Source organism: Leptolyngbya sp. CALU 1928, from assembly GCF_056784215.1.
Genome location: NZ_JBXBCE010000004.1, coordinates 1 through 55,531 on the forward strand (window position 1 = coordinate 1; position 55,531 = coordinate 55,531).

Consider the following 55,531-nt stretch of genomic DNA (forward strand, 5'->3'; position numbering starts at 1 on the left):
TGCCACTCGACCCCCATTATCCCAGCGATCGCCTCGACTTTATGTTGACCGATACGCAGGTTTCGATTCTGCTAACGCAATCCTGGTTAGTCGAATCCCTACCCGCATCTCCAGCAAAGATACTTCTCCTCGATCAACCCTTGCCGCCGCATTCTGAGATTGGTGAGATGACTCTAACTCCAGATCATCTTGCCTATGTGATCTACACCTCCGGTTCCACAGGCACCCCGAAAGGAGTTCTTCTCTCTCATCGAGGTTTGTGCAATGTTGTTGAGGCACAGCAGTGCGCCTTTTATGTGGATCGCAGCAGTCGAATTTTGCAACTCAGTTCTCTCAGTTTTGATGCTTCTATTTTCGAGATTGCGCTAGCGTTCGGCTCCGGTGGCACGTTGTATATTCCGCCTCAGCCTGCTCAACTCCCAGGAATGGCACTGGTGAGATTTCTTCAAGATCATGCAATTACTCACGCTCTGATCACTCCAGCAGTGCTGGCTGTTCTTCCGGTCGTTGAACTCCCCGACCTCCAAGTACTCATTACCGGAGGGGAAGCCTGCTCTAGTCAAGTCATCGATCGCTGGGCAACCAATCGTCACTTCTTCAACGCTTACGGTCCCACAGAAACCACCATCTGGGCAACCGTTGCTGAACTCAACCCAGGCGATCATCCCTTGACGATCGGTCGCCCTATCCTCAATACCCAGGTCTATATTCTCGATGCAGCCTTAAATTCAGTTCCCGCAGGTATTCCAGGCGAACTATATATTGGTGGTGCAGGACTCGCCCGTGGCTATCTCAATCGTCCAGAATTGACGACCGATCGGTTTATTGACAATCCATTTAACTCCACACTCTGCACTCCGTACTCCGCACTTTACAGAACTGGCGATCGCGCTCAATACCGCACGGATGGAACGATTGAGTTTCTGGGTCGAGTGGATAGCCAAATTAAAATTCGCGGGTTTCGGGTAGAGTTGGGCGAAATTGAAGCAACGCTACAACGTCATCCAGATATTCAAGATGTGGTTGTGATTGCCTCTGACAAGTCATTCGACGAAATGCGCCTGATCGCCTATTTCAGCCTCAATTCCGCTCAACGACCTGCCCAAGCGACTCATCATCAGCTTCAGCAACCTATCTTGCAATCGCTGCAAACTCAGCAGGTTCAACAGTGGCAAACTCTCTATAACCAAACCTATCAATCTCCAATCTCTACTCCTCAATTCAACATCACAGGCTGGAACAGCAGCTACACCGGAGAACCCATTCCGCTTGAGCAAATGCAAGAGTGGGTCAGCGATCGCGTCCAGCAAATTCTCGCTCTCAAACCCAAACGGGTGCTGGAAATTGGCTGTGGCACTGGATTATTGCTCTTTCAAATTGCGCCTCACTGCCAGAGGTATGTGGGGACAGACTTCTCGACAGTTTCATTACAGTCAATTCAACATCAATTAGATACCCTCAACCTCCCTCAAGTTGAACTCTTACAACGAATAGCAACTGATTTTGAGGGCATTGATATAGCATCATTTGATGTCGTGATTTTGAATTCTATCGTCCAGTATTTTCCGAGTGCAGAATATTTGATGCAGGTGTTGGAGGGAGCCATTCAAGCAGTGAGTCCGGGGGGTGTTCTGTTTGTTGGCGATGTGCGAAGTTTACCTCTATTGACTGCTTTTCATACTTGGATGAAATTTTCTCAGGCAGATCCAGCAATGGAACGATCCCAACTTCAGCAGCAAGTGGAGCGATCGCAGTTTGAGGACCCCGAATTAGCGATCGCTCCAGCGTTTTTTGATGGATTGCATCAGCGATTTTCTCAAATTCAGCGGGTACAAATTCGTCTCTCACGGGGTCGCAGTCACAATGAAATGACGCAGTTTCGCTATAACGTTTTGCTGCATATCAACGATAAATTTAAAGGTGCGAATCAACCTGGATTGCGCTCAGACGATTCAATTCAACACCATCATTGGCAGCTTAATCCCATCACCGTTAAGCAGATTCAAAAAAAAATAATCGAGACTGAACCAGAAATATTTAAGATCACCCATGTTACGAATAGTCGCGTGGCTGCGGCTGTCCAAACGGCAAACTGGCTGCATAACAAAGAAACTCCAAAAACGGTTGGGCGGATGCGAGATCTCTTGCAAGATTTGGCAGAACAGTCCGTTTGCGCGGCGACTCCGTTATGCGGCATCGATCCTCAGGATTGGTGGGATCTGGAAACGGTGTTGTCTTATCGCGTGGAGATTACCTGGTCAACTCCATCCCATAGCGGCGACTATGATGTGCAGTTGATTCGCCATGGCGTTGATGCGATCGCTCCGCCAATTCCGCAGCCCCTCGATCAATCGAGTCAGCCCTACACCAACGCTCCACTTCAGTCTAAATTTGCCCGTCAACTGATTCCTGACCTTCGTCAATATCTCAAACAAACCTTACCTGACTATATGGTGCCCTCGGTTTTTGTGCCGTTGAAAACGCTGCCTTTAACTATCAATGGTAAGGTTGACCGCGTTGGTGTTGCAGACCAATATCGCTATCCAACGTCAGTGAGTGAAGATTCAATTCACTTATCCAGCGCAACGATGAGTGCAGTGCGTAATGCTACCGGAACCGCAGAATTAACTCCAACCGAATCAACTCTGATTGATATTTGGAAAGAGTTGTTACACCTCAAGCACCTCACTATCCATGACAACTTTTTTGAGTTAGGTGGACACTCTCTGTTGGCGACCCAAATGACTTCTCGTGTATGGGATGCTTTTGAGCGAGAGTTGCCCTTGAAATGTGTGTTTGAAGCACCCACGATCGCCCAATTGGCGACTATTTTGGAAACTCTACAGGACACCCACTCAACCCCAAAAATTCCCCCCTTGATCCGGTTAGATCGTGCGGCTCACCGTCGTCCGCGATCGCCCAGCGGCAACCTAGGAGAAGCCATCATCTCCAACGGCAGTGCCCAAATTCCCCACCTGCCCGCAGCAACTCCACCATCCAGCGCTCCGGTTGTAGCCCCCCACTTGGTTACAAACTCTAGATCACCTCTGATTCCCTTAACCTTAGGTGGAAGCAAGCACCCTTTTTTCTGTGTGCATCCCATGTTTGGCGTGGTGTTTCCCTATCTGGAACTGGCGCATTATCTGGGGAGCGATCGCAGCTTCTATGGACTTCAACCGTTAGGATTGGACGGCAAACAGCCCCCTTTAACCCAGATTGAAGCGATCGCTGCCTACTATATTCGAGCCATTCAAGTGCTTCAGCCCCACGGTCCCTATTTTCTGGGCGGCTGGTCGTTTGGTGGGCTGGTTGCCTTTGAGATGGCGCAACAACTCACTCAGGCAGGGCAGCAGATTGCACTGTTGGCAATTCTTGATACTCCGGCTCCGCTCAATCACCAACCGTCTCTTTATCAAAGTCTTAAGTTTCTTTTGGGAACGGCTTTCTGGTCTACTCTGCCCTTTGTACTGGACTATGGCGCGATCGTGACAAACCGACTTCGCTCCTGGAAACCCTGGCTTTCTCGCTGGCAGTGGTCTGCAATTGTGCGCCAGATTCCTGAAGAGTCTCGATTGCAGCTATTGGATGAATCTGCGATCGCACCGATGCTCCGAATTGTGTATGCCAACAGCCAAGCCGCCTATCGCTATGTGCCACAGCCCTACCCCAACCAGATCACGCTATTTAAAGCCGCTGAACAATCTGACGCTATCGGTCAAGATCTCACTTTGGGTTGGGATGCACTGGCTCAAGATATTCAGCTTCATCAAGTACCGGGCAATCATTTATCTCTGCTGAAGCAACCCAATGTTCAAACCTTGGCTGAAAAACTCCGACAAAGTTTGACCTAAAAGAAACTTGAGCGTTGCTGATCAGAAGTATGAATTGTCATTCTGAGTGCAACGAAGTGGAGCGAAGAATCTCGATAGATCCTTCATTTCGCAATGCTTCATTCAGGATGATAAATTCAAATTCATACCTTAATTAAGCAACGCCGAAACTTGTTCTAACTCCGTCACGCTATAAATATGACGGCTTGTGGAAGCGTCCGTTTCCCTACCTGATGGCGTGGTTTCAGGCTCCAGGCAACTGCGAATCGCATCCCGAATGGCATCTCCATGCTGAATTTTACCCACCCTATCATACGACTGACAGAATCAAATATTTGGCAGGCACCGAACTCGCAGCCGGAATGTTTGCGAATGATGTCTTACCTGAAGAAAAGGCAAAAGAGTTGCAGGCTGTCACCGTTGATGTAGAAAAGGTTTTACCCGTTTAAAGGGGCGATCTCAAAACCGACCAGTTTAATTTTGGATGTACTCGAAACCCTTATTGTCTGGTTGCTGTGACTTGCAGACAGTTTGCTTAGAAGTAAGCCCTACGAATGAAGTTGAATTACCAAAAGGGTTCTGTAATGAATAGAACCACTAAAAAATTGGAGGAAACCATATGAGTAGCGGTCATGCTAGCCATAAAGGTGCTGGAGTTAAACAAAGTCATGATAGTGGGCAGCTTGATTCTGCTGCTACGACTCCAGCCGCTAATCCAGAAGATCTCTTAGGTGAAGGCGAGGGCCATCCATTTAATGCACAGGGAACAACGGACAGATTTTAGTTAATCATCATTCTTAACCATCGGCAGTGGAGAAATCACCATGGCACTATCAGGAGTAATTTTGGATGTAGACGGCACGTTGGTATTAAGCAACGATGCCCATGCAAAGGCTTGGATGGAAGCCTTTGCCGCCTACGGTTACGACATCAAGTTTGAGCAGATCCGTTCTCTGATTGAAATGGGCGGCGACCAGGTGATCCCCCGATTGGTGCCGGAATTGAATGGCAAGGACGGCACAGGTAAACAAATCGCGGATCATCGCAAAGAGTTGATCCTGACTAAGTTTGCTTCCCACCTTTCCCCGACCCAAGGAGCCAGAGACTTGGTACAAAAAATGCAAACTGAAGGCTTAAATTTGATTATTGCCAGTTCTGCGACCGAGCAGGAAATGGAGGTTTTGCTCAAGGCGGCTCAAGTTGATGATCTGTTGCAACAGATCATCACGTCTAGCGATGTCAAAGAATCGAAACCCGAACCCGATATTGTAGAAGCGGCACTCAATAAAGCCGATCTCGCTGCCGATCTCACGGTGATGCTGGCAGATACGCCCTACGATGTTGAGGCAGCAGCTAAAGCAGGGGTTGGTGTGATTGCCTTCCGCACAGGCGGCTTCAGCGACGAGCAATTGTCGGGCGCGATCGCCATTTATGACAATCCGGCTGACCTATTGGCGCAGTACGATCGCTCTCCCCTAGGATCGTGAATTAAATAAGACCGGAGAGAGGAGGCAAAGAAGATAGACTGAAAAGCACCTATTTTTTCTGTGATGCAATGCAAGCGTACCCGCCTGAATTCGAGCAACAGATGCAACGGTTTTACCACTCCTTATCAGAGAAAGATCGTCGCCGATACGCGGCGGTAGAAGGGATCTCGACCCCTATAGCTGTAAATCTTACATGCCAAGGCTTTCGGTAATACCCGAATTCAAAAACATAACTTTCTGTTCAAATGCGCCCGCGGGTCCAAAATAGTAAAAAAGCCACGAGCAGTAGAGAAGTTTTTATACCTAAAGATTGTTGTGTTCCAGCAAATTTGTGATTGTCTGAATCAACACGTCTGGTTCTACGGGCTTAGTAATGTGTGCCTGAAAGCCTGCCTGAAGTGCTTTTTGCTGGTCAAAGTCCCTGGCATAAGCCGTCAGCGCGATCGCTGGAATTGTGCCGCCTTGCTCAGATGAGCGCGATCGAATGTGTTGGATCAGCATATAACCATCCATCTCAGCCATGCCAACATCACTGACCAGGATATCGGGGATGAATTGATCGAATACTTGCAGCGCTTCCACCCCGGAAGCAACGGCAATGACTCTCGCTCCACTTTGTTCCAACAGAAATGCTTGGAACTCGCGGGTATCTGCCTCATCATCGACCACTAAAATTTGGAGGTTACTCAAGGAAGCTTCCAGGTTTTCTGCGGTCGCCTGAGACGATTCCGAGGAAGTTGGAACCACCTGCTGAAGCAGGGGCAACTGCACGGTAAAGGTTGCGCCTTGATTTTCACCTGAGCTACCTGCCTGAACCGTTCCCCCGTGCATTTCGACGACTTGTTTGACGATCGCCAGCCCTAACCCCAATCCGCCAAATTTGCGAGTTGTAGTGAAATCTGCCTGACGGAAATACTCGAATACATAAGGTAGAAAGTCAGGAGAGATGCCTTTTCCGGTATCAATGACTCGAATCTGAGCCAATTGCTCGATCTGCCGTAGTTCAATGGTGACTCGCCTACCGTTGGGTGTGAACTTGACAGCATTGGTCAACAAATTCCAGATTACTTGCTGGAGTCGAGCCGCATCACCCAAAATAGGTGCGATTTCAGTTGTGAGGTCAAGCAAAATCTGAATCTGTTTGGCTTCGGCTGCCAGTCGCACAGTTTCGACGGCTGCCGTAATCACAAACGTCAAACTAATGGGAGCAACGGTTAAGCTCAACTTGCCCTGCATGATGCGAGAGATGTCGAGTAAATCTTCAATCAGTTGAGTTTGCAGTCTGGCATTGCGCTCGATTGTCTCTAATGCTTCGCGCTGGCGAGTTGCATCCAATCTGCCGCCTTGCAGCAATCGAGTCCAGCCCAAAATGGGATTGAGGGGCGATCTCAATTCATGAGAGAGTACTGCCAAAAACTCATCTTTAACGCGGTTGGCGCGATCGGCTTCGGTGCGGGCGGCTTGCTCTTGTTGCAAAAGCTGTTCGCGATCAATGGCATTTTGTCGTTCGGTGGTTTTGTCCTGCAAGATCTTGACAAAGCCTTGCATGGTGCCTGCTTCATCCTGCAAGGGCATCACCAAACCACTCCCCCAAAAACGTCTGCCATCTTGCCGCATATACCAGCGTTCGTTTTCTGCCCTGCCGTGAGTCTGGGCACACTGCATTGCTTGCTCAAGTTTTTCCTGTTCGATGTCTTCGGGTGTGAAGATCAGGCGAGCATGACGACCGACAATTTCGGCTTCGGCATAGCCCAGGAGGCTTTCAGCACCCGTGTTCCAACTCGTCACAATGCCATTCAGGTCGAGGGTGACGATGGCATATTCCTTGGCACTTTCCACCATGAGGCGGAAGCGGGATTCACTCTGGCGCAATGCCTGCTCAAATTGCCGTTGTTCAATTAAATCGGCGGCTTGACGGGTAAGGAGATCAAGGAACTGCAACTCGCGTTCAGTCGGTCGATGGTGGTCGTGCCAGTGGGTAGAAATCATGCCGATTAATTCACCAGAGCGAGTAATGAGCGGCGTGGACTGAGCCGAGAGATAGCCCGCCTCCATAAGCATTCGCAGAGAGCTATCCGGGTCTTCGCTTTCGGGGACATCAAAATCGACAAAGCTACGATCTCCAGTCCGCAAAACCATGCCGCAGGAGGTATTAAAACGGGCATCAATGCGACGGAAATGCTCAGACATCTCTAGTGGTATGTTTTGCGAGGCAAGCATCACCAGTTCGTTGGTTGAAGCATCCAGCAGTTGGATTGTCCCCGCTTGAGCATGGGTGAGGGCGATCGCCACTGACAAAAGCTCTTGATAGAGGGTTTGAAAATCGCCTTCTGTCACCAATTGCGCCCCTAGTTCCCGCAATCGTTGCGTATCTCGCAAATCGGCGGCAATGGTTTCTTCAGCGCGGGCGCGTTCGATGCGCGGGAACAGGCGGTTTGAGAGTTCCTGTAACAAATCGATTTCGGCTGTTTGCCAATCGCGTGGCTCGATGGTCGTCACGGCAACATACGCCGTCCAGCGTCCCTGCCAGTGAAACGGCACGACAACAAAGCTGCCGACTTGCAAACGGGCGTAGTTTTCTGCGTCTGTGCGATCGTCATGTCCCGTATCGCGGACGATGACTGTTTCTCCAGCGCGACAGGCACGGCTGAATGCTTCGGTCAAATAATCTTGTAGCCGAAAGGTTTGTTTTAAACTGGGCACCGCTGCCGTTGTCCAGCCGTGATGCACGGTGAGTTCGCCTTGTGCTTCGTCAACGTCTGCAAAAACGCAGCCCGAAAGGTGCAGAAATTCGCCAACCTTTGCGCCGACGGTTTGCATAATCTCATCCGGCATGGACAGATTGCTTAAAGCGTTGCTGACTTCATCGAGAAAAGCCGTGTTCAATTCGCGGCGTTTGCGCTCGGTGATGTCCAACACAATAGCGACGATCGACTGCCGTTCGCCATCTGCACTCACGACGGTAAAGACGCTGTTGTTTACCCAAACTTCCGCACCCTCTTTGTGGATATACCGCTTTTCAATTTCAAAGGCAGTGCCATCCCGTGCCAATTGCTTGAACTGTTTTTGATTGTTGGGCAAATCTGCTACGTGCGTCAGATCCTGCATCCACATTCCGTCTAACAGTTCGGCACGGGTGTAGCCGACAATCTCGCAATAGCGATTGTTGACCAAAGTAAATTTTCCGGTCAAATCGGTTTCGGCCACGCCAGCGATCGATTGATTGACGACACCGCGATACCGTTCTTCCGACTCGCGCAACTTGGCTTCGGCGTGGGCACGTTCGACCGCCGCCCAGGTTCTTTCCGCAGTCTCCTGCAAAAGGGCGATTTCTGCCGTCATCCAGCGGCGCGGCTCGCCCTGATGGACGACGAGATTGGAAACCCAGCGTCCGCCTTTGATCAGCGGGATGGTCACGAAGGCAGTCGAGCCGATTACCTTATAGTTCGTCTTTTCCGTCTCGGTCAATTCAGTTTCTGCGTCAACATCCGCGACAATCATCGGCTCGCCGTCACGGAGTTTGTTGATAATTGAGCCGTAAGCCGCGAGGGGAAACTCGCCCGTGAACGCCGGAAAACGCCCGCTCAGATAGTTGTCATTGACGATTACGGTTTCGCCGTCGGGCGTAATCTCGGCATACATTGCCCGATCAAGCGCGAAATGCTCGCCGAGGACGCGCATCGCCGCGCGTTGAATTTCCCTAGCATCGGACAGCGGACGTAGCGCGTCGCTCAACTTCAAAAGAAATGCCTGCCGCTGCTCTTGCCGTTTGCGTTCGGTGATGTCTTGGAAGATGATGCCGACCGTGCGATCGTCGTGGAGCCGAAACGCATAAAGGTCAAAGGTGCGCCCAAGTTGGGCTTCGCTTTCTTCAAAACGAATTGGCTCGCCAGTTTCGGCAACTTGTCCCCAGATTTGCGCCCAGCGCGGGTTCGGTGTGCCTAAGAGATCAGTCGCTAGCCGCCCGACCGGATAGTCCATGCTGGTCTGCTCAACAAAAGCCGGGTTCACTTCCATAAACCGAAAATCGCTCCACTCGCCGCGATCGTTTCTCAGCGGTTCAACCACCGCATACGCTTCATCTATGGAAGTAAAGAGCAGGCGGTAACGGGCTTCCGACACACGCAAGGCATCTTCAGCCTGTTTGCGATCGTCTTCGCCGCGCACGCGATCGGTGATGTCGTATGACATTGCCAACACGGCATAGACCTCATCCTGCTCGTTTACCAATGGAGTGCCATGAGAAATGTAGTGGCGATTGTGGCTGTCATGCTCATGGCTAAACGGCTCACCCTTTAATCCCTGACGAAAGTAGGGTTCATAGTAGTTTGCCAAAGCGGGATCAAGCGCTTCCCAAATGGTTTTGCCTACCAAATCTTCAGAAGTCATGCCTGCGTTTTGCAATGCTTCTCCCTCTGCTAAGAGATAGCGCAAATCGCGATCGACCACAAACACCGCTCCCTGAGGCAGGTTAGCCGCCACTGCACGCAGGCGGGCTTCAGTATCTCGTAATGTTGCCCCGGTGTCTTGTGCCACTGCTGCCCAGTTTGATGCGTCCTCTTGACATAAAGCCGCTTCTGTAGAGATATAGCGGCTGTTTTCTCGCAGTACTCGCTCCACACAGGGTATTAATCGCTCTAAGCGGTGCTTGAGGACAAACCCGGCGGCTCCGGCTTCAAGTGCTGCGATCGCCAACTCTTCGCCCACGCTCACAGAGACAAAGACAAACGGAGTTTCAGGTTGCTGTTGATGGGCGATTTCTAAGGCAGTGCTACCCTCAAAACCAGATAACGAATAATCTGACAAGATCAGGTCAAAACTATTGATCTCCAATGCTTCGACGAAATCAGCACAAGTGTCCACCCGCAGCAGTTGGTAGTTAATGCCGCCACTTGATAACGTAGCCTGCATTTTTTGGGCATCAAGCAGATTTGGTTCAAGCAGGAGCAACTGGAGTGCAGACATTAGAACATTTCCGTAGGAAAGGCTTGAGTGGAAGTAAAAACAGTCTGGATTTGCGCCAAGTCAAAAATCCAAAATTTTAGTCACTCAAACCTATCTATCACACTTCTACAAACGTATCCTACTCCCGCTAGAGTTAACTCTTGTGCTTCGGCTTATTTTTCCAATTCAAAAATCTGAGAAGCTAAAACTTTGAAAATACACACGGTGAGAAGAAAGTTGTCCTTCTCGAAGTCGTTGGACAATCATACCGGAGCGATTTGGAATTTCATTCATCGCTACACGTCAATGTGACCGTCACTTGAGCAACGCGCTTTGCGGTTAACGGCTAACCTTGGAACGTGGCAAACCATTGCTTCAGTTCTGGCAAATAACGCGCTGTGAGGATGCCGCCGACTAAGCCAAACAGATGTCCTTGCCAGGAGATGCCACGTTGCCGGGACGGCAAAATACCCCAGATCAGTGGACCGTAAAGCAACGCCACCACGATCGCAATGCCAGCCGAGAGCAGGTCTTGCTCAAAGTAGCTCCGGGACAGCAAAAAGCCGAAATAGCCAAAAATGATGCTGCTTGCGCCAATGTGTAGGGTACGGGGGGCTGCAAAAAGCCAAACGCCCACACCACTCACCAACCAGATCACAACTGTCGCGATCGTAAATTCGGTAACGCCATGCAAGAGGGTCAACCAGCCCAGCACAGCGAATGGAATTGTATTTGCCATCAAGTGCTGCCAAGTCCCGTGTAGCAGTGGCGCAAACACAATGCCCCGCAGTCCAATCTGGGTTCGGGGCACAATGCCGAAGCGATCTAAGCGGTGCCGCAACAACACCTGGTCTACAAGCTCTAACACCCACATGAGCGCAAGCAAGCTACCCACGATTTTGGCGTGAGTCACAACAGCACTGGCGGTAAGGGGCAAGGGCATTGATCGCGGACATGACTGGCTGTTGTAGTTTAGGCGATCGACTACGCTTTCGCACAGATAGCCTGGAACGAGTCAGAGCCGTATGCTTACACTCATCCAGCATCAACTTGATCCTGGCGTGCTCCTGAGCGAGCGTTCCCGACAGGGCAACCCCTGCCAACAGACAATACTGCTATGATCAGCTTTTAAGAGCCATGCTCATGCCCATTTCGATGTATCAAGCCTCTGTGCCGTCGCTGATACGCGCACTCAACAATCTCGTGGTGATCTTAGAAAAGGGTGCAGCCCATGCTGAAGCCCAAAAAATTGAACCAGCGCTCTTGATTAACAGCCGACTCTATCCCGATATGTTTCCGCTGGGGCGGCAGGTACAAATCGCTTCTGATGTCGCTCGTAGAGGTGCCGCCAGACTGGCAGGCTTAGTCGCTCCCTCCATGGAAGACAAGGAATCGACCTTTCCGGAACTGATCGCACGGCTCCAGCAAACCGTCACCCACCTGGAAACGTTGCCCGCCGATCAAATTGATGGGTCTGAGGCACGGTCAATTTCCCTACCAGTCGGCGAAGAAACGATGGTCTTTGAAGGTTTACTGTATCTCCAATACTTTGTGTTACCGAACGTCTATTTTCATGTCACCACGGCTTATGACATTCTCAGACATCATGGCGTTGCACTGGGTAAACGAGATTTCCTCGGTAAACCCGCCTAGCAGCGACCTTGGTCAGCACCGATCTGGCTTCGTTATCGCAACAGATGCGGCTGGCGAATGAATGACCATCGCTCCGATCAAAAGACGACTAGGCTTGATGGGCAACGAACGATATAGGCATTGAGCATATTCCATGAGCCATTATGTTTATCTTGTGCAATGCGCTGCCTTCTGTCGCAGAAGCAAGCGTGAGGACCGCACGGCGGCTCTCAACGGGAACCATCATTAAACTAGGAGTTGAGCCGACATAAAGGCAAGAAGGTGCCAGATGGACTAGAAGCCTTGTCTAGACTAGGTTTGAGAAAAGCAATAATCCGTTGACCTCAAAGCAGCACTATTGCGGGAGTCGCAATTTGCAACACACTCTGATGGCTCGGTTTGTCTCACAAGTTTACGGGGTTTTAACGTCCTACAAAGAAAAGTTGGCTGTTCATACTCTGTCCCCTTGCGGCGGAGTTCTTGATCTGTTGCGGAGCGCACCCGGCAACAAAAAATATTTAATTGCCGGGTTAATAGCTAAGTCTAAAGATACTGAGACCCATGAGATGTGCGTCGATATCTGGGTTGTGGGTGGCGATCGTCATCTCTAATAGACCCTTATCAATTGCCACAGGATAGCCACCATAGCGCTGCCAATGTCCCAAAACTAGTTTACCGATACCTGTAGCGATTGGCTGTCCTGCCACCTGCACCTCAAGAGAATGCCAGTTTGTCTGGTAATTTTCCATCATCCACAAGTACAGATCATAGGTGCCATTAGGCAGAGTTTGGCGGATTTCCAAAGTGTGCGATCGATACACCACAGTATTCAACATTTGGCGCAAATCGCGATTACCCGTAGGCGTGGGCTTGATCTGAGTCGTGAAGACAGTTGCCTCAGGCACGGATAAACCCTGAGCAAGCGCTGCCTCGTAGGATTCCCAACGATGTCCTTCAAGGGTAACGGATGCTCCGCCTAGGTTAATGCCTTTGACAAATTCTCCTGAAGGGACCGGGCCAAGATTGGCTGCATTGGGCTTGATCAGATCTTTAAGGCGATCTACAAAGTTAGAAATCATCCTGGGCAATCGACTGAAGGGCGTACCCACCCTAGCCGCTACTCCCCCTTAGTGGCAACAGTCGAGCAGGGTGGTTCATGTTAGCCAGCGAAACCATTTGCTTCTCTAAGTCCATCTGGTTGCATGATGTCGTCATCGGACTATTCATCAACCGCTATGAATTTGGCTTAGACATCTAACATTATGATCCACAAGTCTAGAACATCACCCCTTCTGCACTAATCAGCGATCGCAACATCTGACGCGACTCATCCCCCAAGGGTTGCTCTAGTTTATTCCCATGACCCACGGGGCATCAATCCTGCAACGCTACCGTTCATTGCCATGTCACTGATGTGTTGCTTGACTTCAAGCAAATATCCTCGATACTCATACTGCAAAATAAAGGTGCGCCGAGGGCAGTGGGTGTTTTGACACAAATAGCGCTGTTTGCCGTCTGGAGTAGTGCCATGTTTGATCACTTCGACTCCGTCACATTGAGGGCAGTCAATCGGCTCTAAAACCATGCTTGAGTCTCCCAATAGTGATTCCTTTACCAAAGTAATCTTTGTTATCGAAAACAACAAGTTTGAAACATCACCAAGCAAAACCATAAATGCCGAGACTGTGCTGTTGTCAGTTTGTTAGATTCCCAGCCTAGCCCAAGGATCAAAGATACCAAAGGCTCGCAATCGATCGGTTATTGCTATAGTGGATTCCTTTAGTGGGTGTATCGCCAGTCCTGAAGCTGTCGGAAAATGGGTCAACAGTACGTCAATCAGACCTATGAGCAGGTGCGCCAACAAGCTGAGGTGCTGCCCAAAACAACCGCAAGGTTGACGGTTCAGATGGATGAGTTGTGGTCTTTGGTGGATGACAAAGGCAATAAACAATGGGTTTTGTTAGCAATGGACGTAGCGACCGGCAAAATCATTGGGTGTCATGTCGGTGATCGTTCTGCCGAGTCAGCGCAAGCCCTACGGGATAGCCTGCTGCTATCAACATGGCTTTATCTACACCATGCACTGGGAAGCCTATGCCTGTGTGCTACCGAGCAAACGACATTTTGCAGTAGACAAGGATTCTGGGTTAACCAGCTATATTGAGCGGTTGAATAACACGTTACGACAACGCATTTCACGCTTAGTGCGCCAAACTTTATTGTTCTCGAAGAAGTTAGAGAATCACATTGGAACGATTTGGAATTTCATTCATCACTACAATCAAAAGATTCAGAGCAATTGCGACGGGAGCAGATGGTTTCTTTTTCATCCTTTCATACAACGACACTACCCAATTTCGACCTGGTTTAACCAGCTAGCGTGCTTAGGCGTGTAATGGGCTCCAACTTGGACAAGATACGTCGCGCTTCTGTGGCAGGAAACACTTCATATAAGGCTGCCGGATTGTGAATGTTGAGATTATCCACGACTAATCATATTAACTCAGCCTCTTGATGATGAGTATCTACTAGCCTTTCGCTTATCTGACGGAAAATCTGATTTGGTGCGTCGCTCAGTCACCTCCACATGCCGCCAACCGGCTAGGTCGAGGCAAACAAACAAATTGACCACTCCATTACGTTCGTACTCCTAGCTACTGTTTGGGTTGACCTGGCTTAGCTGAATCGGTTGACGAGTTTCAACTCCACCAATGGGTAGAGGAGATGCTATCTAAAAGCAATGGGTGTTTTGGTTATAAGGTTGGGCATATAGTTGAGTAAATCTTCCATACGATAGACATAGGCGGCATCAATTTTAGGAATGCACCATTGTTGATTCAGCCAGAGCTTAATTTTGTTTTTTTAGTACTGGCGCACAGTTCTTGATCCACCGATTGACGAACTCCAAGCGAACTAACTCAATCCTGCTAGGAGTTTCATTGTCCACTTGGCTCGACCATTGGAGCATCGCTAGAGGCGGTTGCAACCACAGGAGACTTCTGCGTTGCTATCCAATTTGCGTCTTGCTCCTGGAATTGGACGGTTACGCAGGGCAAACTCAACTCCTTGTTCAACGAACTTGGCTCGGATGCGTTCAACCGTATTGACGTGGACGTGTAATGCTTGAGCAATGGTTTGGTCTGATTGATTTTCATCACTGAGCAATAGAATATGTGCTCGTGTTAGGGTTCTTGCTGATTGTTTTCCTTGGCGAATCAAGCTCTTTAGCTCTTCCCGTTTTGTTTCGCTCAAGCTGACAATGTACTTCTTTGTCATACTTACTACCTGTTTTAGCAGGTCGTCCCTGTCACAGTAAGCTACCCACCATAGTTACTGTGGTGGACTACTAGTGGGTCATTCGCTACTGACTGAGTTGCCTATTCTCTTAAAGGCTCGAAAATGATGACATTCTAGCGCTAGGTGAGGCTATGACTCGTCATCAAAACATCTCCTTTGCAGTCTCACTCAGAAGAGCAGCAATATTTAGAAAAAGTGAGTCGGTCGCAAAGTGAAAGCGCCAATCAGTTACCCTGCGCCAAACTATTACTGGCGGTAGCAGAGGGTTGCGATTACACGGATGCAGCTCAAGAGTCGGACGACGCTCTGGAGATGCAGTTGCCCAATTAGTGGCACGGTTCAACCAAGAAGGGATTACAGCACTGAACTTCCGACATGGAGGGTGCCCTGAAGTTGTGTATGGGAGTGAACAACGCTCCAAAATCCTTCAGGCAGTGCAACGCAAACCGGAACGACTAACCGATGGAACGGCAACCTGTAGCTTGAGTACTCTACAGCGGAGCATTCGAGAGCAGGAACCAGAGTTATCGCGGGTGAGTACCTACACCTTACACAAGGTGTTGAAAGAGTCAGGATGGAGTTGGCAACAGAAACTGGAGTTGGTGTGAAACCGGGAAAGTGGTGCGAAACCAAAATCGGGAGTGGTGACAGTGGTATACTGGGATGGTGAAAGTAAAAGCATTAATTGAGCAGCTATGAGTCCAGAGGCAGATGGATTAGCCGTTTGGTGTGAAAATGAGACCTGCCCGTTTACCACGGTTCCTTACCCAGGCGAGAGTTGGCAACCCCAGGAACATCCAGCAACTTATTCGCATGAGTATGTCAAAGATGGGACTGCCAAGCTGTTAACACTCTTTCATCCCAGGGACGGGAGTCTGAGTCAAAGGGGTAGCAGCCTACTCAATCAGGTATTACTTTGGTTGAAACAAGAATTAGCAGAGATTGTCCAATCTCTACCCGCCCCTATTGCTGCAACGAGTGCAACGGATACGCGTTTATTATGGCAACGATGGCGCGAAAATCTGAGCATCAAATTGAACATTGCCCAAACCACTGCCGCCTGAGAAGAATGCCGTCAATTTGCGACAATCTGGCAGGACATAAAACACCTGAGTTTGTCCTCTGGCTATGTGTCCATCCACCCCACCCTTTTACACTCCTTTGGGCGGAAGTCGGCTCAATATGGCAGAATCCATCCAACGGATTTTGAAACGACGAGCCTTATCTGGCAACATCCCCAAACCCCTCAGCAAATTATGGATTGGTTTGAAGCAGTTGCTCAAGCTTGGAATCAGCATCCAACTCCCTTTGAGTGGAGTGGCAAACGGTCTGCGCGACGACAGAGAGCACGAATCCGACGGCAGCATCAGTTGGGTGGTTCAGGTGCTTGTACGGCTTCCCCAATTTCTAAAACTGTCCTCTAGAGATGGCAAAACTCCATGCCAAGTCACCCACTAGTCCAGCTATGCCTATTCAGTGCATAACGGTGGAGTTGCATTAGCCACACCCTACACCCCGTCTTGAGCAAACTGTGGCTTCCTGTTGGAGGCAATGATCCCCTGCTGGATGCCCGTACGTATTGTTGTAGAGCTTGAAGCAGTCAATGTCACAGAAGCAAGGAGACAGGCTGGCGTACTCATGCCATTTGTCACCAAGTTGTGTCAGGATACTCATCAAACCGTCGTCGGTTGGCAATGCCAGTTAGTGTATTTTGAGCAGTTTACTGCTTGGGCAGGCGATCAACTGATTTCACGGATTCTGTACGACTGGGTCAGGGGTCTGGCAACAACCTGGGTCGTGGCAGGGAAACAATAAAGGTTGTTTTGCCAGGGACACTGTCTACGGCGATCGCTCCACCCTGATTTTCAACATTACGCTTGGCGATGCTCAGTCCCAAGCCGCTGCCTTCTCCCGTTGCTTTTGTGGTGAAAAAGGGTTCAAAAATTTTTGCTTGGATATCTTGAGGAATGCCGCTGCCTGTATCGCTGATGCTGATTTGAACGTGCTGATCTATCTGGGCAGTTGTAATGGTGAGCGTTCCCTTATAGTTCATCGCTTGCAGGGCATTGTGAATCAAATTTGTCCAGACCTGATTCAGGTCATCGGGGAAACACAGAATGGGCGGCAACTCAGCATAGTGTCGAATCACTTCAACCCCATGTTTGAGTTGATTATGATACAGCGTCAATGCCGTTTCGATGCCCTCGATTACGTTTGTCTCCACTTTTGTACCGGTGGAATCGCGATGGGCATAGCTTTTTAATGCCAACACCACTTTTGCTGCCCGATCGCTAGCAGTTACAATCATTTCAGCACTTTTTTGAATGCTGACCAATTCATAGGCTGTGTTTAGAATGGTGGGGCTGTTTGCGGCTTGCAGGAGCGGCAATAGCGGGGACAGGTCGTCATAGATGCCAATGTCAATCAACGTATCGGCGATCGTGTCGGCGTTGGGAATGGCATCGGCTTCAAGCTGTTGCATGACACTGCGTTTATGCTGACGCTTTTCTTTGCTAGAGAGCGATCGCAGGACAGCACTGGATTGGGTTGAACGGTGCAGTAACGCAAAAAAATCCTGTCGCCGTTCGGGTGAGAGTGTCTGGAGAAACTGAGGTAGGGCTTCCAGGTTGTGGTTCAAAAAGTGAGTAATGGTATTGGCGGACGATCGAATCGCCCCTAAGGGAGTATTCATTTCGTGGGCAACGTTTGCCACCAGTTGTCCCAGGGCTGCCATCTTTGCAGACTCAAGCAATTGAATTTGAGTCGTTTGCAATTCCTGGAGCGTTTGCTCCAGATCTCGATTCTTTTGTTGCAGATGGTTTTGCAGGGAACGAATCGCCAGGTGTGTGTTAATCCGAGCTAACACTTCCTCAATTTGAAAGGGTTTGGTGATGTAATCGACGCCACCGATCGCAAAGGCTTTGACTTTATCAAACACATCATTGAGGGCGCTTAAAAAGATCACGGGAATATTACGGGTTCGTTCATCCGCTTTCAATTTTTCGCAGACCTGATAGCCATCCATTTCAGGCATATTGATATCCAGCAAAATCAGATCGGGTGGCATCCCCTGGGCGGCAGACAGCGCCATCTTGCCACTGGTGACGGGGCGCACCTTGTAACCGCGTTCCGTTAGAATGCCAACCAACAGGCGTAAATTGTCAGGGGTATCATCAACGACCAGAATGTTGAAGGAGACGAGATCAAGCTCAGTGGCGGTCATGGCGGTAGGTTCCCTGTTGTGGGCGGTTGAAGGGTTTGGATGGCAGCCAAAACTTGCTCATACTCAAAGTTATCGATTCGGGTTTGTAGGGCTGTGGCAAGCGCCGGGTTCATGGCGTTGATCTGGGAAAGCAGGCTCGTTAAAGCATCCAGATCGACGTTGCAGAGGGCTGGTGTGAGTTCAGCCATGACAGCAGTGGGAAGCGATCGCAAATGCTCCGATAGGTAGTGAGTTGTAATTGCCTGTTGGTGATTTGACCCTAACTGAGCCGGGTTTATCGGTGACTCTGCGTAGACATAGCGCACCCCGATATGTTTCTGCATCGTCTCAAAAATGTCAGTTTCCTGAAACGGTTTGCGAATAAAGTCATCACATCCGGCGGACAATACGATCGCTTTTTGTTCTTCTAAAGCACTGGCAGTGAGGGCAATCACAGCAGTGGCTTGCCCCTGGGTCGTGGCTTTAATCTGCTTGGTAGCTTCATAGCCATCCATCACAGGCATTCGCATATCCATCCAAATCAGGTGGGGTTCCCATTCCCGCCAGAGGGCGATCGCCTCTTTGCCATTGCTAGCTTGTCGTAACTCAAAACCCAGTGGAGTCAGAAGTTTGATGAGCAACTGACGGTTTTCAAACTTATCATCCACTACCAGAATGCGATAGTGAGACTGGTTTGGCGCTAAGCCCACCACTTGCAAGCGTTGCGATTGCCGACGTTGAGGCAGGTCAGCCGGATTCACGACGGTAGCCCTAATGTCAAACCGAAAGATGGTTCCCTGCTGGAACTGACTACTGACTGAAAGGGTGCCACCCATCAGTTCGACAAATTTTCGACTGATCGCTAAACCCAGCCCAGTGCCCTCTTGAGCTTTCCCAGATTCGGTTTGGGCAAAGGCTGCAAAGAGATCATCAACGTCGTCAGGGGAAATGCCAACGCCAGTATCTTCGATCTCGAAGTGGAGGGTGCGGGGGTAGGGAGTGGGGGGTAGGGAGTGGGGGGTGGAAATAGGGGATACTTTCTGGTGCTCCCATCCTGCCACGCTCGCCCGCAGTGTGATGTGTCCAGCTTCAGTGAACTTGACGGCATTGCTCAGGAGATTGATCAACACCTGACGTAGTTTAACCGGGTCGGTGCGAATGCACTGGGGCAAGTTGGCATCGCGATCGCACATCAACTGAAGCTGTTTATCTTTCGCTCTTAACTGAAACATCATTTCGACATCATTCAGCAATTGATGTAAATCAAAAATTGTTTCGTTGAGTGTGGTGCGTCCGGCTTCAATTTTAGAAAGATCCAGCACATTATTAATCAGGGTTAGTAAATGCTCTCCACTGCGAATGATGGTGTCAACGTTTTCGCGCTGGTCGGTATTTAGCGCTGAACCGCGCTGTAAGAGTTGAGCAAAACCAAGAATGGCATTCAGGGGCGATCGCAACTCGTGACTCATATTTGCCAAAAACTCACTTTTAGCGTGACTGGCAGCATCCGCCGCTGCTTTTGCCCGCCGCAGTTCTTCTTCGATTAACTTGCGTTCAGTCACATCACGGGCAACGCCAACACAATAGAGCACCTGACCTGTAGCATCATACACGGCGGCAATATTGGAAATATACCAGCGCCAATCGCCCACTTTAGGCTTGATCAGATACTCCAATCCCCAAATGGTTTGTCCCGTTTCCACCAATCGCTCTATGGCATCCACACAAGGCTGGAGGTAGTCAGGATGAATCATGGGGGCAAAGTGATACCCAACAAATTCATCCGGCTCATACTGAAGCGCCTCTTTCACACTGGGAGAAAAGTAAGCAAACGTGCCGTCTGGATTGAGGATATAAATCACATCATTGACATTCTCAATAATACTGCGGAATCTTTGCTCACTTTCAAACAACGCTTCTTCCGCTTGTTTGCGTTCCGTAATATCAAGCCCAACGGATAGAATCTCAACAAATTCATCCTGCTCATTCAAAACTGCCTTATTTGACCATTTAACCCAAACTTTCTTGCCATCACTGCGGATGTTTTCATTTTCGTTGTCCTGATAGTCCGCTGGACTGCGACAGATGTCTGCTATCAAGGCTTGCAGATCGCGACCGGATGCTTCCGTTTTAGGAACAATGGTGCCAATGACATGACGACCCAAGATCTCGTTTTCCTGAAAACCAAAAAAGATTTGACCGTATTGGTTGAGAAAGGTAATCCGCCCCGTTGCGTCCCATCGCAAAATAATGCTGTTGGCTGTTTGGACTAAATCACGATACTGGGTTTCGCTGGCACGGAGGGCTTTTTCTGCCAGTTCTAAGTCCGTAATATCCAGCATGATTCCAGACCAGACTGTTTCTCCAGTTTTGAGCCGCTGGGGAGTGGAACGGCAATGCACCCACTTGATTTGACCGCTGGGGGTACGCTGCCGAAATTGCAGATCAAACACAGACAGATCGTGCATGGATGCATGTATGGCAGCAACGACCCGTGGTAAATCTACTGCTAAAATTTGGCTGTGCAGCACGCTGGCATCTGCTAAAACGGCGGCTGGTTTTACTTCTGCAATCTGCTCAATCCCAGCACTGACATAGGTGAAGCGATCGCGTCCCTCCAGGTCACGAATTTGCTGGTAAATGGCTCCCTTGCTTAAGTTATCGCCAAGCGATCGCAGCATCGCTTCCCGCTCTTGCAATGCCACCTCGCTTTGTTGGCGGATGCGGGCGATCGTGATCAGTTCTCCCACCACCCGGATCAGTTGGGTATGGTCTGGATTCCAGGGTGTCTTGCCAAAAACCTGGTTAAGACCAATCAGTCCATAGACTTCCTGGTTGTAAACCATTGGAATCAGCAGAAAGGCTTGAATGCCCAACTGCTCTAAGACGGCTCGCTCTGAAGCCGCAATCGGGGGCAGATCATTGATGGATGCCACTTGAACAACCTGTCCGTTGAGTACCTGATGCCATGCCCAAGCGAACTGGTGAATTGGAATTCGCTGAAACGACGGCTTCAGGGGACTGATGCCCTCCGTATGCCATTCGTGGCTGGTACTCCACTCTTGCAACTCGCGATCGTAGTGGTGAATATAGCAGTGGTCACTGCTCGTTAAGGCAGCGAGTTTACCCAATGTATCGGCGATCGCCGTCTCCGTATCCTGATTCACAAACGCACGGGAAATATCGCTCAACAGGTTACCTTGCTGGGCACGTTGCCGCAGGGCAGCCTCGGTGTACTTGCGTTCTAGCTCTGCCCCGACCCGACCCGCACAGATTTTGAGGATGAGTTCCCGGTCAAGCGTTGCATCCATCGGGTTAACATCCAGCACCGCCAAATGACCCAACAACTGACCCGCCGCATCCATCAGCGGCATGCCCAGATAGCTAACGATTCCCAGGTCAATCAACTCGCGATCCTCTGGGAAGTGAGTTTGCACATCCGTAGGATAGTAACAAGTTTGACCGATAAGCACCGTTGCACAGGGTGTATTTGCAATCGGATAGGCGATCGGTTCGCTCCAATCGTTGCCAGTCCAATAGGCTAAGGAACGAACCTGGTTTTTTTCCCGATTGGCAAACTCAGAGACGATCGCATACTTCACCTGCAAAGCCTCTGCCAAACAGCGCACACAGGCTCGGAAAAATTCATCACCCGTCTGGGATGCCGTCCCTTCAACAATCAGCCGTAATGCCTCCTTACCTTGGCGCAATTCGGCTTCTGCTGGCTGGTACTGTTGCATTTCAGGCTCCGCTGCTTGAGTACGCTCTAAATCTCTTGCTGTCAGCGATCGCAGTCCAATGCGCGATCGTTGATGGGCGACACGGACTCGCTGCCTGATCCAGTCAAAGGCACCTGTAATCACTCCTATGGCAATTGATTGAGCTTGCTTCATAAAACAAGATTGGGAACCTGAATCGTAAACATCGTCCAATCTGTGCCACTGGTTACCTGGATAGTGCCGTGCAGGCGCTCAATCTGCTTTTTAACGAGCGCCAGTCCTAAGCCAGTGCCACCCTGTCGCCGCAGATCGCTATTGGCAATGCGATAGAACTTGTCAAAAATATGGTCGTACTCACTGGCGGGAATCTCAACGCCCGTGTTTCTGACACTAATTTGAAATTTTGCCCCCATTGAACAAGCAGTTAAGCTAATTTTCTCCCCAATTGGGGTGTATTTGCAGGCATTGTGCAGCAGTTCATCAAGGGCACGTTCCAGATAGGATGGATCGGTTGTCAAGTCGGGAATCTCAGTGGCAATCTCCAGTCCCAGTTGTTGTTGCTGGCTGCGGGTGCGTTCCATAAATGGCTCAACAATGATGGGTAGCCAAAGGGGTAGGCTGATCGTCGTCACATTCAGGGGAGCTGCTCCCGCTTCTAACCGTGCCATATCGAGTAGATCGTTGATCAGGTTGGTTTCGCGTTTGCACTCATCTTTGAGAATCTGGATATACCGATCCGCTGTATGAGCACCAGTTCCAATCACTCCGGCTGATTGTAAGATCACCTCCAGCATTTGAATTGCCATCCGAATGGTCGCCATTGGCGATCGCAACTCATGGGAAATACTGCTGAGAAAGTCATCTTTGATTTGGCTGAGGTGTTCTAGCTCTCCGACTTGTGCTTGTGAAAGTTGATAAAGCCGCGATTGGCGGAGGGCGATCGCAGATTGATCCGCCACCTGCTGCCCAATCCGAATTTCCAAGGCATCAAAGACTTCTGTCTGTGGTTTGAATAACCACAGATCGCCAATCACCTTTTGCTGATCTCGCAAAGGACAAATTAGCACAGTTGATTGTGCCTTCAACTCGTGCTGTGGCTCAGTTTTTAGAGGGATAATACAGCAATGCACTTGCTGTCCCTGTAAAATTTGTGGGTAAAGATGAGGGCTATCCTCTAAGTTGATGACGGCACCTTTAGCCGACTCTGCCTGAATGGATGCATAACTAATTTCCGCCGTGCGGCGATCGAGGTTATACAATGATGCCGTGCAACAGCTTAAATGCAGCTCAGTCACTAGCTCTTGCACAACGGTTTGCAAAATCTGGCTTTCGTCTAAACTCTCCCGCACTTTGTCCGTGATGCGATTGAGAATGGCTTCAAACTCAAGCAGTCGATTCAGTTGAGCCGTTCGTTCCTTAACTTGCTGCTCTAGCACCACATTAAACCCATGGACTTGCTGATAGAGCTGCTGTAGTCGATTGGTTTGCGCTTCGAGTTTACGGTCTTGCAGAAAACTTTGCACAGCCTCAATCACGCTGGTTTGTAGATCGTCTGACTGCCAGGGTTTGGCAATGTAACGAAATAGTTTCGCTTCTCGAATCGCATTACTCACCGCTTCCAGATCAGCTTGCCCGCTAATCATGATGTTGAGCGTATGGGGCGATCGGGTATGAATTTCCCGTAATAATTCATCTCCCTTAATATCTGGCATGATGTAGTCAACCAAGACTAACGCAACTTCATAGTCATCGTCCTGCAACTCTGTGATTAGCTCCAGTGCCTCTTCCCCACCCTCCGCTGTCTCAATCAGGCAAGAATCACCCAATACCCTTTTTAGTTCTATCTTGAGACTTTCTAGAACCGTTGGTTCATCATCTACGCATACAATGACGGGCTTACTCATGGCTATATTTGCCCTTGGTGTTGCAGTATGAAGAGGCGTTACAGAAGGGCGGGTCATCATAAATTTTAATTACCACACTAAAACCTGCTGTAAAATCTCAACACCCATCTGCCATCGGTCTCAGTATAACTCTGGTCTGAAGCTATCAGGAAGTTTCACCGATGCCAGAACTTTAGTCTTGCCGCAGGGTCAGAAACCGGGTTTCTTGCCATTGGCTGAGTCGGAAAATGCTGCTGCTTTTTGGTTCAGAAACTGGATTTCTCAAGGTTTGTTGAGTATGGCAAGGAAGGAGAGGGGAAGCTGGCGATCTCACCGTGGGTAGGTGAGTGAGTGGATGATGGCAAGGTAAGGAGAGGGAAGCTGGCGATATCAAAAACCTTGTGTTTGTGCCCGATGGCTTGCTGCGTAGTTTGCCATTGGTCTTCCACGATGGTCAACGATATCTGATTGAGCAATACAGTGTCGTGCTTGCGCCCGGTCTCCAACTGCTGCAACCCCAAGCCATCGATCGCCGACAAATGAAAGGACTCCTGGCAAGATTGAGTCAAGCTCAGGGAAACTTTGCAGCGTTGCCAAATGTGGTGACTGAAATCAACCAAATTAAAGCCAAAATTCCATCCCAGGTGTTATTGGGGCGTGTTTTAAAACCATTTGGCATTATGGACATAGTACATATATACTGAAAAATTTCCATGATTCTCCCACCCCAAACGACGACTCGTCGAGGCGAAATGACTGCTCGGCAGTGGCTCTCGGAGAGTTTAGGGGTAGAAGCCCAGTATCATGCGGTGTACCAGATGACGCGCTATCGGCTCAAAGCCAAGCTCAAAGTGGTTCGTCCCCAACATATCCAGCAGAACCGAGACCAACGAGAAGCTTTTAAGCAAACCTCAAAGATGACCTCGACCTATAGAGTCAGTACACTCGGCAAGTGCGCCAGGATGAGCGACCGATTCGCTACTTTGCACAAGATGAGAGCCGCTTTGGACTGCACACACTCATCGGACGCTTGATTACCGCCTGTGGAGTCAAACCTATTGGACACTGGCAATGGCTATTCAAAGCATTCTGGCTCTATGGTGCGGTGGAACCTGCCACAGGAAAATCCTTTTTCTTGCAGTTCTCCTATGTCGATACCCAGTGCTACCAATGGTTTTTGGATGAGTTCTCCCAGACTTATCCCGATAGTCTCAACCTCCTGCAAGTGGATAATGGACGGTTTCACACCAGCAAAGCGTTGGTTGTGCCAGAGAATATCATTTTGGTGTTTCAACCGCCTTACTGCCCGGAGTTAAACCCCATTGAAAGGGTGTGGGAACATCTCAAGGCGGATCTCAAGTGGGCTTCGTTCAAGACTATAGATCAACTACAGGACAAGGTTGATCAACTCTTATCTCAGTTAACCCCTCAACTCATTGCTTCCCTTAGAGGATGTTTGTAAAAGAGTGTTAAGGAGTTTCTTTCTTCCACCTTCTGCGATTATTGTCTAGTCGTCGCAGCATCAACCGAATCATGGCAACATACACCAACCCCTCATGGTTCTCTGGCAATCGTTCGTAGTCGCGGGTTAATCCTCGACAATTTTCTAACCACGCCCAAGTTCGTTCCACAATCCAGCGCTTTGGTTGGACTGAGAATCCTTTTCCCTGATGCTCCACAATCTCAAAGTCAACCTCATAGACCTGGGCTAAATCAACTTCTAGGTCTCCTCGATAGCCCTGGTCTGCTAGAACCTTAGCCAATCGCCCATACGTGTCTATTGCCCTAAATAATACCCATGGAGCCGCTTTCACATCCGCTTGATTCGCCGCTCCCACATGACACTTGAGCACCAGTCCTAAGACATCAACAACAATCGTTCGCTTTCGACCTTTGATCTTTTTGAAGCCATCTACACCAATGTGCTCCCCCCTTTTTCTCCCAATCTGACTGACTGGCTATCAATGATGCCCAAACGGGGTGCTTCTGCTCGTCCGACTGAGCATCGTACCTGTTTGACTAAAGCCTGATTAATCGATTCCCATATCCCCAAACGCACCCACAAGCGAAAGTAGCCATACACCGTTTGCCAAGCTGGAAAATCAGCCGGTAGGTTGCGCCACTTCACTCCATTTTCAACCCGGTAGAAAATGGCATCTAACACCTGCCGTAAATCCACTTCCCGCAAGCGTCCTACGGGTTTTTCTGTGGGTAATGAAGGCTCAATTCTGTGCCACTCGGCATCGGTTAAATCACTGCTGTAGGTTTTAAGTGCTCCCATCTCTCAACCTCACTCAACTCTGGCTTCTTAGTCCGCTTTTTAACTAGATTTCGTAAATACTTTCGCAATGTTTATTTACAAACACTCTCTTACGGGCTACCCCTTCATCCTCAATGCACTATCTGTCATTCACACCATTTAAATTGGTATGACATTGTTTTAGAGTTCTTCATTATTTCCAATAATGTCTTATGAATTAGCCCAGGTTGAAAAGGGGGCATGTGACCTAAAGCCTTAACTTTTGGCAGTTCCAATATATCGATAGCGCGCCTGCACAATGTAGTAAATACCATAAGCAATCAGCCCGATCGCCACAACACCTAAAACCCACGTCCCATAAGGTTGTTGCTCAAGTGCTTCTAGGGCACCTCCCAGACCTTTCGTTTGATTAGGGTTAGACTGCCGTGCTGCCTGAATAAAGAAAAAGCCAATGACTACAAAAACGACTCCTCTTGCTGTCAAGCCAAGCCTACCCAGATAAGTCGTCCAAGTCTGTTCAGCATCGCTCATTTCATTCAGCTTCAGTTTCTGCCGAAACTTTGCTTTGTAAGCTTCATAAAACTGGTAAAAGCCAAGCCCAATCACCAGCGCACCGATTGTCCCGACCAACCATTGCCCAAAGGGTTGAGCAAGCAGGCGAGCCGTCCAATCTCGTGAGGCATTGCTGCTACCACCACTAGAACCCAAAACGATTTGCACTGCGGTTAGCGCCAAACTGGCATAAATCAATCCGTTCATTGCATAGCTACAGCGCTGAAGCAGCCCTTTGACATCGTTGCCCTTGTGATCCGGGTCAGCGATCGCCTCAACCAAGCGCCAAAGGGCATACCCCAACAACCCGATCGCCACTAGACTCAGCAAAACTTGCCCAAAGGGCTGAGTGACAATCGTTTGTAGCGCACCTTGGGTATCGGTTTTTTTGCCACCTGGCCCCACTGCTGCCTGTGCTGCCAATAAGCCAACCAGCGTATAAACAATTCCTTTAGCTGCAAAGCCTAAGCGGGCAAGTTGTTCTACCCGAGGGTTAGCCGCTGCCTGTTTCGCTACTCGTTCTGCTTGATTCCCGGCACTTCCAGTGGATGAATTCCGCCCTTTCATGACTGTTATATTCCCCGTTGTGAGTGTGCAGTGTTGATGCAATCAAGCTTTGCTAAGCGTGCTAGAAGCTTAGTATGCCAGGGTAAGATTACCATCCTCGTCCTTCTTAGGTAAGAGGTAATGGATTGCAATATCGTCCAAGATTGCTAAACATTCTGGATGACTCACCTTCTGAAAGAAACCCTAACTCTCGGTACGGCATAGTTCCTTCTCCTAGCTTGATCCTTGCCTGGTTCTACATTGGGTTAATTCTACGATCGCTCACTGGCACACTGTTTTGCTATTCGTGCAGGAAACATCATGACCGCTTTCGCGCTCACACCCTTAGATGAAAATGGTAACGCCACAATAGCGGGTGAAGGGGTCGCATTGGAACTAGTGTCCTGAGCCTGAGCAGGAGACTGACCGCGCCCGTTTTTGGAACACTCCACTGTGCATCTCGCAAATTGTGAGACAGCACGCAAAGCAGGATCTATCATCGCAACCACGGGTGAACCAGCAAATGCTTCATGGAGGGCAAGTCGATGCAAGTAACCCATGTTCGATGTGCTGGAGTTGCTGGTGGTTACGAACTAGCCAACCAAGGCGTGTTCTGTTGTTGTTTCAGTCAACACTCCGGTAGAATCTGAAGTACACACAGACGGTAAACCACCGTGATACCTCCGACAATCCCAGAGATAATGAGTTTGCCGAGTGAACGAGCGCGACAAAAACTTGCTCAGTCCTACGCGCAGTTGATGGGCGCAACGGGCATTGACCGAGCGGTCTGGAGTCGCTACTTCACCGGCAAGCGATCGCCCACCCTCCGGCAGTGCCAACAGGCAGCCAAGGCATTAGAGTTAAGCGTGATCGACTTTGTAGCGGCTCTGCTAGAACGAGTAGCCGCCGCAACCGTGGGAGACTCAGACCAATGACAAACTTTTGGAGCCAACTTTCCATCGGTACAAACTCATTTGTCCCCCATGGACACTGCTACCTGTGGCAAACCAACCTGGTGAGCCTGCACGTGATCTCGGATGCGCTGATTGCTCTGGCTTACTACTCCATTCCCATTACCCTGGTCTATTTGGTGCGGAAGCGGCAAGACCTGCCGTTTGAATGGGTTTTTCTGCTGTTTGGAGCCTTCATCGTGTCTTGTGGCACCACCCATGTGCTGGATATTTGGACGCTGTGGTATCCAACCTACTGGTTATCGGGTGGGGTGAAAGCTTTCACAGCCCTAGTTTCTGTGATCGCAGCGGCTCAACTGTTCCCCCTCATGCCCCAAGTCCTAGCTTTACCCAGCCCGGCTCAACTGGAACGCAGCAATCTGGACTTGCAGTCCCAGATCACCGAGCGGTTGCGAGTGGAGGCAGAACTGAAGGTCTACCAAACGCTATTAGAAAATCTGGTGGCAGAACGCACTCAAGAACTGACCCAAGCTAACCAAGCGCTGCGACAAGAGATCATTGAGCGTAAGCAGGTGGAAGGAGAACGAAAACGGTTACTCGCCAGAGAGCAAGCGGCTCGGTCCGAAGCCGAGCAAGCCAACCAAATCAAAGATGAGTTTTTAGCCGTTCTCTCCCACGAACTGCGAACCCCCATGAACCCCATTTTGGGTTGGTCAAAACTGCTGCTTGGCGGCAAGCTGGATGCCGCTAAAAGCCAAGACGCGGTGGCGACGATCGTGCGTAACGCCAAGCTACAGGTGCAATTGATCGATGATTTGCTGGATATTTCCCGAATTTTAAGCGGCAAACTCAGTCTCAATGTCAGTCCGGTTGACCTGAACGCCAGTATCCCTGCGGCGCTGGAAACCCTGAAACTGGCAGCAGAGGCAAAATCACTACAGATTCAGACGACTCTTTTGTCCACGCCCGTTTGGATCAAGGGGGATGATGCTCGCTTACAACAGGTGATCTGGAATCTCTTGTCCAATGCGATCAAATTCACCCCAATCGGAGGACGGGTTGAGGTGGAGCTAACCCAAACGGTGACTCACGCTCAAATCCAGGTGAGGGATACAGGTAAAGGAATTCATCCAGAGTTTCTACCCTATGTCTATGATCACTTTCGTCAGGAAAATGGAGCCATCACCCGTCAGTTTGGCGGGCTAGGGCTGGGATTGGCGATCGTGCGGCGGATTGTGGAACTGCATGGCGGCACGGTGGGGGCGGAGAGTTCTGGAGAGTTTCAGGGCGCAACCTTCACAGTGCAGTTTCCCCGTGCGGCTGGGGAGGGTACGCGCTCCTTCGGGGCTGGCGGTTCCAAACCTGCGGTCAATCTAAACGGTATGCAAGTCCTGGTTGTGGAGGATGATGCAGACTCTCGTCACTTCGTGGTCTTTGTTCTGGAGCAAGCCGGGGCGATCGTCACGGCAGTCACATCGGGTAGAGAAGCCCTTAATGCGGTGGCTCAAGCCGTCCCCGATGTGATCGTCAGCGACATTGGAATGCCAGAGATGGATGGTTATCAACTGGTGCGTGAAATTCGGCAAATGCTTAAGCAGGGAGGGAAAAAGGTGTCTATGATCGCGCTGAGTGGTCATGCCGGAGAGTTCAATCAACAGCAGGCACTAGAAGCGGGATTTCAACAACATTTTTCTAAACCTGCTGACTCAGACCTGTTAGTTCAGGCAATTGCTGACCAGCATCGGTTGATGCAACCATTGACGTAAGAGGTCAGGCAACCGATCGCCCAATTGAGCCATTTGCTCTGATAGTTCATCGGGAACTTCAATCGTGATTGGTGCCATCCCCACCTCTTCAATCCGCTGAATGTACTCATATTGTTCATATTACTCAATCCGACCAGGCTCAGTTATAGCAGCGGACAAAAAATGGTCGTTAAGGCTGAAAGGCTCATGAATTAAAGCTTTCAGCGATTACTTTGCTTGAGTACTTGTTGGCTTGAACTGTCCCATCTTTAGCCAAAAATGGGACAGTTCAAGTCATAAGCAACGGTTTTACGCCATTACAGGCTTCTCAGCAGTGGTTGACCAGACCTCGTAAATGGGACAGTTTACTCCAACCGCTCACTAACGACCAGAATTTTTCCGCTGCTATAACTGAGCCTGACAGTACTCCCCAGCCATTGGCACTCAGACCAGAAATCGTCAGCCATATTTCCAAGGCTCAAGCGGACGCTCAGATGAGCGAGTACGACGAACCGTTACGGAGTGCCTTCGTTGAAGATTCTGACGGAATTCTTTATGCGGTGGGTGATTTTGCGGCAGATTTAGCCGGTAGGCAGTTTCACCAATTATCGAAATGGGATAACCTCGCACCGCGCCTTTTGGCAATTATAGGACTAATCTACTCCGAGCTTTCGGGGGGCTTAGGCTTCAGACGAGAAACCTTTGCAATCTCTATTGGAGTTATGCTGCCGCGAGACGAAATTAATCCTCCCGATCGCGATCAACGTCTAGAGGCAATTAAGCAATCTGCGAAACGATTCAAGTTTCGCAATCGCACCATTGAGTGTGATTTGAAATTAAAAATCGCAACCGAAGGATCGGGTTTATTTGCCGCCCACGCAGCTTATCTACAATCCATTGGACAAAATCTGAGAGAGATCGATATTCCAGTGATCATGGGGGGCGAACGCAACACCAGTCTCTTGGTCTTTCGCTCTGGGAAATTAAACCCTACTCTTTCCTCTTCCGATGGAGATGGCTTCTACCGATTTGCCGATCAAATTAGAAAGCAGGTGGGTGGTAATGTCAGTCTGGATGAAATCATTCGGGCGATCGCCCAGCGCCGCGATCGCATCCGAGTCACAGGTGGCGGATTCATCGACCTAAAACCCCATTTGCCTTCCGTGATGGAAAATTATGCCAACTCACTTAAAAGCTATCTTCGAGCAAAGCTGCCTGCTGGAGATATCAATGTGGTGTGTGGTGGTGGGGCAATGTCACTGGTTTGGTTTCAGGTTGAACAGTGGTTTAAGGAGCAAGAGATTCCAGGAGTTTTTCTGGGAGCCATATCAGAAGATTTAAAGGCAATTTTTGCGGGTCGCTCTGACCTGGAAGTTCTCAATTCTGTCCGGTTCGCCGATGCGCTAGGACTCTATCTATCTTTAGCCCAACGCACTCGGCAGCAAGAAGTCGCTGCAAGTGGAGGTCGTTGGTAATGAGTCAATCAGAGCAAAACCCTCGGATTTGGTTTCGCTCCTACGTCGGTCGCAAGACTCAGGCAGGAGAAGTTTACCAATATCTCCTAGAAAATCCCATCTGGAATGCGATAGCCGGAAAGGATATGGCTGCCAGCGCTCTGACTGCCTTTTTTCTTCCCTATGCCCGTCAGGGACACCAGAGTTCAGCGCAAGATAAAGCAACGGCTCGATTTGCGATCGATGTCCTCCAGCGGCAAATTGCTAAAATTCAGGCTGATTTTGAGATTGATGTGCCCATTCCCCCTGCACCAATTTCTCCTCTGCCAATTCAGCCCGAAGCCCATTTAGAAGAGGTTCCTCAATCAAAGGCTACCAGTAAAAAGACAGTTCCCGAAGCGTTCTACGGAGCCTATGATTTGTTTGAATCCTGACCCAATCAGAATCAAGCAGACTCAATTTTGACAGAGCAATCCTATCGATTAGGTTTTCATTTTTTAACTCACCTGAGTTCGGGTTTAGCTGAAGACTAAGATCCATACTGTAACTAGCTTGACCAAGTAACCAGTCAGTCAGCTTTTCTCAATAAGATCTGTTACTGTAATTATTTGCAACTGTGGGCATTGGGCAAATGTAAGATACCTCTGGGAACTAATCCATACTGCTGCTTAGGTAGTTGCCGTTTCCGTCGAAGCCGCATGGTCATTTATGTTTGGAGATTAGGTATGGAAATTCAAAAAGAGTTAAAGCTTGGACAAGCCAGAATTTAGAATTCAGCTTTGCATTCTCAAGTCAGTTATGGAATTTAACAGCTGATGTTCTACACTCTAAAGCGACTAACTGCCTCGGTGTAGCGAATAGGTAAGACGTATTCCAAGTTTTCACTAGGGCGAGCAATGATATGGGTGGACAACACTTCCCCGCCGTTGACTCGCTTAACAGAGGCAATGCCAGCAGTTAAGGAAGCCTGGACTGCGGAAACATCACCCCGAATAATCACTGTGACACGACCATTACCAATTTTTTCATAGCCAACCAAGGTGACATGAGCCGCTTTAACCATAGCATCGGCAGCTTCGACTACAGCAGGGAAACCATGAGTTTCCAGCATTCCAACAGCAAGTGACATGAACATTCTCCTATTTGGTTTTCTTTTTGTTGATGGATAAGCAGGTGATAGCTGTTGCTGATCAAATTTGAAGCGAAGCCTGCTTTATGGTGATCGACAAGTTGCTGTATGCTTCAAAGTTCCCCGTTTGTTACGTTGAGTATTCAATTCTGGAGAGAAGCTTTTCTAACAGTCTCAAAAAAGAATGCGACGTTTTCCTCTGGTGTGGTGTGTAAAATGCCTTGACCTAGGTTCATAATGTGTCCTTTCGTTCCAGCTTTGCGGATGACCTCCAGAGTGCGCTGTGCGATGAAATCTTCAGTTCCCAAGAGTACACAAGGATCAAGATTGCCTTGAATGACAATTTCTCCTAACTGTTCACGGGCATGGGCCATATCGATCGCCCAATCGACATGAATAATATCGACCCCAGATTGGAGCATCAGATGCAAGACGCTAGCACTGTCATGGACGCACAGAGCCAGGGGGACATGGGGGTAAGTTGCTTTAATTTGCTGAACGACTTGTTGTTGGTAGGGCAGGGCGAACGTTTCGTAATCTTGAGGCGTTAGGCGACCTGCCCAGGAATCGAAGATTTGAATCACCTGTGCGCCACAATCAATTTGGTACTTGGCATAGGTGGCGATCTCCTCTGTCAGTGTCTTTAACAACTGATGCAGCAGCGCAGGCTCCCGGAATGCCATGCTTTTGATCAAGCTGTAATCGACCGAATTTTTTCCTTCTACGGCATAGGTTGCCAGTGTCCAGGGAGCACCCACAAAACCTAAAACGGTTGCCTGTCCTTCCACCTCTTGGCGCAGAGTGCTTAGAATTTGGCGAACAAACGGTAATGTGGCATCAGGCTCCAGCGGTGTTAGAGCATCGACCTGAGTTTGAGAACGAATCGGCTGTCGGAGGATGGGTCCCTGGCTTTCAATAATCTCGAAGGAAATGCCGATCCCAGGTAAAGGCGTAAGGATATCAGAGAACAGAATCACTCCATCCGGCTTGAAGGCATGGAAGGGTTGGAGGGAAATTTCCACTGCCAAATCAGGCGTTTCAGAGCGTTCCTGAAAGGAGGGATATTTCTGACGTAGATTGCGATAGGCTTTCAGGTAACGTCCCGCCTGCCGTATGATCCAGACTGGCGGACGTTCGACGGTTTCATTGCGAGCTGCCCGTAATAAACGATCGCCCTTATTGATGATTCGGGAACTGCGATCGAGAGAGGATATCAAGGTCATACAATTTAATTCGATGGGTGTTATTCCAGTTTTTCTAGGGCATCTCGCACATCAACCAGATGGTTGTTAAATACCTCCAAAGCGGCATCCAAAATCTTAAAAATGGCAGGGTCGCGAATCGAGTAGAACACAAAGTTCCCTTGCTTACGGCTAGTAAGCAGGTTCCGGCTCCGCAATACGGCTAACTGCTGGGATATGGACGAGGGTTCTACTTCCAGCCACTCTGCAATATCGTTCACGCTGCGTTCTCCTATTCGCAGAGCATCAAGGATCTGAATCCGCACCGGGTTCGACAACACCTTGAACAGATCGGCTTTAAAATGGCTGGCTTTAAAGGGCATTGGAGTATCTGACTATTTGTAGAGTTTTTCAGTTAAATTAACACTGTGCTGTTTGTATACACAAGGAATGGGATGCAGCAATTCCAAATTCAAAAATTTAAGAGGAATCAGTGATAGGAGAGGGGTCTGCATCGGAGAGCATAAAGTCAATTAGATGCTGCCAACTATTGAATAGCAAATACTTAGTCAGGCTGAGGATGTCTTGAAAGAAACCCTTGCGAGTGCCCCGTTGGTGGCGAATTTTCTGATAAGACGTGTCCACTAGATGAAGCACTGTATGGAACAGGAAAGCCAGGAGATTGAGCGTGAGCAAAAAGTTGGCTAAATGCTGTTGCCCATGCCCAAAGTTGTGTTCGAGATGGTACCCCTTGGTTTTGAGGACATTGTGATTTTCGTTTTCGGTCTTCCACCGACTTCTACCAGCAGCGACCACTGAGGCAACGGTGGTATGACCCAAGCGATGGTGGGTGATGAAGGCATTGTGGTAGAGCACCTGAGCGTCGTGTTCCCGGGTAACGACCAGTTCGCACCAATTGACCAGCAAGGCGGGTTGAGTGTCCCGAATCGGCACGAGATTGGCATAGCGGTAGTGATAAATCGCTGGAGTGCGCTGGTGGCATTGCCGGATTTCTAGGGTCTCGAGCGCCCCCAAAACCTCAAGCACGTGCAAGCGCTCGTACAGGGCAGGGTGAGAGTCGGGTAGAGCGGTAAAAATGAAGTTTATGCCAAGCTCTATACACTGCTGAACCATCGGTTGACGACTATAGAGGTCATCCCCAAGCAGCGTTATTGGGTGTTGGGCAAATTGCCCCGCATGGGTCTGCATCCAGCGTTTAGCCGCCACCACTTCGCAGTCTTGTTTCACAGACCCATCTTGCGGACTGATAAATTCGGGGGCTAAGGCAATCACCTGCGACTGACCAGGAGCGACAATCACGGGTAGAATCGCGCTATGAAAATAGGTCACACGCCCATTTTTATGCGTTCGAGTTGAACACTGCTGACACTGAATTTTCTGCGAACTGAAATATTGCGTCCCGTCTAAGGTGACTAACAAATGCCCTCCCAAGCAGTGGTATGCCTGCAAGTATCCCCCTTGCCTCAAACCTCGATACACCTGCTCAAACACACCCGTTAGGACAGGTGCAGCCAGGTGATCCAAAATATTGCGGATTTGCGGTGTACTCGGAATTTGAGCTAACCCAAACAATGTTTGAGCGTTATCCTTGCCCTGCCGACTCTGCATTTGCCGTTGGTGCTCCAGGAAAGACTCGCACTGCATGAAAAACACGCTAAACGCTGCCAAGATTGCGTCACTCACGCTGTAGCGGGTGCCGTTACTCGCTTGCCTTGGGTCTTCAATCCGACTGATGGCTTGATGCAGATAGCCTAACAACACCCCAAAACTTAAAGGCAATGATTCCATCACCGTGCTCCCACGAGGTGTTTCCTTATCCTCCAGTCTGATTCAGCGAGTTGTCAAAGTTTTGAATTTGGAATTGCTGAATGGGATGAGTTAAACCGGAGGCTTTAGCGTATCGAGTTCCTGGCTGATACGCTCGATGAAATCCTGCTACTGCTTCAAATGATTGGCATCTGGTTGCGGGCGAAGTTGCAACTTTCGGGTTCAGTCCGGAGCAGCCTTGATTCATAAATATCAAGCGTTTACTCTGGGATTTAGTGTATTCAACGCGGTTGCTTCAGCTTGGCAGCAACGACTCGCAACAACTCATGGGGATGTCCTCAACCACCAGAATTGTTTTCATACGTTACTTTTTCATACATTACTGGTAGTCAAAATCACTTGGTTAGGCGAAAGCTCTAGTGCTGATAGGCTTTCTGTTGAGTTTGCACCTGTCGCAGCCGATCCAAACATTTTGAAATCGTGATCGTTCCATCATCGTAGGTCGTCAGCAGTTTTTGATCACAAACGCTGTCTGAACAGCCCTTGGCATGTTTCCGATACTGATTTAGCATGTCTGGCGAAACTCGCTGGTTTGATTCATTGGAGATGATAATGATTTCAGGTCTACAGTAATCAAACACTTCAGGACAATAGCTTTCTTTTCGCCCGTGATTCGCTGCGACAAACATATTGACATGCCGCAGATGATTGCAGAAATCGTCATCTTTGAGCAGTGCCCGCCACCCTTCCACTTCTAAGTCGCCGGGGAAAACAATTTTGATATCTCGATAGGATACAAACGTGACTAAGCTGAGGTTGTGAGCATCCTGAAAGTCTGATTGATTGTTCCAGAAAAAAGAGAAATCGATCCCATGAATTTTCATGGATTGACTGACTTTGGGACAGCGCGAATTCTGATCTGTGGTTAAGACATTGCTAAACCGTTGATTCGCTAGATCTAATTCGTGAAACTGCTGGGCGGCTAGGGAGGGATTTGCCACTAAGAAATGAACGGCTAGCCCGTCGATTAGCGTTTGTCTCAGGAAACTAGAGAGACCTGCTAGATGTTCTTCACCGTAAGCAGGAACAATCACGCAGTCTAGAGAGGTACAGCGCTGTTGTGAGAGGTACCGCGAAGGATTGAACCCGCTGCGAGTACTGTAACCAAAGTCAATCAGAATGGTGTGATGATCGTGTGTATTAAGAGCCGCACAGAACCCTTCGTCAACGTCAAAAATCTTGATATCTAACATCTTTATTACTCCAAATGAAATAGCTTGTGTTATGAATTACCTGAAGTTCTAGCTTCTGTCTGATAGACATCAGCCGATTGCAACTGATAGGTCCTCGATCGCTCAGTCATCACCTGTACAGAATTTTTTGATGACTGGTGAATCGTAATCATTCCAGCATTCCGAGTTGTCAGCAGTCTGGGTTGCCCTGATTTCTGACTCCGCTGTAAGTGGCGTTCATACTGACGGATTGCACTGGGAGAAACCTGATGACGATCGTGATTAGCGAGGATGATTAAATTAGGATTGCAATAATCAAATACCTCTGGGCAGTAGCCATTGACTTGCCCATAATTAGAGGCGACTAGCACATTGACTTGGCGAAGCTGTTCACGAAATTTAGAATTCTGTAATAGAGTGCGCCAACCTTCTGCTTTCAGATTTCCAGGAAAGAGAATGTTGACTCCTTTAGAAGACAGAAACGTGACTAGGCTGAGATTAGAGAAATCCAGGAACTCTGGATAGGTGTTCCAGAAGCAGGAAAGTTCTACATCGCCTAGCTGAACAGTGCGCTCCACAGAACTACAGTGCTGACAGGCATCATTTAAGAACTTGAGTGAACTGATTGTCTGGAAATTCCGCACAACCAGTTCAGGTAAACTGGAGTGATCGATTGATGGATTTACCAGCAAATGATCAATGGTGAAGCAGTTACTCAAAGAATGCCCAATCAGATCGTAAAAACCTGCCAAACTACCCTCGGTGAAAGTGGGCATGATGAGATAGTTGAGGCGACGGATGGAATTGCCAAACAAGTAGCGTATCGGAAAAAAGCCACTGCGAGAGTGGTAGCCACAATCAACCAGAATCTGATCATCACCACTTTGAATTGCTGCACAGAAGCCATGATCGACATCGAAAATTCTAATGTTTAGCATCGTTATCCATCCCTAGTGTGCTTTTTAGGGCAGTCCAAAATCAAAGATCACGTCGTAAGTGGTGCCCGGAGACATTTTTGCTAAAAACTGCAAGTGCGCTTCAGCCTCAGTTCGAGAACTAAACTGAGCAATCACAGTGTTTTGTGCATTGGAGTGGCGACGGACAACACACCAGAAGGGGGGTGAGAGTGGCGCATGATCTGACTCATTGCGTTCAATTCGAGCAGTGTCAATATGCATCTTTGACCCAGTGCGGAAAAAGCTATGGACATTAAAAGGCTAATGCCCATAGGTGATGGCAATTGCAGCCGCAAGGAAGAAACTTCCTCATTGGTTGTTGCTTGCCACACCTTAGCATGAGCGCTAGTCTATATGCAAGACTTTGAAGATTGCTAGGTATAGAGATATGTAGTTACAAAGATTTATGGATCTTAATGTGCCCTTTAAACCGAGTTATTTCAAGACAGAACTCTTCAAAGTGCTGTCCAGTCCGATACGAATTCAGATTTTGGATACGCTGCGATGCGGAGAGAACAGTGTCAATGCCATTGCGGAATGGCTAGAGGTGGAAGCATCTTCCATTTCTAGGCAATTGGCAATCTTGCGACGCTACAACCTGGTGATTAGCCGTCGGCAAAGCACGCAGGTGTTTTACTCAGTGCGCGATCCGGATCTCTTTAAGTTACTGGATGCGGCATTAGAAGTCTTCAACCATCACCTAATTGAGATTCGTAATAGCTTGGAACAACTGGAATGAAAGCGGTAAGTCTAATTTGATGTTGAAAGGAAGGAGGTTCTTTGAACCCAATGAGAGTCATAAATAAGTTCAGCGGTGATCTGCAAGGTTGGATGAGCCATTCGGTTGCTCATTGGCGAGGTGACTTAACAGGGGGATTAACCGCTGCTGTAGTTGCCCTTCCCCTTGCTCTGGCGTTTGCAGTTGCGAGTGGAGTAGACCCGAAAGCAGGGCTTTATACTGCGATCGTGGCTGGAATTATCGCTGCTGTTTTCGGTGGATCTCCCGTCCAGATTACGGGTCCCACTGGAGCAATGGCGGTGATCCTGGTGGGCATTGTCGCCAAGTATGACATTGAGAAGGTGTGGATTGCTGGGGTGATGGCAGGCATCATCCAGATTGCTCTGGGGGTTGCCAAACTGGGTCAATTAGTGAAATTCATTCCCTATCCCGTGACCGCAGGCTTCACCAATGGCATTGCGGTGATTATTTTTTGCGGACAGTTGAACAACTTTTTTGGGCTGCAACTCCCCCGTAGCGAACATTTTCTGCCCGGATTGTGGCAGACCGTGACGCATCTAGAAGGGTTGAATTGGGCGGCGGTTGGCTTGGCAACGGTCGTGATTGTCATTAAGCTTTTTTGGGCGCGGATTACCACCACCATACCGGGTTCCCTGGTGGGTTTGGTTTTAGCAACGGCGATCGCTTCTTTCTTTCATCTCAATGTTCCCACTATCGGTGTGATTCCTCAATCTTTACCGTTGCCTCAGTCGATTCCCCATTGGAATGATTTTGGGCTGATTCGAGAACTGATTAATCCAGCCTTAGCGTTGGCGGCATTGGGCAGTATCGAATCGTTGCTGTCGACAGTGGTCGCAGACGGCATGACAGTGAGTGAAAAGCACAACAGCAATCGCGAGTTGATCGGTCAAGGGTTAGCCAATATGATAGTGCCCTTCTTTGGTGGTATTCCAGCAACCGGGGCGATCGCGCGCACCGCTGTGAATGTGCGATCGGGTGGCAAAACTCGACTATCTGGCGTGATTCATGGAGTTGCCCTCGCGGTGATTGTGCTTACATTAGCACCCTTAGCAGCTCAAGTGCCTCTGGCAGCGCTGGCTGGCATTTTGATGGTGACGAGTGTGCGGATGATTGAGTGGGAAGCGATCGGGCTATTACTGAGAGCAACCTACTCTGATTTTGCAGTCATGATGCTCACCTGGACAGTCACTATTTTCTTTGATTTGGTATTGGCAGTGGAAGTGGGGCTGATTGCAGCCGGAGCATTGTTTATTAAGCGTATGAGTGATTTGGGACTGGGCAAAGTACCTGAAACCGAAGCATTTCCGCCTGGTGTGCCTCTGGAGTTGAGTAAGCAAATTGCCGTCTATCGGGTGGATGGTCCTGTGTTCTTTGGAGCGGCTGAACGCTTCGTCACCTTCTTGCGGGATGAACCTGAAGTGAAGTATCTCGTTCTGCGATTGCGGTTTGTACCCAACATGGATACGACAGGACTCGTTGCGCTGGAAGATATCTACCGCGACCTGAAGCGACACGATTGCCGCCTACTCCTCAGTGGCTTGCAACCTGAAGTTGAAAAGCTGCTAGAGCGCAGTGGCTTGCTTGACAAAATCGGACGAGAAAACTGCTTTGAAACCACAGATGCGGCTATCTATGCGTTAAACCCTGATTTAGAAGCCTGCAAGCGAGGATTGGCTTCAAGTTTGCGATCGGAAGAATTAGTTGCCTAAGTTCTCTCAAGCCTGAAGGAGGGACGGTATGTCAACAGCCAAGGTAACCCTGTTAACTCTGGAATAAGAAGCCGTGATTCGGGTATATCAGACCAAGTGGCGTGAAGGTCGTACAGCTTGTGAGCTGAGTCTTAATCTCAAAGTGGACTATACCTTTTTGAGGGGTTGTGCAAATAACCCCACGTATCTTGGCTCAACCCCATATTAGGTCTATCGATAAATTGCATCATTAATCGTGGCTCGAAAGAACTCGCCCTCCGACTCAAACCGATCGCTGCCAAAGTACCATCCCACCCGCAACTGGGTGGGAATGGTGTAGCCCCCGAAGGTGTCCTCTGCTTCGACAATTGCCCCAAAGTCCACATAGCGGAACTCAGCACCGTCTGGACTGCCCCAGCGGGGTAGCTTGAAAGTCTTGAGACAACCCGTTTGATCAAGGGTGAAATCGAGTTCGGCTCTCTCGCCTTGCACTACAAAACTGGGATGCAAGCTGGAGTCTAGAGGCAATGAATCTGAACTTGCCCATGAAACGCCATCGCCACAGAATACAGACGGTAACCAGAGTGACTCTGATTGGAGGCGACCAATAGCTGATCGCGTTATGTCCGAACCACCCGCCGTCATGACAGGGAATAATCCTAAAAGCTTCCACTGCATTGCACCGATGCCGTCGATGATGCGGTCTGATCCAACAATTGGCAAGAAGCTATTCATCCAGGCGGTAGCACTCCAAATCAGCCCATGCTCCCAGCAAATGACTTGCTCTGCTTTGAAGGGAATCCACTTTTTCAGTTTGATTTCGCCATGCATCTTCAAGCGCACCGCAGAAGCGAACTGTGTTCCAGGTGCGATCGCATGTTCGAGATACCGTCTGGCGGCTTCTGGCAAGTGAGTGAAGTCATCTAAGTGAAATACACGATCCTGCGATGTGGCTGAATTCCATAGCGTATTCAGAGAAACTTGTTTGGTCATTACTGCCTCTAGTGTTTTGACATTTCTAATTCAAGATTTGATAGAGGGTGATGATGAAAGCAATCGCGACGATAGCTGTGTAGATTAACTTCGTGTGCTTGGCTAGCCAACTGGGAAGATAAATATCAAAGTTATCTTTTGGGGAATTTGAGTATTTTCGGGCAAGCAGATTTAATGGGCAGTGGGATTTAAAGGTTAAGAGGATCAGCCCCTCTAAAAATACAAATCCATACCCAATCCAGAGCCAGAGATCGAGTTTATTGGCGATCGCGGCATACAGCATATAGGAAATCACAACATTGAAGAATATCCAGATCAACGTGTGAATGCTTTTAATCAGCGTCAACTTAGTCACGCTTGTTTACCTCTCCCCAAAAACCATCTTGGCAAGCTGAACACCAATCGTTCCAGAATTTACATCTTCCCGATTGCCCAAGACGATGATGACAACCTTGTCGTTGGGGTAGCGAGTAATAGAGCTGCTGAAGCCTTGAACGCCGCCAACGTGACTAGCCACTGGGCGATCGCCTTCCTTGCCAATACCCCAACCATAGCCATAACCAAAGCCGCCGAAAGAAGTGAACATCTGGTCTCGCAGGCTTTTCGGAATCAGTTTATCTGTATACAATGCCTGATCCCAACGGTAGAGGTCTTCCACGGTAGAGTACAATCCCCCAGCAGCGTAGGGAATAGACATATCAACGAAATCAGCTACGTTTGTCTGATCACGATAGCCAACAGCGAGATCACCATTATTGTGGTCGTAGCCCGAATTTACCATCTGCAACGGAACAAAGATATGCTCCTTTAGGAATGCCTCATAACTTTTACCGGATGCCTGCTCGATGATGGCACCGAGCAGAATGTAGCCAGAGTTGCTGTAGCTAAATTTTTTCCCTGGCTGGAAATCTAACGGTTTGTTTTTGAACCGGGCGATTGTTTCAGTGGGCGATGACGGCAATGCCATCGTGGATGGGTAATCTGGAAGGCGGGCAAAATCTGGGATGCCAGAGGTATGAGTCAAGAGTTGATGAATCGTGATCTTCTGCCATGGGTTAGGACAGGCTGAAAGGTAAGTGCAGATGCGATCGTGAACATTGAGTTTGCCCTGTGCCTGCAAGATGAGGATCGCCATTGCTGTGAACTGCTTCGTCAGCGAGCCAAGGCGGAATTTTGTTTGCGCCGTGTTCACCCAGTGCTTTTTGCGATCTGCCTCACCGTACCCCTTGCTAAGAATAACTTTGCCGTTTCGGGCAATCAGCACTGACCCGCTAAAGAGTCTCGCTTTCTCCAGTTTGCTCAGGTACATGTCAGCTTGGAAACCGATGTCCGGGAGAGCTACCGTGGCAGTTACAGAAGTTGGATCAGGATGTGTACTAGTCACTGTCGTAGCGACTGTGGCAGTTGTCATCTGAGGTGTTTGCATGGGTGGACTCACCACTGTCGCCGATGCAGTGGGCAGCCCTATGCCCCCAGAGAGGAGATAGGCTAGACCCACAAAGGCTCGGATAGGGGAATGTTTCGCCCACTGACGAAGTTGAATTTGAAGCATAAGCTTTTTCCAATCAGAGTTTTCGATTGAATCACTGCCGCATTGAATCTCTGTTGAATCACAAAACCTCATGGTGTGGCTGGAATATACGCCAGAACCTTATTAACCATCACATTGATGAATTTGGCTGACTCATTCATCCAAGGACCGTGACCTGAATGTTCAAACCAAATCAATTCTTTGTGGGGCGCAGTCAGGAGCTTAAAATACTCCTCGGTCAGCTTCGGCGACGTGGTGCCATCGTGGCGACCCATCAAAAAGTAGACAGGCACTTTGAGGCGCGTTGCTTGCTTGCGAAAGTCCACACCCCACAATTGCGGGAAGACAACGCCGACTGTTTCCAGTTCCCCTCGAGACAAATTCACCTTGTCGTACAATCCGTACTCGGAACTCGTCAGCAGGTCAAACAAGATGTTGGACTTCGGTTTGGCGATCGCAAGATTCTGATGCTCATTCTTATACTTGTTCAGGTCATTGAGGTAGGTCAGCAGCTTCGGCAAGACATCGTTGCCGTAATAGGGCGGTGCTCCCTGCTGCTTAAGTTTTGCCCCTTGCTGCTGGTCTCCACGTTCCTGTGCCAAACGCAGCGCCAAATCATAGCGGATCAGCTCGTTCTCCAGAAACGCCACCACTTGACCCGTGCCGATAAACGCATGAAACAGTTCTGGGTAACGTTGCACCACCATAATGCCCAGGGCGCTGCCCCACGACTGTCCCGATAGATAGATTTTTTCTTTGCCAAAGCGTTGGCGCAGGTGCAAGACTAAGGCGTGGGCATCGCTGATGTAGCGATCGGGGGTTAACTTGGCATGGTCGATCGCATGGAACGATTTGCCTGCCCCCGGTTGATCCCAGTTGACGACAACAAAGCGATCTTCCAGCCCAGCGAGGGCGCGCTGCTCCAGTACGAGCTGGCTACCACCGGGACCGCCCGCCAGAAAAAGCAGCACTGGATTGCGCGCATCCTTGCCGCGAATTGTGATCCATTCCTCGGAGCCGCCAAGTTTCACTGTTTCCAGTACGGCGATGCTGTTGGGTATGGGTTTGCCGTTGGCATCAAGAATGGGCGGTGTAGACGCGAATACTTGTGAGGCGAAAATGGCAAGGAGGGCGATCGCCACAAACCCGGCAAGCTTGGCAAGGATCACACGCACGGTAAAGCCAAGCCGAAACACCGCCACCAGTAGTGCCACCTCTGCCATTGCAAATAGAATCTGAATCGATGGGGGGACAGTGGTGCTAATCGGCAGCAATGCGACGGGCAGAATCGCCAGAACAATCAAGATGAACACCAGAATCCGCAGCGATGTCAGCGCGATCGCGTAGCCTCTCTGGAGAATCGCCCTCACGATTTTCAGTCTGGATCGCTGATTCAACTTCAGATCTGGGTTGCGGATCATCATGATAAACATTGATGCTGCCCTGCTCACTCGGTAACCATTTCAGTTTTTTCTGTACCAAATTTCCACAGCAAGATGACACCCAAGCCGAACAAATTGACTAGAAAAACGACTAACCCTCCGAAAAATGGAATCAGGGTCAGAACGGTCAGGATTGCCAAACCCACTAAGAACTGCTGCTGTAACGACCAATTATCAGTACTGATTAGGCGTTGACCAACAAAAAGTGCCACGCCTAATGACCCGATTAGAGAGGTGACAATCACAGTCAGACTCAGGAGTGGAATCAGCGGAATACCGATGAGCGTAATCGCCAAAAACACACTGACAAAGACAGTGGCGATAGTGGCTCCGATCCCCCAGAGAGCAGTCAAACCAAGGTGTTGACGCAATTTTTTCGCCAAGCTTGGCAGAAAATGTGGGCTGGTATACAAAATAATCAGTCCAAGAATAGCAGCTACTACAGCGGCACTGATTCTAAAAATGGCACTGAGGAAATATTGAGTGAAGAAGCTACTTCGACTTCGTTGGCTTAGCCTCTCTTCTGGAGAATTGGAGCCATACATCATGCCATGGCGATCGCTGAATGTAGCGCGTTCACCACTGACAGTCGCACCCGGTTCCTGTACAATTTTGCCGCCAAAGGAGTAAGCATCACCCTCTACTCGCGCTCCTTTTTTCAGGATGACATCTCCGCCAAACGTGATCGCAGTGTCCACAACTTTGGCGTTAGGGGAAACCGTAACACTCCCGCCAAACGCAAGGGCATTTTCGACCACTTGATTCTCTGGTACGGTTATGCTGCCACTAAAGCGAATGAGGTTAGCATTATTGATATTGATATCGGTCTGCGCCAGGGCATTGCCTGCAAAGATCATGCAAACGGTGGTTATAAAAGCTAGAACTAATTGGTGCCATTTCATAGATTTCATCCTCGTAAACGGCAAGAATAACGACTATTCCTCATAACATTGAAAAAAGATGAGGAAGCTGTGAGAAAGGTATAAATGAGATAACCGATGATAAATTCCCAACCATTTCCGTATCAATCAACGAATCGGTATAGTGAAACCGCGACGGATAATGCTTCAAATAACCCGTTCTTCCTGATAGGAAATCTTCTCTTCATCATTGGTCATCAGGTTTTTGGTTCTTGTATTCATCAAATAACCGCCGAAGCCTGTTATCCATAGCACAATCGGATAAACAAGCCATCTTTCTGTGCCGCCCAAGCCAATAAAAGGAACAATCATATTGGGGACAAACACAACAGCACACCATGTTGTTAGTGAAATGGCTCCAAAGATAATGCCGATAAATCTAAATGGAGCAGAAACGACTTTAAAGGACGTAATAGCTGATACTCCACCCGCTATAAACACAAGCAAAGAGAACATCCCATGATACGGAACTTTATCACCAGCAAAGAATCCAATGCCCACTAAACCCAAACTAAACAGACTAAGCGGAATAGTGAAAAGTAGTTTTTTGAAATATCGATGCTGAAACAATGTTGCCGTCAAAGCCATCAAGCCAGATGAAAACATAGTGATATTAAAAATGCTGGAAGATGGCTGATAGATTAAGCTGTTGGGCGGTTTTGTTGCACCCAGATCACTGATTTCGCTGTTAAAAGTTGTGTAGCCAGATGCCGATGGGTAAAACACTTCAGCAGTGATGATGCCCATTAAAGCAATTGAACCAGCAAGAAAGAGTAATAGACCAGAAAGTTTTAGTTTGTTCATGACAGATTGTTTTGATTAATTTGTTGAGAGCCTCACAACAAGAGAAAATTTATCTTTAGGCGGTTTTCATGAACGAATAAATCGGTCAATGGGTCGCCTAAGTGAAACGGGTTCAGGATAATTTTTTAAATAGCCTGTACGCAAGATAAATTGAATACTTTCATTGATCCCGATCGCTTGATTTAGCTGTTGCTTAGTTGAAGCTTCTTCCAATATTTGGGTCATCGGATGGATGGCAATGCCTTTTTCTCTCACTTTCAGAAAAAGTCGTTGCATTCGTCTACCCGTTTCCAGCAATGTCGCCACCGAAGTATCCTTGCTGGTAATCAGAATCCAACCTGCCGATGCCGATACTTCCTGTTTAACGGTATCAATGCCTCGCTCTCTAAAATCATTTTTCATCACATTGTCTTTGCCGTAAAAATTCCGCACTACCCAGCCAGAAATCCCTTCTATTTCCATGCTTGCTGTTGTCAACCCATCACGATATTGATCAGCATCCTGACTGGAGAATCTGATCCAGTCGGCTAACTCTTGCTGTGCTGGGTCGCGGTAGGATTGCAAGCGGTTGGCTTCAATGGTTTGTTCATTGATCCATTGACTCTCTTTGCTGGTGACAGGCAAATAATGGATAAATTCTGGTTCTGCATTAACCAGATGGTTAAGATCGTCTTTTTTTAGCACATCACTTGCAAAACTAGCCCGAACAGTACGACGGTTTTGAATTTTGGTGATATCAAACGCATTTTTCGACGCTTCTTTAATGAGTTTGACTTCCATGACTCGCTCATCTTGATTGGTCGCAGCGAGTAAAGTCCAATCGCAGATATAGCCAAAAGAGTTGGCGGCATAATCCAGGTTTTGCAGGAACGCGCCGAGCGACAGCATTGTTTCTCGCTGCGTCGGGTCAACGGCAGGCAACCATTTACGGCGATCGTTGCAGATGATCCAGTGATACGGTTCAAGTAATTGCACAAACCACGGCTGTGTGTTGTGACCGCTCGGCGCGAGTGAAGCAAGCAACAAAATCTCTTTTTCGTCTGGTTTGAGTTTGGTGCTGCTAGTGTCGGTTGGTTTAAGATCTGCTCTGACCAGATTGGTTCGATCGCTCAACCAATAAGCGGTTGCCCCAGTGGCAACCGCTGTCCCACTCACAATGCTGATAAATTTTTTCCGTTTCATAATCCGCAACCTTTAAGCTCAAACGTTAAAAAGCTATGCTAAAGAAGATGAGAACAGCATGGAAAGCGCAAAGCTCCCGATAAAGGTCAAGGTAGATCCGTTGGTATCCTGAGTTTGGTGTGCTTCCGGCAGAATTTCTTCCACGATCGTCGTGATTAAGGTGCCTGTTGTAAAGGCAAGCGCAATCAGTTTGGGAAGATCCGCTTGTCCGCGCAAGCCCCAGTAGCCCAATGTAGTACCCAACCAAAGGGGGCTGATCAACGCAGCCAGTAATAAAAAGCGTTCGGTTCGCGGCAGCTTTTGCTCGCACTCAACGAGTGAGTGAATCAATGCCATTTACCTTCAAGCGGTGGTTTAGACATCACTGGCTCCTTCACCAAAGGTATTCTGTTGCTTATCCAGGTTTTGAACTTGAAGAGCGCTGATTCTGCTGGACAAGCTTAGATTACCGATTCCAGGCTTGTTGCCATTCTTGCATCTGTGCAATTTCAGCGTTCTGAGATTTGATGATTGACTGCGCCAAAGTACGAATCTCTGGACGAGCAGCACGTCCCAATGCCATCTGAGCCATCATCACTGCCATTTGATGATGGGGAATCATTTGCCGCACAAATTCCTTGTCAAAGTCTGGGGCTTGCTTGAGCGCATTGAGGTCGGTTGCCGTACTCATCATGCCCTGACCCTGACCCATCATGCCTGCACCCGCGCCTTGTCCTTGGTTATGGTGGTTTTCCATCATGCCCATGTCAGTCATTGAATGTGCAGGCACTGCTTTGCCGTACCACTGTTTGTACCAGGTACGCATCGCTTGAATTTCACGATTTTGGTCTTTTTTAATCGCTTCAGCAAGTTGCTTCACTTCGGGGCGTTTGGCACGACTTAGCACAAGGTCAGCCATGACGATCGCATCCCGGTGATGCGGGATCATCATCTCGATAAAATGCTGATCAACTCGGACCGATCTGAATTGTTGAGGCTTTTCTGATGTTGGTAATGCTTGACCCTGGCTGTTATTGCCAAGAATAAAGCCGAAAATAGTGCTACTACTAAGTAGCCCAACCAAGCCATAAATCAAAAACTTCTTATGCATAAATTCACCTTCTATGAGTCTGTTGTTCGCGCTCAACTGGCTTCCAGCTTGACCAACGTTTTTGTTCCAGCAGCATCCGTGATCCAAAGCGCTATCACCTGACCCACTTCGTTCTGTCCCGTTAAAACTTCAGTGGGTGAATCAATTGTGTGGGCATAGGTCACTTCCTCTTTACCCACTTCAATCACCAGATCATTACCTTTGCCGGGGCGATCGTAAACCATTGCCATCAAAGGGGCGTTCTGAATCAGTTCTTCATCACCGAGTTCTGCACTGATACTTTCGATCGCAATATGCCGCCCCCGATTCCCATCAGAAAACTGATCAAAGAACTCGCCCCAGCGCTCACGCGACACAGATTTGTTGATATCAATTTTACTTGCCATAAGACTCCTTGTAAAAAACTGGTAAAAAAGCTGAATACTGAAATAGTCACGTTGAAAGCAGCAAATCTAGCGCTACTCGGCGAAACTAAGCCACCTCACTATCAGATGATTCTCCACTGAAGACACTCCCGGCGCAGCCCAAGCGACTCGTTCGGCTTCCTCTCGCTCAGTATGGTTCCGAACTTCGCCACGGAGCACCACTTTGTTTTCGAGAATCTCCACTTTGATTTTGTTGGCATCCACTACAGCATTGCGTTTGAACGCCGATGTAATGTCCGTTTCGACTCCTATTGCCGTCAGTTTAGTTTTGATCGAGATCAGATTAGATACCCCTTTGACCCCTGGCAAGTGTTGCACAACCTGTTCAGCAAAGTTCATTTGATACCACCATTCCACCTCACCGCTTAGCGTAATCCAGGCTTCACGGACGGTTACCTCAACGGCTCCTGTTGGAATGATCATGGAGCTGTTGATTTGATGGGCAGCAGCGGCGGCGATGTCTCCGTCTGTGCGGTGCAGTGAACCCGGCAGTTTGACTTCGATGTCGTCCGCGATCGCTTTTACCCCAGAAACCCGTTTAACCGCCTGCACAGCTACCCGTTTCTCGCCGTAGCTGGTAGCGTAGCCGCTGAGTGTCACCGTTCCATCTTTCACCAAGACACCGATCTCTGTGACCTCTACGCTTGGCTCATATTTAAGTTCAGAAAGCACATCATTCTGTAGTTCCACATCAGTTTTATCAATAGTATTTTTCATGTTTTTGTCCGTTAGTTGTTATTTGAAAGCCTCGCTTTTGGCGATCTGCACATGCAGAAATGATTTGCAACCCGTGCGATCGCTTCGGCTCAGCTTGCAAGCCTGACGGATTTTTTTGAAGTGGAATATTCGCTATCGCTGTTGATTCAAAGCCCTATACAGCGACTTAAACGCTCTCCTCCGGTTCGGACTGACTGCTGACTCCATCAGTTGTGCGTCCGCTCATCTCACTCGGATGGAGGCGATAGATTGCCACGACCTCTGCGCGTCCCCATGAGTCAGTCCAAGTGCGATTGATTGCAGGCGAAAGGGTAGGATTACGCTCTTGGATGAATTGCCTAGCATGGTCAATATCTGGCTGCTCGGTGAGGCGATCGGCTCGACCATTTACAATGACGCTGCGCCAATGAGGCGGATCGTGAATATCTTCAACTTGTAGACAAATTTCTGGACTCGCGTCGATGTCATGAGTCTTCATCCCCTCGGTTGTAAACAAGTAAATATCCGCATTTTCGAGGTAATAACGCATTGGCATCACGCACGGTTTACCTTGGTGGATGAAGCCAAGATGACCGTATCCTACTTGGTGTAGCAGTTCGTATATTTCTTTTGAACTCATTTCATCAATATCTAACATGCTCATTCTCCTAAAGATTCAGTCGATTGATAGTCTTGATAAAAAGGTGATGAACTCCGGTACAAAACCTAAAATTCGGCTTGAAGTAGCGCTGGAGCGATCGCTCACTTAACCAGCATTAAAGATTTATTGAGTGCTTTTTATTGAAAACTTGTGAGGCTAACGCTGCTTGAGCAGGGCAACAATGTCTCTCGCTTCCTTGTAATACAAAGCATCAACATGAGCGCCTCTAGAAAGCTTTGCCTCTTCTTGACTATTGAAAGGACCCAGGTGATAAGTTTGCGGGGGGCCAGAGGTATTGACTTCTACCCACCAAGATACTGTTGGTTGATGCAGTGAAAATGAATTCATTAGAGATACCTGTAGTGTGTTAAACCTGACTTAGAGATCGCATTGGAAAGACTTTTGTTGAGGAAGGAATGTAAGCAAGACCTTTCTACTTGTCCAGCTTTTGGTTTGAGAACTGGCATTTCTTGCCGACAACTTTGACAAAACCAGTGGATAGATTCACCCTGGATGTGTCGGAGGAGTTTGTCGGAGCAACAAGGACAATTTTGCATAGGCTCCACTTAATAAAACTCAGCTAAAGCGGGTATTGATTCTGCACTGATTGCCATGGCATAGGGTAACGGTTGAGCGCGATCGCCCACTCTAATTTTGGCGGTTCGCTGAGGTTCAGTTGACTTCATCATTGTCAGCGTTAGGGTTGTATCGCTTAACTCAGCAATGGCAGTCTGAGGCTGAATGGAGCTAGACAATGGGATCAAACTTTGGAACGGAGCAACCGAAAATTCTGTCTCTGAGTCATTTTGGTCTTCGAGAGGGTCTCGGCGATCGCCTCTAACCAAGACAGTTTCTGGAGTAACTTGTAGATCGAGGCTACCTCTAGAATGATGAAACTGAATCTTCAAAATCAACAGCGTTTCGGTCTCTTGCAGTTCAATGCCAAAGGGCTGAGAGCTGCCGCGATCGCAAACCCAAAGTGTTGAGTCATAAACTTTTTGCTTTAAGTTGTGAAAAATCGGGAATAGAAACTGAAAAATATCTAGTGTAGGTCGCGATTGCAATGAAACCATTTTTTTACCTAATACTGAACGTGTGCAGCTTCATCAGATTGAGCTAAAGAATTAAGTACTTGTCAACTCTTGCATTGTTTAAGAACTGTAGGAATGATGATTGAAGCGATGGTTCCGAAGTAAGTTTTAATCTTTTAGTCACCCAATTTTGTAGCTCGACTCGTATCGACTGCGAGCGAATTTATGTAGAGATAAAATTGAGTGCTCCATTAACCTGACACATTTAATGCGATTGTGACATCCATCAATTGATTGAGATTAGGTTAGAAAGGTTTACATCTAAATAAGATAATAAAGATGGATTGCGATCAACCCTAACGTGAATGTAACGTGGGGACAATTGAAATCGTGTATATGCAAACGTTTGAATTGTTTGAATTGAATTAAAATGTATTAAAGCTTTACTAATAGTGAGGAAGATTGACCCAAATCAGCGTTTGTTCTGACCACAAGATAGAGAAAAGATAAATAGTTTTACTATCAGGTGTGGTTGGCTGATGAGAATTGGTATTGTTATGAAGGCTATTATGAAAAAAGTGCTTTGCTAAATTAGGCAAGCGCAGTTAAACAATAGAGTATTTAGACCAATTAGGACATGCCACTACATCCATGTCTAGACTATTTATGCCAATCTACCAATCGTTGAGGGAAATATAGAAGCCGCCACCAGAGCAACTCATTAAGTCGAGGAAAAAGATTGGTTTAGGGGGTTGAGTAGCATTGGATGTTGTTGGCGAATTGTACTATCAAGCTTCGGATTAGTTCTAATTGCACCTGGTGATACGTTCGCTTCAATCACCCCAAGTAAATCCCTTTACTTTTTTGCTCTTGCCTTGGAGTTTTTGCTGCTTGCACCCACAGGCTCGGCTTGCCGCAAGCCTTCCAATGGCTTGAGTTGCTGAGACTGTTCTTTCAGTCGCACCGAGAGACGATCACCCACTAATTCACAGAGGTCAAAGATGAACGGTTCGGCAATCTCATAGTAGACACTGACTCCTTGAGGTGTGCGGGAGACAATCCCTGCCTGCGCGAGAATCTTCAAGTGCTTCGAGACATTCGCTTGCCCCAATCCGGTTTCTTCCATAATCTCGGTGACATTCTTCGAGCCTGACTTCAGTGAACACAGCACTTGCAAACGACTGAGTTCGGACAGCACTTTAAAGTAATCGGCAACTGGAGCCAAGGCAGAAGGCGGTAGGGGCATATGTATGGGAATAGACTTCAACTAGCTTACTACTTTAACCTATAAATTGTATTACTATATAGTAGTATAGTAAGTAGATTGAGTATGAGCGCGAGATGATTTGCTCTCTTGCCATAATTTCTGCTAAACCCAAAGGAAACCCTAACATGAATTTTTTCGGCTTCAACCGTTCCCAATCTTTGCAAACCAACACCTTACAGACGATTGATACGCAAACTCTGAAACAGTGGTTAGACCAACAAACAGTCGTTCTAGTAGACGTGCGGGAAGCGAACGAGTACGCCACAGGTCATATTCCCGAAGCAACTCTGATGCCTCTGTCTACGTTTGATCCCAAGCAAATTCCTCAGTCCCAAAATCAGAAAATCGTACTTTATTGCCGTTCAGGACAGCGATCAACTATTGCATCCCAAAAGCTATTGAATGCTGGACGTTCAGAAATAGCTCATTTAGAGGGTGGAATCGGTGCGTGGATAAAAGCCGGATACCCAGTTCAAGCTTGATGGAGAGATAAAGTAATGATCACAGACCGCAAACGCATCCTGATCGTCGGCGGAGTTGCCGGAGGTTCATCCTGTGCCACCCGTGCCCGTCGCTTTTCGGAAACTGCTGAAATTATCCTGTTTGAGCGAGGTTCGTTTATCTCGTCTGCCAACTGTGATCTGCCCTATTATGCGGGCGATATGATTACGGATGAGAAAAAGATGCTGGTTGCTAATGAGACCTGTTTTGGTAGCGATTTAACATTGGTGTGCGACTGGAGAATGAAGTGGTTGCGATCGATCTCGATGCGGCTCAAATTACCGTCAAGAATCGCCAGACGGACGAGGTGTATCAGGAGTCCTATGATGCACTGGTATTGCTCCAGGCGCGGCTCCGATTCGTCCACCCTTGCCAGGAATTGATTTAGCCGGAATTTTTGCCATACGCACGATTCCTGATAGCCGTCGCATTCGAGAATGGATTGCAGCGCATCAGGTGAAACAAGCCGTGGTGGTGGGCGGCGGATTCATCGGGTTAGAAATGGCAGAAAATTTGGTGCACCGTGGGATTGCAGTCACGCTCATTGAAGCGCAATTTTAGATGATGCCACCCCTTGACCCAGAGATGGTTGTGCCTGTCCATAAACGCTTGAGATCGCACAATGTCACTCTTTGTCTAGGTGATAGCGTCGCTGAATTCAAACCCAATTCTAATGGTGGGATTGATGTTCTGACCAAATCAGAAGCCACTCATACCGCTGAATTAATGATTTTAGGCATTGAAGTACGTCCTAAAACGAGGCTGGCAAAGACAGCAGGGCTGAAAATTGGCGATCGCGGTATGAGGGAGCTTAACAAGCCCTCCTTGCATCAATTCCTGCACTAAACTATAGAAATTAACAAGTTGTGCCTCTCCTATCATGCCCACAGCAGGTAAACTGCCACAAGTTGATATGACTCAACAAACTCACCCTGCACTTGCGGATTATCCCGTTTTGTCAAGCGATCAGTCGGGGTGGCAGGGCATCTTCTTTCACCATTATGATCATCCCGCTTATGAAAGCCCAGAGCATCAATGGAGGCAGCACATCATCGGTATTATTGGGCGTGGTGGACACCCGGTTGAGTCCCAGCATCGGTTAGATGGTCAAGTTCAGCACTGTTATTGCAAACCGGGTGAGATGCTGTTTGTCCCTGCTGGCAGGCGCTATGCATCAAACTGGCAGCAGGCAGGTGAATTCTCTTTGCTAGGATTTTCTTCCAGGTTTTTTGAACAGGTCGTGCATCAGTCAGTCCACGTTAAGCGGGTCGAACTCATTCCACACCTTGGGATTAACGATCCGTTAGTGCAGCAAGTTGGACTAGCTTTGAAAGCAGACGTTGAGGCTAAACATCCCACAGGCAGAATGTTTGGTGAATCTTTAGCAACTGGGCTAGTGATTCATCTCCTCAAGCAGTATTCAGCTTGGCAACCTCACTCATCTTCTGATGATAAAGGTCGTTTGTCTGAGTCTCAGTTGCAAGGAGTGTTCGATTATATCCACAACCACATCGATCAAGATATTGCTCTAGAAGATATTGCTGACGTACTGAGTTTAAGTCAATATCATTTCTGCCGTCTATTCAAGCAAGCAATGGGAGTGGCTCCCTATCAGTATTTAACTCAGCGTCGCATTGAGCGTGCCAAGCAATTATTACTAACAACTAAACTGACCATCACTGAAATCGCTTTTGCAGTTGGTTTAAGCAATCACAGTTCGTTTACTAGGCTCTTCCGCCAATATGTTGGTGTATCGCCCAAGGTATTTAGAGCATCTCAATAAGAATTTCGGCAAGATCGGCACAGTTTGAGCAAATCTGGTCAAGCTTTCAATCGAAGGCGATCGCTACACTCAGCGTATGACATGAGAACAATCTACAGAGGCAATTTTGCTGCCTTTTGACAAGGTAGCTCATGTTACTAAGTATAAGGAGTATGCAATGACAACACGCGAAATAGGTGAAGAGGGATCAAAAAAACCTGACATAACGCCAAAACAAAAGAAGCCCTTTAGACTGAGCCTTCAGCAAAAGAACTGGATTTTATCGTTTCACATTGGCTTTGCAGCATTGTGGACTGGAACCGTTCTCAGCATGTTTCTGATTGCGCTTAGAAACAAAGATATGGCTAACGCTAGCATTCTTTTTGCACTCAACTCAGTCATTAATTTACTGAATGATGTGATTGTGATTCCGGCGGCGATCGGCTCGGTGCTTACGGCAACTATACTCTGCTGGCAGACCAACTACGGCTTTTTCAAGTTCTATTGGGTGATCACGAAGTGGGTTCTGACGACTGGATTGATGGTTTTCGGCACCTTCTGGTTGTTTCCGTGGGGCAATACGGCTGAAACCATTGCCTTAACCGAGGGCTTAAATGCGTTTAAGAATCCGCTCTACTTGTTTGACACAAGAGGAGTACTCATTGGCTCACTGCTTCAGCTCTCTTTTCTCTTTGTCATCATTGCTATTTCCACACTAAAGCCGTGGGGAAAGCGAATTGATAAACAGCCCAGAGTAATGCAATAAAGTTATCAATCAACAATCAGTATTTCTAAGTTGGGCGATCGCCTAATTATTTTGCAGTCAGAGGGGTTTTCTCCTGATTGCACCCGCACTCACCCTCATGGTCATGTTCCGCTGCATGGTCATGTTCCGCTGCATGGTCATGATCGTGTTCCTCTGGTGTGCTGACTACCAGGGAACCTGCCAGATATGCCGTTACAGCTGTATCCGGGTCAGTTTCAGGGGTGATAGTGGGCTTAATCCCCTTTGATTCCAAACGGCGGGCTA

The 55,531-nt window shown here is 48.5% G+C and carries 58 protein-coding genes and 5 pseudogenes (1 of these 63 cut by a window edge); 27 read left to right on the forward strand and 36 right to left on the reverse strand.

Features of this window, described 5'->3' with window-relative positions:
* The 4 genes and pseudogenes from AC1S5B_RS19550 to AC1S5B_RS19565 form a co-directional block, all read left to right on the forward strand.
* The coding region (locus AC1S5B_RS19550; RefSeq protein ID WP_482037375.1) for an amino acid adenylation domain-containing protein at positions 1–3,851 on the forward strand (3,851 nt) is incomplete at its 5' end.
* Between the two features lie 164 nt (positions 3,852–4,015).
* Positions 4,016–4,279, forward strand: a pseudogene (locus AC1S5B_RS19555) (galactose-1-phosphate uridylyltransferase); the annotation flags it as partial.
* A gap of 170 nt (positions 4,280–4,449) precedes the next feature.
* On the forward strand, positions 4,450–4,614 hold the full coding sequence (locus tag AC1S5B_RS19560; RefSeq protein ID WP_482037376.1) for a hypothetical protein: 165 nt from the start codon (positions 4,450–4,452) through the stop codon (positions 4,612–4,614).
* A 40-nt stretch (positions 4,615–4,654) separates the two neighbouring features.
* Positions 4,655–5,317 carry an HAD family hydrolase gene (locus AC1S5B_RS19565; RefSeq protein WP_482037377.1) on the forward strand — a complete coding sequence of 221 codons (663 nt, stop codon included), beginning with the start codon at positions 4,655–4,657 and terminating at the stop codon, positions 5,315–5,317.
* A gap of 303 nt (positions 5,318–5,620) precedes the next feature.
* On the opposite strand, the gene AC1S5B_RS19570 is transcribed toward AC1S5B_RS19565, so the two are convergent.
* Entirely contained in the window at positions 5,621–10,282 is a 4,662-nt protein-coding gene (locus AC1S5B_RS19570; protein ID WP_482037378.1) for a PAS domain S-box protein, read from the reverse strand.
* Positions 10,283–10,607: 325 nt separating this feature from the next.
* The gene (locus tag AC1S5B_RS19575; RefSeq protein WP_482037379.1) at positions 10,608–11,204 is read right to left on the reverse strand and encodes a rhomboid family intramembrane serine protease; all 597 of its coding nucleotides are present in this window, start codon (positions 11,202–11,204) and stop codon (positions 10,608–10,610) included.
* A gap of 200 nt (positions 11,205–11,404) precedes the next feature.
* On the opposite strand from AC1S5B_RS19575, the gene AC1S5B_RS19580 reads away from it, so the two are divergent.
* Positions 11,405–11,914 (forward strand): DUF1993 domain-containing protein, encoded by a 510-nt coding sequence (locus AC1S5B_RS19580; protein ID WP_482037380.1) that lies wholly within the window; start codon positions 11,405–11,407, stop codon positions 11,912–11,914.
* A gap of 509 nt (positions 11,915–12,423) precedes the next feature.
* Here AC1S5B_RS19580 and AC1S5B_RS19585 read toward each other — a convergent pair.
* Positions 12,424–12,972 carry a hypothetical protein gene (locus AC1S5B_RS19585; protein ID WP_482037381.1) on the reverse strand — a complete coding sequence of 183 codons (549 nt, stop codon included), beginning with the start codon at positions 12,970–12,972 and terminating at the stop codon, positions 12,424–12,426.
* A gap of 80 nt (positions 12,973–13,052) precedes the next feature.
* On the opposite strand from AC1S5B_RS19585, the pseudogene AC1S5B_RS19590 reads away from it, so the two are divergent.
* A pseudogene (locus AC1S5B_RS19590) lies at positions 13,053–13,151 on the forward strand (IS1 family transposase); the annotation flags it as partial.
* Positions 13,152–13,280: 129 nt separating this feature from the next.
* Here the strand turns inward: AC1S5B_RS19590 and AC1S5B_RS19595 are convergent.
* Positions 13,281–13,478, reverse strand: a pseudogene (locus AC1S5B_RS19595) (IS1/IS1595 family N-terminal zinc-binding domain-containing protein); the annotation flags it as partial.
* A 231-nt stretch (positions 13,479–13,709) separates the two neighbouring features.
* Here AC1S5B_RS19595 and AC1S5B_RS19600 point away from each other — a divergent pair.
* Both AC1S5B_RS19600 and AC1S5B_RS19605 read left to right on the forward strand, forming a co-directional pair.
* Complete coding sequence (locus tag AC1S5B_RS19600) at positions 13,710–14,057, forward strand: hypothetical protein (RefSeq protein WP_482037547.1); 348 nt, start codon at positions 13,710–13,712, stop codon at positions 14,055–14,057.
* Positions 13,972–14,289: an IS1 family transposase gene (locus AC1S5B_RS19605; protein WP_482037543.1), complete on the forward strand. Its 318-nt coding sequence runs from the start codon at positions 13,972–13,974 to the stop codon at positions 14,287–14,289. The genes AC1S5B_RS19600 and AC1S5B_RS19605 overlap by 86 nt, the downstream gene beginning before the upstream one ends.
* Positions 14,290–14,863: 574 nt before the next feature.
* Here AC1S5B_RS19605 and AC1S5B_RS19610 read toward each other — a convergent pair.
* Positions 14,864–15,169 carry a helix-turn-helix domain-containing protein gene (locus tag AC1S5B_RS19610; protein ID WP_482037382.1) on the reverse strand — a complete coding sequence of 102 codons (306 nt, stop codon included), beginning with the start codon at positions 15,167–15,169 and terminating at the stop codon, positions 14,864–14,866.
* Between the two features lie 177 nt (positions 15,170–15,346).
* Between AC1S5B_RS19610 and AC1S5B_RS19615 the strand changes: the two genes are divergently transcribed.
* The 4 genes from AC1S5B_RS19615 to AC1S5B_RS19630 all read left to right on the forward strand — a co-directional run bounded on the left by AC1S5B_RS19615 (position 15,347) and on the right by AC1S5B_RS19630 (position 16,648).
* Entirely contained in the window at positions 15,347–15,520 is a 174-nt protein-coding gene (locus AC1S5B_RS19615; protein WP_482037383.1) for a hypothetical protein, read from the forward strand.
* A complete protein-coding gene (locus tag AC1S5B_RS19620; RefSeq protein WP_482037384.1) occupies positions 15,520–15,798 on the forward strand; it encodes a hypothetical protein in 279 nt (92 codons plus the stop codon). The genes AC1S5B_RS19615 and AC1S5B_RS19620 overlap by 1 nt, the downstream gene beginning before the upstream one ends.
* Positions 15,799–15,885: 87 nt before the next feature.
* Positions 15,886–16,254, forward strand: coding sequence for a hypothetical protein (locus AC1S5B_RS19625; protein ID WP_482037385.1), 369 nt, complete (start codon positions 15,886–15,888; stop codon positions 16,252–16,254).
* Between the two features lie 64 nt (positions 16,255–16,318).
* On the forward strand, positions 16,319–16,648 hold the full coding sequence (locus AC1S5B_RS19630) for a hypothetical protein (protein WP_482037386.1): 330 nt from the start codon (positions 16,319–16,321) through the stop codon (positions 16,646–16,648).
* A gap of 39 nt (positions 16,649–16,687) precedes the next feature.
* On the opposite strand, the gene AC1S5B_RS19635 is transcribed toward AC1S5B_RS19630, so the two are convergent.
* A complete protein-coding gene (locus AC1S5B_RS19635) occupies positions 16,688–16,816 on the reverse strand; it encodes a diguanylate cyclase domain-containing protein (RefSeq protein ID WP_482037544.1) in 129 nt (42 codons plus the stop codon).
* Between AC1S5B_RS19635 and AC1S5B_RS19640 the strand changes: the two genes are divergently transcribed.
* On the forward strand, positions 16,757–17,005 hold the full coding sequence (locus AC1S5B_RS19640; protein WP_482037548.1) for a hypothetical protein: 249 nt from the start codon (positions 16,757–16,759) through the stop codon (positions 17,003–17,005). The two genes, AC1S5B_RS19635 and AC1S5B_RS19640, sit on opposite strands and share 60 nt — an antisense overlap.
* Here the strand turns inward: AC1S5B_RS19640 and AC1S5B_RS19645 are convergent.
* From AC1S5B_RS19645 to AC1S5B_RS19655, 3 genes are read right to left on the reverse strand one after another with little or no spacing between them, the layout of a single operon-like run.
* On the reverse strand, positions 16,962–18,413 hold the full coding sequence (locus AC1S5B_RS19645) for a hybrid sensor histidine kinase/response regulator (RefSeq protein WP_482037387.1): 1,452 nt from the start codon (positions 18,411–18,413) through the stop codon (positions 16,962–16,964). The two genes, AC1S5B_RS19640 and AC1S5B_RS19645, sit on opposite strands and share 44 nt — an antisense overlap.
* Positions 18,410–22,285, reverse strand: a complete 3,876-nt coding sequence (locus tag AC1S5B_RS19650; protein ID WP_482037388.1) for a PAS domain S-box protein — start codon at positions 22,283–22,285, stop codon at positions 18,410–18,412. Before AC1S5B_RS19650 ends, AC1S5B_RS19645 begins: the two co-directional genes overlap by 4 nt.
* Positions 22,282–24,015: an ATP-binding protein gene (locus tag AC1S5B_RS19655; RefSeq protein WP_482037389.1), complete on the reverse strand. Its 1,734-nt coding sequence runs from the start codon at positions 24,013–24,015 to the stop codon at positions 22,282–22,284. The genes AC1S5B_RS19650 and AC1S5B_RS19655 overlap by 4 nt, the downstream gene beginning before the upstream one ends.
* 368 nt (positions 24,016–24,383) lie before the next feature.
* Between AC1S5B_RS19655 and AC1S5B_RS19660 the strand changes: the two genes are divergently transcribed.
* From AC1S5B_RS19660 to AC1S5B_RS19670, 3 genes are read left to right on the forward strand one after another with little or no spacing between them, the layout of a single operon-like run.
* Positions 24,384–24,698 (forward strand): CHAT domain-containing protein, encoded by a 315-nt coding sequence (locus tag AC1S5B_RS19660; RefSeq protein ID WP_482037545.1) that lies wholly within the window; start codon positions 24,384–24,386, stop codon positions 24,696–24,698.
* Positions 24,699–24,707: 9 nt separating this feature from the next.
* Complete coding sequence (locus AC1S5B_RS19665; RefSeq protein WP_482037390.1) at positions 24,708–25,028, forward strand: hypothetical protein; 321 nt, start codon at positions 24,708–24,710, stop codon at positions 25,026–25,028.
* The gene (locus AC1S5B_RS19670) at positions 24,947–25,456 is read left to right on the forward strand and encodes an IS630 family transposase (protein WP_482037391.1); all 510 of its coding nucleotides are present in this window, start codon (positions 24,947–24,949) and stop codon (positions 25,454–25,456) included. Before AC1S5B_RS19665 ends, AC1S5B_RS19670 begins: the two co-directional genes overlap by 82 nt.
* A 7-nt stretch (positions 25,457–25,463) precedes the next feature.
* Here the strand turns inward: AC1S5B_RS19670 and AC1S5B_RS19675 are convergent, their stop codons facing one another.
* The 4 genes from AC1S5B_RS19675 to AC1S5B_RS19690 all read right to left on the reverse strand — a co-directional run bounded on the left by AC1S5B_RS19675 (position 25,464) and on the right by AC1S5B_RS19690 (position 27,804).
* Complete coding sequence (locus AC1S5B_RS19675) at positions 25,464–25,940, reverse strand: transposase (RefSeq protein ID WP_482037546.1); 477 nt, start codon at positions 25,938–25,940, stop codon at positions 25,464–25,466.
* Positions 25,907–26,275, reverse strand: coding sequence for a transposase (locus AC1S5B_RS19680; protein ID WP_482037392.1), 369 nt, complete (start codon positions 26,273–26,275; stop codon positions 25,907–25,909). The genes AC1S5B_RS19675 and AC1S5B_RS19680 overlap by 34 nt, the downstream gene beginning before the upstream one ends.
* Before the next feature lie 234 nt (positions 26,276–26,509).
* The gene (locus tag AC1S5B_RS19685) at positions 26,510–27,373 is read right to left on the reverse strand and encodes a DUF1206 domain-containing protein (protein WP_482037393.1); all 864 of its coding nucleotides are present in this window, start codon (positions 27,371–27,373) and stop codon (positions 26,510–26,512) included.
* Positions 27,374–27,624: 251 nt separating this feature from the next.
* Positions 27,625–27,804: a hypothetical protein gene (locus AC1S5B_RS19690; RefSeq protein ID WP_482037394.1), complete on the reverse strand. Its 180-nt coding sequence runs from the start codon at positions 27,802–27,804 to the stop codon at positions 27,625–27,627.
* Positions 27,805–28,053: 249 nt separating this feature from the next.
* Here AC1S5B_RS19690 and AC1S5B_RS19695 point away from each other — a divergent pair, with 249 nt between their 5' ends.
* From AC1S5B_RS19695 to AC1S5B_RS19710, 4 genes are all read left to right on the forward strand, one after another.
* Entirely contained in the window at positions 28,054–28,287 is a 234-nt protein-coding gene (locus AC1S5B_RS19695) for a helix-turn-helix domain-containing protein (protein ID WP_482037395.1), read from the forward strand.
* Positions 28,284–30,029 (forward strand): ATP-binding protein, encoded by a 1,746-nt coding sequence (locus AC1S5B_RS19700; protein WP_482037396.1) that lies wholly within the window; start codon positions 28,284–28,286, stop codon positions 30,027–30,029. Before AC1S5B_RS19695 ends, AC1S5B_RS19700 begins: the two co-directional genes overlap by 4 nt.
* Positions 30,030–30,346: 317 nt before the next feature.
* A complete protein-coding gene (locus AC1S5B_RS19705; RefSeq protein WP_482037397.1) occupies positions 30,347–31,483 on the forward strand; it encodes a hypothetical protein in 1,137 nt (378 codons plus the stop codon).
* Positions 31,483–31,896, forward strand: a complete 414-nt coding sequence (locus AC1S5B_RS19710; RefSeq protein WP_482037398.1) for a hypothetical protein — start codon at positions 31,483–31,485, stop codon at positions 31,894–31,896. Before AC1S5B_RS19705 ends, AC1S5B_RS19710 begins: the two co-directional genes overlap by 1 nt.
* A gap of 386 nt (positions 31,897–32,282) precedes the next feature.
* On the opposite strand, the gene AC1S5B_RS19715 is transcribed toward AC1S5B_RS19710, so the two are convergent.
* The 7 genes and pseudogenes from AC1S5B_RS19715 to AC1S5B_RS19745 all read right to left on the reverse strand — a co-directional run bounded on the left by AC1S5B_RS19715 (position 32,283) and on the right by AC1S5B_RS19745 (position 37,970).
* Positions 32,283–32,591 (reverse strand): carbon dioxide-concentrating mechanism protein CcmK, encoded by a 309-nt coding sequence (locus AC1S5B_RS19715; protein WP_482037399.1) that lies wholly within the window; start codon positions 32,589–32,591, stop codon positions 32,283–32,285.
* Positions 32,592–32,734: 143 nt separating this feature from the next.
* Positions 32,735–33,814, reverse strand: coding sequence for a uroporphyrinogen decarboxylase (hemE, locus tag AC1S5B_RS19720; RefSeq protein ID WP_482037400.1), 1,080 nt, complete (start codon positions 33,812–33,814; stop codon positions 32,735–32,737).
* Between the two features lie 20 nt (positions 33,815–33,834).
* A complete protein-coding gene (locus tag AC1S5B_RS19725; protein WP_482037401.1) occupies positions 33,835–34,155 on the reverse strand; it encodes an ArsR/SmtB family transcription factor in 321 nt (106 codons plus the stop codon).
* Between the two features lie 181 nt (positions 34,156–34,336).
* Positions 34,337–35,551: pseudogene (locus tag AC1S5B_RS19730) on the reverse strand (ISNCY family transposase); the annotation flags it as partial.
* Positions 35,552–35,976: 425 nt separating this feature from the next.
* Complete coding sequence (locus AC1S5B_RS19735) at positions 35,977–36,813, reverse strand: ComEC/Rec2 family competence protein (RefSeq protein WP_482037402.1); 837 nt, start codon at positions 36,811–36,813, stop codon at positions 35,977–35,979.
* 29 nt (positions 36,814–36,842) lie between these two features.
* Positions 36,843–37,730: a ComEC/Rec2 family competence protein gene (locus tag AC1S5B_RS19740; protein WP_482037403.1), complete on the reverse strand. Its 888-nt coding sequence runs from the start codon at positions 37,728–37,730 to the stop codon at positions 36,843–36,845.
* Between the two features lie 24 nt (positions 37,731–37,754).
* Positions 37,755–37,970, reverse strand: a complete 216-nt coding sequence (locus tag AC1S5B_RS19745) for a hypothetical protein (protein WP_482037404.1) — start codon at positions 37,968–37,970, stop codon at positions 37,755–37,757.
* Positions 37,971–38,166: 196 nt separating this feature from the next.
* Between AC1S5B_RS19745 and AC1S5B_RS19750 the strand changes: the two genes are divergently transcribed.
* Both AC1S5B_RS19750 and AC1S5B_RS19755 read left to right on the forward strand, forming a co-directional pair.
* Positions 38,167–38,487 (forward strand): ArsR/SmtB family transcription factor, encoded by a 321-nt coding sequence (locus tag AC1S5B_RS19750; RefSeq protein ID WP_482037405.1) that lies wholly within the window; start codon positions 38,167–38,169, stop codon positions 38,485–38,487.
* Between the two features lie 92 nt (positions 38,488–38,579).
* Positions 38,580–40,217, forward strand: a complete 1,638-nt coding sequence (locus AC1S5B_RS19755; protein WP_482037406.1) for a SulP family inorganic anion transporter — start codon at positions 38,580–38,582, stop codon at positions 40,215–40,217.
* Between the two features lie 210 nt (positions 40,218–40,427).
* Here the strand turns inward: AC1S5B_RS19755 and AC1S5B_RS19760 are convergent, their stop codons facing one another.
* The 15 genes from AC1S5B_RS19760 to AC1S5B_RS19830 form a co-directional block, all read right to left on the reverse strand.
* Positions 40,428–41,189, reverse strand: a complete 762-nt coding sequence (locus AC1S5B_RS19760) for a DUF6920 family protein (RefSeq protein ID WP_482037407.1) — start codon at positions 41,187–41,189, stop codon at positions 40,428–40,430.
* A 25-nt stretch (positions 41,190–41,214) separates the two neighbouring features.
* Positions 41,215–41,544: a hypothetical protein gene (locus AC1S5B_RS19765; protein WP_482037408.1), complete on the reverse strand. Its 330-nt coding sequence runs from the start codon at positions 41,542–41,544 to the stop codon at positions 41,215–41,217.
* A gap of 6 nt (positions 41,545–41,550) precedes the next feature.
* The gene (locus AC1S5B_RS19770; RefSeq protein ID WP_482037409.1) at positions 41,551–42,741 is read right to left on the reverse strand and encodes a serine hydrolase domain-containing protein; all 1,191 of its coding nucleotides are present in this window, start codon (positions 42,739–42,741) and stop codon (positions 41,551–41,553) included.
* Positions 42,742–42,809: 68 nt separating this feature from the next.
* Positions 42,810–44,153 (reverse strand): alpha/beta fold hydrolase, encoded by a 1,344-nt coding sequence (locus AC1S5B_RS19775; RefSeq protein ID WP_482037410.1) that lies wholly within the window; start codon positions 44,151–44,153, stop codon positions 42,810–42,812.
* A gap of 14 nt (positions 44,154–44,167) precedes the next feature.
* Positions 44,168–45,064 carry a DUF8173 domain-containing protein gene (locus tag AC1S5B_RS19780; protein WP_482037411.1) on the reverse strand — a complete coding sequence of 299 codons (897 nt, stop codon included), beginning with the start codon at positions 45,062–45,064 and terminating at the stop codon, positions 44,168–44,170.
* Positions 45,065–45,229: 165 nt separating this feature from the next.
* Positions 45,230–45,886 carry a DUF998 domain-containing protein gene (locus AC1S5B_RS19785; RefSeq protein ID WP_482037412.1) on the reverse strand — a complete coding sequence of 219 codons (657 nt, stop codon included), beginning with the start codon at positions 45,884–45,886 and terminating at the stop codon, positions 45,230–45,232.
* A 66-nt stretch (positions 45,887–45,952) separates the two neighbouring features.
* Positions 45,953–47,068, reverse strand: a complete 1,116-nt coding sequence (locus tag AC1S5B_RS19790; RefSeq protein WP_482037413.1) for an Acg family FMN-binding oxidoreductase — start codon at positions 47,066–47,068, stop codon at positions 45,953–45,955.
* A 33-nt stretch (positions 47,069–47,101) separates the two neighbouring features.
* Complete coding sequence (locus AC1S5B_RS19795; RefSeq protein WP_482037414.1) at positions 47,102–47,404, reverse strand: hypothetical protein; 303 nt, start codon at positions 47,402–47,404, stop codon at positions 47,102–47,104.
* A 109-nt stretch (positions 47,405–47,513) separates the two neighbouring features.
* A complete protein-coding gene (locus tag AC1S5B_RS19800) occupies positions 47,514–48,158 on the reverse strand; it encodes a DUF305 domain-containing protein (RefSeq protein ID WP_482037415.1) in 645 nt (214 codons plus the stop codon).
* A gap of 32 nt (positions 48,159–48,190) precedes the next feature.
* Positions 48,191–48,544, reverse strand: coding sequence for a DUF5335 family protein (locus tag AC1S5B_RS19805; protein WP_482037416.1), 354 nt, complete (start codon positions 48,542–48,544; stop codon positions 48,191–48,193).
* Positions 48,545–48,616: 72 nt separating this feature from the next.
* Positions 48,617–49,300: a BON domain-containing protein gene (locus AC1S5B_RS19810; RefSeq protein ID WP_482037417.1), complete on the reverse strand. Its 684-nt coding sequence runs from the start codon at positions 49,298–49,300 to the stop codon at positions 48,617–48,619.
* 166 nt (positions 49,301–49,466) lie between these two features.
* Positions 49,467–49,937 carry a pyridoxamine 5'-phosphate oxidase family protein gene (locus AC1S5B_RS19815; RefSeq protein ID WP_482037418.1) on the reverse strand — a complete coding sequence of 157 codons (471 nt, stop codon included), beginning with the start codon at positions 49,935–49,937 and terminating at the stop codon, positions 49,467–49,469.
* Positions 49,938–50,096: 159 nt separating this feature from the next.
* The gene (locus AC1S5B_RS19820) at positions 50,097–50,288 is read right to left on the reverse strand and encodes a DUF1816 domain-containing protein (RefSeq protein ID WP_482037419.1); all 192 of its coding nucleotides are present in this window, start codon (positions 50,286–50,288) and stop codon (positions 50,097–50,099) included.
* Positions 50,289–50,506: 218 nt separating this feature from the next.
* Positions 50,507–51,013, reverse strand: a complete 507-nt coding sequence (locus AC1S5B_RS19825; protein ID WP_482037420.1) for an Hsp20 family protein — start codon at positions 51,011–51,013, stop codon at positions 50,507–50,509.
* An 814-nt stretch (positions 51,014–51,827) separates the two neighbouring features.
* Complete coding sequence (locus AC1S5B_RS19830; RefSeq protein WP_482037421.1) at positions 51,828–52,217, reverse strand: ArsR/SmtB family transcription factor; 390 nt, start codon at positions 52,215–52,217, stop codon at positions 51,828–51,830.
* A 146-nt stretch (positions 52,218–52,363) separates the two neighbouring features.
* Between AC1S5B_RS19830 and AC1S5B_RS19835 the strand changes: the two genes are divergently transcribed.
* The 5 genes and pseudogenes from AC1S5B_RS19835 to AC1S5B_RS19855 all read left to right on the forward strand — a co-directional run bounded on the left by AC1S5B_RS19835 (position 52,364) and on the right by AC1S5B_RS19855 (position 55,267).
* A complete protein-coding gene (locus AC1S5B_RS19835; protein WP_482037422.1) occupies positions 52,364–52,720 on the forward strand; it encodes a rhodanese-like domain-containing protein in 357 nt (118 codons plus the stop codon).
* A gap of 248 nt (positions 52,721–52,968) precedes the next feature.
* Positions 52,969–53,127 carry a hypothetical protein gene (locus AC1S5B_RS19840; RefSeq protein WP_482037423.1) on the forward strand — a complete coding sequence of 53 codons (159 nt, stop codon included), beginning with the start codon at positions 52,969–52,971 and terminating at the stop codon, positions 53,125–53,127.
* Positions 53,109–53,585, forward strand: a pseudogene (locus AC1S5B_RS19845) (NAD(P)/FAD-dependent oxidoreductase). The gene AC1S5B_RS19840 and the pseudogene AC1S5B_RS19845 overlap by 19 nt, the downstream one beginning before the upstream one ends.
* 34 nt (positions 53,586–53,619) lie before the next feature.
* Complete coding sequence (locus AC1S5B_RS19850; RefSeq protein ID WP_482037424.1) at positions 53,620–54,522, forward strand: helix-turn-helix transcriptional regulator; 903 nt, start codon at positions 53,620–53,622, stop codon at positions 54,520–54,522.
* A 157-nt stretch (positions 54,523–54,679) separates the two neighbouring features.
* A complete protein-coding gene (locus AC1S5B_RS19855; protein ID WP_482037425.1) occupies positions 54,680–55,267 on the forward strand; it encodes a hypothetical protein in 588 nt (195 codons plus the stop codon).
* Positions 55,268–55,313: 46 nt separating this feature from the next.
* Here AC1S5B_RS19855 and AC1S5B_RS19860 read toward each other — a convergent pair whose 3' ends face one another.
* On the reverse strand, positions 55,314–55,531 hold the 3' portion of the coding sequence (locus AC1S5B_RS19860; protein WP_482037426.1) for a NifB/NifX family molybdenum-iron cluster-binding protein. Its footprint extends 217 nt past the window's final position; only the last 218 of its 435 coding nucleotides appear in the window; its start codon lies off the right edge, out of view — the gene reads right to left on this strand; its stop codon occupies positions 55,314–55,316.

Bases quoted from the DNA above. Each gene is read 5' to 3' on its own strand.
- AC1S5B_RS19820 (WP_482037419.1), bottom strand. From the start codon at position 50,288: ATGAATTCATTTTCACTGCATCAACCAACAGTATCTTGGTGGGTAGAA.
- AC1S5B_RS19745 (WP_482037404.1), bottom strand. From the start codon at position 37,970: ATGCATATTGACACTGCTCGAATTGAACGCAATGAGTCAGATCATGCG.
- AC1S5B_RS19575 (WP_482037379.1), bottom strand. From the start codon at position 11,204: ATGCCCTTGCCCCTTACCGCCAGTGCTGTTGTGACTCACGCCAAAATC.
- AC1S5B_RS19605 (WP_482037543.1), top strand. From the start codon at position 13,972: ATGCACTGGGAAGCCTATGCCTGTGTGCTACCGAGCAAACGACATTTT.
- AC1S5B_RS19665 (WP_482037390.1), top strand. From the start codon at position 24,708: ATGATTCTCCCACCCCAAACGACGACTCGTCGAGGCGAAATGACTGCT.
- AC1S5B_RS19790 (WP_482037413.1), bottom strand. From the start codon at position 47,068: ATGAAACGGAAAAAATTTATCAGCATTGTGAGTGGGACAGCGGTTGCC.
- AC1S5B_RS19565 (WP_482037377.1), top strand. From the start codon at position 4,655: ATGGCACTATCAGGAGTAATTTTGGATGTAGACGGCACGTTGGTATTA.
- AC1S5B_RS19825 (WP_482037420.1), bottom strand. From the start codon at position 51,013: ATGGTTTCATTGCAATCGCGACCTACACTAGATATTTTTCAGTTTCTA.
- AC1S5B_RS19755 (WP_482037406.1), top strand. From the start codon at position 38,580: ATGAGCCATTCGGTTGCTCATTGGCGAGGTGACTTAACAGGGGGATTA.
- AC1S5B_RS19735 (WP_482037402.1), bottom strand. From the start codon at position 36,813: ATGTTAGATATCAAGATTTTTGACGTTGACGAAGGGTTCTGTGCGGCT.
- AC1S5B_RS19770 (WP_482037409.1), bottom strand. From the start codon at position 42,741: ATGCTTCAAATTCAACTTCGTCAGTGGGCGAAACATTCCCCTATCCGA.
- AC1S5B_RS19850 (WP_482037424.1), top strand. From the start codon at position 53,620: ATGCCCACAGCAGGTAAACTGCCACAAGTTGATATGACTCAACAAACT.
- AC1S5B_RS19680 (WP_482037392.1), bottom strand. From the start codon at position 26,275: ATGGGAGCACTTAAAACCTACAGCAGTGATTTAACCGATGCCGAGTGG.
- AC1S5B_RS19795 (WP_482037414.1), bottom strand. From the start codon at position 47,404: ATGGCATTGATTCACTCACTCGTTGAGTGCGAGCAAAAGCTGCCGCGA.
- AC1S5B_RS19785 (WP_482037412.1), bottom strand. From the start codon at position 45,886: ATGAACAAACTAAAACTTTCTGGTCTATTACTCTTTCTTGCTGGTTCA.
- AC1S5B_RS19740 (WP_482037403.1), bottom strand. From the start codon at position 37,730: ATGCTAAACATTAGAATTTTCGATGTCGATCATGGCTTCTGTGCAGCA.
- AC1S5B_RS19810 (WP_482037417.1), bottom strand. From the start codon at position 49,300: ATGAAAAATACTATTGATAAAACTGATGTGGAACTACAGAATGATGTG.
- AC1S5B_RS19650 (WP_482037388.1), bottom strand. From the start codon at position 22,285: ATGAAGCAAGCTCAATCAATTGCCATAGGAGTGATTACAGGTGCCTTT.
- AC1S5B_RS19640 (WP_482037548.1), top strand. From the start codon at position 16,757: ATGCCCGTACGTATTGTTGTAGAGCTTGAAGCAGTCAATGTCACAGAA.
- AC1S5B_RS19585 (WP_482037381.1), bottom strand. From the start codon at position 12,972: ATGATTTCTAACTTTGTAGATCGCCTTAAAGATCTGATCAAGCCCAAT.
- AC1S5B_RS19805 (WP_482037416.1), bottom strand. From the start codon at position 48,544: ATGGCAAGTAAAATTGATATCAACAAATCTGTGTCGCGTGAGCGCTGG.
- AC1S5B_RS19570 (WP_482037378.1), bottom strand. From the start codon at position 10,282: ATGTCTGCACTCCAGTTGCTCCTGCTTGAACCAAATCTGCTTGATGCC.
- AC1S5B_RS19775 (WP_482037410.1), bottom strand. From the start codon at position 44,153: ATGTTTATCATGATGATCCGCAACCCAGATCTGAAGTTGAATCAGCGA.
- AC1S5B_RS19760 (WP_482037407.1), bottom strand. From the start codon at position 41,189: ATGACCAAACAAGTTTCTCTGAATACGCTATGGAATTCAGCCACATCG.
- AC1S5B_RS19710 (WP_482037398.1), top strand. From the start codon at position 31,483: ATGAGTCAATCAGAGCAAAACCCTCGGATTTGGTTTCGCTCCTACGTC.
- AC1S5B_RS19645 (WP_482037387.1), bottom strand. From the start codon at position 18,413: ATGACCGCCACTGAGCTTGATCTCGTCTCCTTCAACATTCTGGTCGTT.
- AC1S5B_RS19625 (WP_482037385.1), top strand. From the start codon at position 15,886: ATGAGTCCAGAGGCAGATGGATTAGCCGTTTGGTGTGAAAATGAGACC.
- AC1S5B_RS19815 (WP_482037418.1), bottom strand. From the start codon at position 49,937: ATGTTAGATATTGATGAAATGAGTTCAAAAGAAATATACGAACTGCTA.
- AC1S5B_RS19830 (WP_482037421.1), bottom strand. From the start codon at position 52,217: ATGCCCCTACCGCCTTCTGCCTTGGCTCCAGTTGCCGATTACTTTAAA.
- AC1S5B_RS19655 (WP_482037389.1), bottom strand. From the start codon at position 24,015: ATGAGTAAGCCCGTCATTGTATGCGTAGATGATGAACCAACGGTTCTA.
- AC1S5B_RS19780 (WP_482037411.1), bottom strand. From the start codon at position 45,064: ATGAAATGGCACCAATTAGTTCTAGCTTTTATAACCACCGTTTGCATG.
- AC1S5B_RS19695 (WP_482037395.1), top strand. From the start codon at position 28,054: ATGAGTTTGCCGAGTGAACGAGCGCGACAAAAACTTGCTCAGTCCTAC.
- AC1S5B_RS19835 (WP_482037422.1), top strand. From the start codon at position 52,364: ATGAATTTTTTCGGCTTCAACCGTTCCCAATCTTTGCAAACCAACACC.
- AC1S5B_RS19560 (WP_482037376.1), top strand. From the start codon at position 4,450: ATGAGTAGCGGTCATGCTAGCCATAAAGGTGCTGGAGTTAAACAAAGT.
- AC1S5B_RS19700 (WP_482037396.1), top strand. From the start codon at position 28,284: ATGACAAACTTTTGGAGCCAACTTTCCATCGGTACAAACTCATTTGTC.
- hemE (WP_482037400.1), bottom strand. From the start codon at position 33,814: ATGACCTTGATATCCTCTCTCGATCGCAGTTCCCGAATCATCAATAAG.
- AC1S5B_RS19725 (WP_482037401.1), bottom strand. From the start codon at position 34,155: ATGCCCTTTAAAGCCAGCCATTTTAAAGCCGATCTGTTCAAGGTGTTG.
- AC1S5B_RS19855 (WP_482037425.1), top strand. From the start codon at position 54,680: ATGACAACACGCGAAATAGGTGAAGAGGGATCAAAAAAACCTGACATA.
- AC1S5B_RS19610 (WP_482037382.1), bottom strand. From the start codon at position 15,169: ATGACAAAGAAGTACATTGTCAGCTTGAGCGAAACAAAACGGGAAGAG.
- AC1S5B_RS19630 (WP_482037386.1), top strand. From the start codon at position 16,319: ATGTGTCCATCCACCCCACCCTTTTACACTCCTTTGGGCGGAAGTCGG.
- AC1S5B_RS19800 (WP_482037415.1), bottom strand. From the start codon at position 48,158: ATGCATAAGAAGTTTTTGATTTATGGCTTGGTTGGGCTACTTAGTAGT.
- AC1S5B_RS19580 (WP_482037380.1), top strand. From the start codon at position 11,405: ATGCCCATTTCGATGTATCAAGCCTCTGTGCCGTCGCTGATACGCGCA.
- AC1S5B_RS19685 (WP_482037393.1), bottom strand. From the start codon at position 27,373: ATGAAAGGGCGGAATTCATCCACTGGAAGTGCCGGGAATCAAGCAGAA.
- AC1S5B_RS19600 (WP_482037547.1), top strand. From the start codon at position 13,710: ATGGGTCAACAGTACGTCAATCAGACCTATGAGCAGGTGCGCCAACAA.
- AC1S5B_RS19715 (WP_482037399.1), bottom strand. From the start codon at position 32,591: ATGTCACTTGCTGTTGGAATGCTGGAAACTCATGGTTTCCCTGCTGTA.